This window comes from Escherichia sp. E2586 (assembly GCF_005781105.1).
GTDB lineage: Bacteria > Pseudomonadota > Gammaproteobacteria > Enterobacterales > Enterobacteriaceae > Escherichia.
The window spans coordinates 14,434-72,104 of sequence record NZ_VATN01000010.1 but is presented as its reverse complement, the minus strand read 5'-3'; the positions used below and the strand labels follow the sequence as shown (position 1 = coordinate 72,104).

Genomic DNA, 57,671 nt, shown 5'->3' with positions numbered 1-57,671 from the left:
CTTGTCGATGAGGCAGGACGCGTCATCTTTGCCGACTTTAACCCGTCGCAGCGGCCCTGGTCGGTGGCATCAGACAACTCGGTCAGTAGTTGGAATCCGGCCTACAATTGCTTTGATCGACCAGGGAAAAAGTGTATCTCTTTTACCCTACGAATTAATGGAAAAGACCGTGACTTACTGGCGGTTGACAAAATTCATGTTGACTTAAACTGGCGCTATCTGAATGAATATCTTGATCAAATCAGTTCGACTGATGAAGTGCTGTTTTTGAAACAAGGCCATGAGATCATCGCCAAAAACCAACTCGCCCGTGAAAAACTGATTATTTATAATAGCGAAGGAAATTATAACATTATTGATTCTTTCGACACGGAATATATCGCAAGAACATCAGAGGTTCCAAATAACGCGTTGTTCGAAATATATTTTTATTATCCAACAGGTAATTTATTTAACGCATCAGATAAACTCTTTTATCTACCATTTGTATTTATTATTATCGTACTGCTGTTGGTTTACTTAATGACCACGCGTGTGTTTCGTCGACAATTTTCCGAAATGACAGAACTGGTCAATACGCTGGAGTTTTTGCCCGATTCTACTGAACAAATGCAGGCGCTGAAAATCCGTGAAGGCGATGCGAAAGAGATTATCAGCATCAAAAATTCCATAGCGGAAATGAAAGATGCCGAAATTGAACGTTCGAATAAACTGCTCTCGCTAATCTCCTACGATCAGGAGAGTGGTTTTATCAAAAACATGGCGATTATTGAATCTAATAATAGCCAATATCTGGCCGTCGGGATCATCAAACTGTGCGGACTGGAAGCCGTCGAAGCTGTGTTTGGCGTCGAGGAACGCAATAAAATCGTCAGGAAACTGTGTCAGCGAATTGCCGAGAAATATGCGCAATGCTGCGATATAGTGACATTCAATGCCGATCTCTATTTATTATTGTGCCGGGAAAATGTACAGACGTTTACCCGCAAGATAGCGATGGTAAATGATTTTGACAGCAGCTTTGGTTATCGTAATCTGCGTATACACAAATCTGCCATTTGTGAACCTTTGAAAGGTGAAAATGCCTGGAGTTATGCCGAAAAATTGAAACTGGCGATTTCCAGTATCCGTGACCATATGTTCTCTGAGTTTATTTTCTGTGATGACGCGAAACTCAACGAAATTGAAGAGAATATCTGGATTGCGCGTAATATTCGCCATGCAATGGAAATAGGCGAATTGTTTTTAGTCTATCAACCGATTGTTGATATGAAAACCAGAGACATTATCGGCGCAGAAGCATTATGCCGCTGGATCTCTGCGGAACGAGGAATAATCTCACCGCTGAAGTTTGTTACGATTGCTGAAGATATTGGGTTTATCAATGAGCTTGGCTATCAAATTATTAAAACCGCAATGCGTGAATTCAGGCATTTTAGCCAGCGTGCGACCCTGAAGGACGGTTTCTTACTGCATATTAATGTGTCACCCTGGCAGCTAAACGAACCACACTTTCATGAACATTTTACAACTATCATGAAAGAACATGGTCTGCAGGCGAATAGTATCTGTATTGAGATCACTGAAACAGTGATCGAACGAATTAATGAACATTTTTATCTCAATATTGCACAACTGCGTAAACAAGGGGTAGGGATATCGATTGATGACTTTGGCACAGGGCTGTCAAACCTGAAACGTTTTTATGAAATTAACCCTGACAGCATAAAAGTAGATTCGCAATTTACCGGCGATATTTTCGGCACCGCGGGAAAAATTGTACGCATTATCTTCGACCTGGCACGCTATAACCAGATTCCGGTGATTGCAGAAGGTGTTGAGAGCGAAGATGTTGCGCGTGAATTAATCAAATTAGGCTGTGTTCAGGCCCAAGGGTATCTGTACCAGAAGCCTATGCCATTCTCTGCCTGGGATAAAAGTGGAAAGTTAGTAAAAGAGTAGTTTAGGTATGTCCAGAATCAATAAATTCGTACTTACAGTCAGTCTGCTGATTTTTATTATGATTTCGGCAGTTGCCTGCGGGATCTACACCCAAATGGTGAAAGAACGGGTGTATGGCCTGAAACAGTCCGTTATTGATACTGCTTTTGCGGTGGCGAATATTGCTGAATATCGGCGTAGTGTGGCAATTGATCTCATCAATACGCTAAACCCTACGGAAGAACAATTACTGGTTGGCTTACGCACAGCCTATGCCGATTCGGTTTCTCCTTCTTATTTGTATGATGTTGGACCTTATCTGATTTCCAGTGATGAGTGTATTCAGGTAAAGGAGTACGAGAATAACTATTGTACAAATATCATGCAGGTGGTTAAGTATTTGCATGTTAAGAATACGGGGTTTATCTCTTTTGACGGTAAAACCTTCGTCTATTATCTCTACCCGGTTAGCCATAATCGTAGTCTGATATTTTTGCTTGGGCTGGAGCGCTTTTCTTTACTGTCAAAATCACTGGCAATGGACAGCGATAACCTGATGTTCTCACTTTTTAAGAATGGCAAATCGGTTACTGGTGATGAATATAACGCCAAAAACGCCATCTTCACTGTTTCGGAAGCGATGGAGCACTTCTCCTATTTGCCGACAGGATTGTATGTGTTTGCCTATAAAAAAGACGTTTATTTTCAGGTATGTACGTTGATCATCTTCTTTGCCGCATTGGTGGCGGTTATATCAGGGGCCAGCTGCCTCTATCTGGTACGCAGAGTGATCAATCAGGGCATTGTTGAAAAAGAAGCCATTATTAATAACCATTTTGACCGTGTGCTGGACGGTGGGCTTTTCTTCTCGGCGGCGGATGTCAAAAAACTCTACAGTATGTATAACTCAGCGTTTCTTGACGACCTGACCAAAGCGATGGGCAGAAAATCCTTTGACGAAGACTTAAAAGCCTTGCCGGAAAAAGGCGGATATTTGTGCCTGTTTGACGTCGATAAATTCAAGAACATTAACGACACCTTCGGTCATTTGCTGGGCGATGAAGTGTTGATTAAGGTTGTGAAAATCCTTAAATCACAAATTCCGGTGGATAAAGGCAAAGTCTATCGTTTTGGCGGCGACGAATTTGCGGTGATTTATACAGGTGGAACGCTGGAAGAGTTGCTATCGATATTAAAGGAAATCGTTCATTTCCAGGTGGGAAGCATTAATTTAAGCACCAGTATCGGCGTAGCGCATTCAAATGAATGTACCACCGTTGAACGGCTGAAAATGCTGGCAGATGAGCGACTGTATAAGAGTAAGAAAAACGGCAGGGCGCAGATTAGCTGGCAATAATGTTTATTAGCAGGCCGGGAAAATAAATTTGCCCGGCCTGGCATTAATTAAACTCGACTACCCCACAAATCGTACTCATCGGCATGCTCGACTTTCACACGCAGGATGTCGCCCGGCTTAACCTTGGTTTCACCGTTGAGATAGACCGCGCCGTCGATTTCCGGCGCATCAGCCATACTGCGGCCAATCGCGCCTTCTTCATCCACTTCGTCGATGATCACCAGAATTTCACGGCCAACTTTCTCCTGCAGGCGCTCGGCGGAAATCTGTTGTTGCAGTTGCATGAAGCGATTCCAGCGTTCTTCTTTCACTTCTTCCGGGACCTGGTCCGGCAGAGCATTGGCATCTGCGCCTTCAACCGGGCTGTATTTAAAGCAGCCAACGCGATCCAGACGTGCTTCTTTCAGGAAGTCGAGCAGCATCTGGAAATCTTCTTCCGTCTCGCCAGGGAAGCCGACAATAAAGGTTGAACGCAGGGTCAGTTCCGGGCAGATTTCACGCCATTTTTTGATACGTGCCAGTTGGCGATCCACCGAACCTGGGCGCTTCATCAGTTTGAGAATGCGCGGGCTGGCATGCTGCAGCGGAATATCCAGATATGGCAGGATTTTGCCTTCAGCCATCAGCGGGATGACGTCGTCCACGTGCGGATAAGGGTAAACGTAGTGCAGACGTGTCCAGATCCCCAGTTTCGATAACTGTTCGCACAGGCTGACCATGCTGGTTTTTACCGGCTCGCCGTTGTGGAAGCCAGTACGGTGTTTTACATCAACGCCATAGGCGGAAGTATCCTGTGAGATCACCAGAATCTCTTTAACGCCCGCATCCACCAGACGTTTCGCTTCGCTTAATACTTCGCCAATCGGGCGGCTCACCAGATCGCCGCGCATTGAAGGAATAATGCAGAAGGTGCAGCGGTGGTTACAACCTTCGGAAATCTTCAGATAGGCATAATGACGTGGGGTCAACTTAACACCCTGTTCCGGCACCAGGCTCAGGAACGGATTGTGTTTCGGTTTTGGCACGTAGTGATGAACGTGCTCCAGAACCTGCTCGTAGCTATGAGGCCCGGTGATTTCCAGCACTTTCGGGTGAACTTCGCGGATCTGATCTTCTTTTGCCCCCAGACAACCAGTCACAATCACCTTGCCGTTTTCATTCAACGCTTCGCCAATGGCTTCCAGAGATTCTTGCACCGCGCTGTCAATAAAGCCGCAGGTGTTAACGATCACCATATCCGCGTCGTCATAGCTCGGTACTACGTCATAACCTTCAGTACGCAGTTCGGTCAGAATGCGCTCTGAATCGACGAGGTTTTTCGGACAGCCGAGGGAAACAAAGCCGATTTTCGGCTGGGGAGTTACTTTGCTCATAGCTTAAAAAATATTCAGTTACAGGAAAGGTCAGGGCAGGGATTCTACAGAGTTCTGGATAAAATTTGTATCGTAATCTGGTCAACAGGCGAGGAAAACGCCCCAAATATCGGGGCGCAAATGATTGTCATGCTACTGGGTTTTCAGTTAGCGCCTCCGCAGGCTGGCTGCTGGATTTGTCCCGCAGCGTAAAGACCGAAATAAGTGTGAAGCAACCGGCAATCGCCCCCAAGATTAGATAGGTTTCAGCAAAGCCAATGGTGTCATACAGATAGCCGGCAATGGGTGAATAGATTGCCGTGGCGATGGATGCCACAAAAAGCACCAGCAGGTATACCGTCGAAGAGAGTTTATGATCAAAGTTAGCCGCGATAAATTTAAACACAGACACCAGGATCAGTGGTTTTTCGATGGCGTGCATCATTTTAACGGCCGCAATCCACACTGGCCCCAGTTGGATAGCAGAACCGGCAATGCGTAGCGACATAATGGTTCCGGCAATCACTAATGCCCATTTGGCGCCAGTGCGGTTAACAAACCACGGCATCAGACAGAGAAATAAGGTTTCTCCACAGACCTGGACAGAAGCCAGAATCCCGTACCAGCGATTGCCTTCTTCTGGCGTCGGGAATTGCAGCGAAAAATATTGTGCGAATTGTTGATCGTAGGTGTCATAAATTTGCGTTACGAACAGAGTGAACATCAATAAAAACCAGAACTGACTATTTTTCGCCAGTTCAAGCGCATGGATAGCTTTCAACGAATTGGTTTTTTCAATTTCCGCCTCGGTCAGTTCAATTTTGGTAAACATAAAGCAGATTGCGGCGATCACAATGGCACAGCTTGCCAGCCAGAAAGAGAGATTAGGGCTGGTATCAATGTATTTACCCACAATCCACGCGGCAGCGGCCCATCCCAGAGAGCCCCACATTCTTACGCGACCATATTCAAAATGATAACGGCGCGAAACTTTATCTATCCAGGAATCCAGAACGCCACAGCCAGAATTAAAAATGATCCCCAGGTAAACGCCACCCAAAACAGCGCCCAGCCAGAAGTTATGAACCAGAAGCGGGGCATACACATAAATAAAGAATGGGCCTACGGGAAGTAATAATGCGACGAGGAGCCAGATGAGTTGTTTCTTAAGACCAAATTTATCGGAGATGAAACCGAAGAACGGCTGCATTAATAACGCAATGAAAGCATTAACGGAATAAAGCAATCCTGTGCGTGTGGCGGTAATTTCCAGATGCTGTGTCGTCCATATGACAAAAAATGCCATCGTTGCCGACCAGGCGAAGAGGTACAGAAAATCGAAAATACTGAGCAAAATATAATTACGTTTACCGGGCAATAACATAGCCATATCCTCAATCACTGGCGTTGGGTCATTTACCGTTGGCACAGGCATTAGCTGTGCTTACTGGTTATTGTTTTGGTATGCATCTCCGGAAATGTCATACGTTAACAATTTCATTTTTACTCTGACCCTGACCGCGATGATTAGGCAATGTGTTAAATGAATGTTTGAGATTTACATCACAATTATTGCTGATAATAAAAAAGATTTAGCGAAACAGATCACTAAATCTTTTTATGAGAACGTATTACTTTTATGCCTTTCGTGTTAGCTCATCTGCCAGTGTGCGAAGGTGTTCAGCAATATTCATCAGATCAGTCTGTGGTGAGTGCAGGGGACCAGCAGAGTTACGCACGACCAGGCGACTGGGAAGGATGGTTGAAGAGCGGAGCATCGCGTGTTCATCGTCCGGCTGTAAAATTTGTTGAACGGCAATTTTCCCTTGTAAATCAAAGTCGATTGCGACCGTCGTTAGCGAAGGTTCAAAAAATGCACTCTCATAGGTGTCGTCATAGCCTATGACAGAAATATCTTGCGGGATTTTACGTTTTTGTTGATGTAAGGCGCTTAATGCCCCCAATGCCATCTGATCATTGGCGATCAGAAGAGCGGTTACCTGTGGTGTTTCACGTAGCATTTGTAACGTCGCCAGATAGCCGCTTTGAGCGTCCCAACTACCATAATGAATGGCCAGCGGCGTCAGTTGGAGTGAAGCGAGGGTGTCGCGCCAGGTATTGAGTCGTAGCCGCGCTGGTACTGAATTTTCAGGGCCAGAGATCAAGCAAAATTGACGATGCCCCAAATCGTAAAGATGTTTCACGCTGGCGCGTGCACCTTCTGCGGGATTAAAAGTGACGTTAAATACCGGGCTATAAGGGTCCACGTCGAGAAACAGACACAATACATCGCTGTTTTCAGCAACCAGTGTTTCAGCCAATGCCGTTTCCAGCGGTGCGTTGATAATAATCTTTGTTACCCGTTGTGCTTTTAATTCATTAATTGCAGCCTGAATACCTTTAATATCAACATCGTCAATCATGGATATCAGCACCTGATATCCCTGTTCTCCGGCATATTTTTTCACTGCTGCCGCAATTTGCGAGGGGGCATGCAGGGCAAGTGAAGTTGTAACCAGCCCGACCGTTTTGCTCTCTTTCCCTACCAACTGTTGAGCTACGCGATTTGGAACGTACTTAAGTTCGGCAATGGCTTGTTCAATTTTTTGACGTGTTTTAGCAGACACGTTCGCTGAATTGTTAAGCACCCGCGACACTGTCTGATAAGAAACATTGGCATGACGAGCAACATCGGCAAGGGTTGCAGCTTTGGTTTTCATATTCGCCCCGGCTAAAAGATTTGTCACAGTATACCGCAGTGAATGTCATACGTATCACGCTCACCTGTCTCAGTGCCGGTAAGCTGAACCGACGAGCCTGTTTGAAGGGAAAAACGCGTACTTGATCACATTCCTGCCAGACATTCCTTGCATAACGAAGCAATAAATTACTAGATGACATTATTGTGAACGAATAACATTTTTTGTCTGTTTAAAACAATTCAGGAGTCAGCATGGACAAGTACCCACCGATCATCCCCAGAGCCCCATGGTTACTTCATGGCGCTGATTACAATCCGGAGCAATGGTTACATGTCCCTGGGATTCTGGAAAAAGATATCGCTATGATGCAACAGGCTGGTTGTAACACCATGTCGGTGGGCATTTTTAGCTGGTCAATCCTGGAACCCACAGAGGGTGAGTATCGCTTTGACTGGCTGGATGAGGTGCTGGATAAACTTCATGCTGGTGGGATCTCTGTCTTCCTCGCAACACCAAGCGGAGCCAAACCCGCCTGGCTTGCTGCTCGTTATCCAGAGGTTCTGAGAGTTAGCGCCTCACGCGAGAAAATGCTTCACGGTGGTCGCCATAATCACTGCCTTTCTTCGCCAGTGTATAAAGATAAAGTGACGCAAATTAACCGTAAGCTGGCGCAGCGATACGCCAATCATCCGGCGGTTCTGGGATGGCATATCAGTAATGAGTATGGCGGAGAGTGTCATTGTAATGGATGCCAACAGGCGTTTCGCCGTTGGTTGCAGGCGCGTTACACTACTCTTGAGGCGCTTAATCAGGCATGGTGGACTGGCTTCTGGAGTCATACATACAGTGACTGGTCACAAATTGAATCTCCTTCCCCAATAGGTGAAATGTCCAACCACGGTTTGAATCTTGATTGGCGGCGCTTTGTCACATCGCAGGTAAAAGAGTTCTATCAAATGGAAATCGCGCCGTTAAAAGCAGAACGCCCCGATTTACCTGCGACGACCAATTTTATGTGGTATTTCAATGACTACAACTACTGGGCATTAGCCGAAGTGGTTGATTTTGTGAGTTGGGATAGCTACCCCATGTGGCACAAACAGGAAGATGAACGCGCCGTAGCCTGTAAAACCGCGATGTATCACGACCTGATGCGTACCTTGAAAAATAAACCGTTTATTCTGATGGAATCCACGCCCAGCCAGACAAGCTGGCAGCCAACCAGCAAATTGAAAAAGCCGGGAATGAATATTCTTTCTTCCTTACAGGCCGTCGCTCACGGCGCAGACGGCGTGCACTATTTTCAGTGGCGTAAGAGTCGTGGTGCCGTGGAGAAGTTTCATGGTGCGGTGGTTGATCACGTCGGTCATCTGGAGACGCGTACCGGGCGCGAAGTCATACAACTGGGGCAACGGCTGGCTCATCTTAAACAATTGGTTGGGACGAAAACGCAGGCCAAAGTTGCCATTATTTTCGACTGGGAAAACCGCTGGGCGGTCAATGATGCTGCCGGGCCGCGCAATTGCGGGATCCACTACGAACAAACGGTAGTGGAGCATTACCGACCTTTCTGGGAGCAGGGCGTGGCGGTCGATATTATCAATGCTGATTGTGATCTTACGGGTTATCAGTTAGTTATCGCTCCAATGCTCTATATGGTTCGCGATGGATTTGCTGCGCGTGCTCGTGCCTATGTCGAAGCTGGTGGCAATTTTGTTACCACTTACTGGTCCGGGATTGTCAATGAAACCGATTTATGTCACCTGGGTGGGTTCCCTGGCCCGTTGCGTGACCTGATGGGCGTATGGGCTGAAGAGATTGATAGTCTTAATGATTATCAGCATAACGAAGTTATCTGCGAGCCGAATGCGTATGGACTGCAGGGGCAATGGCAGGCACGGGAATTATGTGCGGTTATTCACGCCGAAGGTGCTCAGGTTCTGGCGCGCTATGGTGAGGATTTTTATGCGGGTACACCTGCGTTAACGGTAAATCACGTCGGACAAGGTCGTGCTTTCTATGTGGCTTCGCGTAATGATGCGTCATTTCATCAAGCGTTTGCCGCGATGTTGATCAACACACTTCATCTCCCAAAAGCACTTGCTACTGAACTTCCTGCTGGTGTTATTGCAACGCGTCGGACAGACGGCGAGCAGGAATGGGTTTTTGTACAAAATTACACTGCTCATGTACAAAATGTTGTGCTTCCTGGAGCGTGGCGAGTGGCGGAAACGGGCAAGGCTTGTTCACAAGAATTAGAACTGGCGCCGTGGGGATGTGAGGTACTGGAAAGAGAAATAATGTAAATTCTTATTAATAAGATGTGAAGTATTGATCCTTGACAGCATTTTGCTCAAAAAATGGCCATACTATTTAATTGCAATAAGGCTGGAAAGAGGAGGATCGAAGTATGTTCGTTGACAGACAGCGAAGCGACCTGCTGAACCGGTTGAAAGACGCACAAGTTGACCTCGCTGCATACGTGCATCTGAGGAAGGCCAAAGGATACATGTCCGTCAGCGAAAGCAATCATCTACGAGATAACTTTTTTAAACTGCATCGCGAATTGCACGATAAATCGCTGCGGTTGAATCTTCATCTGGATCAGGAAGAGTGGGGTGCTCTTCATCACGCTGAAGAAGCATTAGCAACAGCCGCAGTATGTTTGATGAGCGGGCATCATGATTGCCCGACTGTTATTACCGTCAACGCCGATAAGCTTGAAAATTGTCTGATGAGCTTAACGCTGAGTATCCAGAGCCTGCAGAAGCACGCCATGCTTGAGAAGGCCTGAAAACTAAGGGGGAGAATGCATCTCCCCCTTCATGTTTAAGTTTATGTAAAAATGCATTTGTTGCGCTTTTGACTGACTACGCTTTAAGCCAGAGTCAATCCGGAGGCGTTATGCATCGACAATCTCTTTTCCTTGTGACCCTTTTCTGTGTTTCTTCCGCTCTCTGGGCGGCGCCTGCAACGGTAAATGTCGAAGTATTGCAAGACAAACTCGACCATCCCTGGGCGCTGGCCTTTTTACCCGATAATCACGGTATGTTAATCACGCTGCGTGGTGGCGAGTTACGCCACTGGCAAGAAGGAAAAGGATTATCTGCGCCGCTGGCTGGTGTGCCGGAAGTCTGGGCGCACGGGCAAGGAGGCTTGTTGGATGTAGCTTTAGCGCCTGATTTTGCCCAGTCTCGCCGCATCTGGTTAAGTTATTCAGAACAGGGAGATGATGACAAAGCCGGTACTGCCGTAGGTTATGGCCGTTTGAGCGATGATCTGACAAAAATAACGGATTTCCGCACCGTTTTTCGTCAGATGCCTAAGCTTTCTACCGGTAACCATTTTGGTGGGCGGTTGGTGTTTGACGGCAAAGGTTATTTGTTTATTGGTCTGGGGGAAAACAATCAGCGCCCGACGGCGCAGGATCTGGATAAATTACAGGGCAAACTGGTGCGTCTGACCGACAAGGGCGAGATCCCGGATGATAATCCTTTTGCAAAGGAATCCGGTGCGCGCGCTGAGATCTGGTCTTACGGCATTCGTAATCCGCAAGGGATGGCGATGAATCCGTGGAGCAATGCGCTGTGGCTGAATGAGCATGGTCCGCGCGGTGGTGATGAAATTAATATCCCAGAAAAAGGCAAAAATTACGGCTGGCCGCTGGCATCCTGGGGCATCAATTACTCGGGACTTAAAATACCGGAAGCGAAAGGGGGAATCGTTGCCGGTACCGAACAACCGATTTTCTACTGGAAAGATTCGCCCGCCGTGAGCGGTATGGCCTTCTATAACAGCGACAAATTCCCCCAGTGGCAGCAAAAATTATTTATTGGCGCGTTAAAAGACAAAGATGTCATCGTGATGAGCGTCAAAGGCAATCAGGTAACGGAAGATGGCCGCATATTAACGGACAGAGGGCAGCGAATTCGTGATGTTCGCACTGGGCCCGACGGTTATTTGTACGTATTGACCGACGAGTCCAATGGCGAATTACTGAAAGTAAGTCCACGTAATAATTAGCTAACGGGGATCATCACCACTTTACGCACTGCGGGGCGTTCAGTGAGCTGTTGATACCAGCGCTCCAGATTTGGACGCGGTGTCCAGGTCAGACCGACGTTAAACAAATTGTAGATAAACGGTGCAATAGCGATATCACCCACGCCAAATTTATCACCAGAGAACCATTTCACTTTTGCCAGTTCCGCATCAAGAAGGGCAAACAGAGCGTCGCATTCCTTGCAACTGGCATCAATGGCGGCCTGGTCGCGCTCTTCAGGCGGTGTTCTGACCAATCCCATCAGGATCCCGCGATGGGCATTACTGAGCGTCTGGTTTGCCCAGTCCATCCATTTTTCCGCTTCTGCACGACGTGCTGGCGAGTCGATCCACAAGCGGTTTTGCCCGTACTGTGCTGCCAGGTAGCGGACAATGGCGTTCGATTCCCAGAGAATTAAATCACTTTCGTCGTCGCGCAACAGCGGCACCAGCCCGTTGGGATTCATCGCCAGAAAGTCGGCGTCATGGTTTACTCCAAACTCACGGCCCGCGAGAATTTGCTCATAAGGCAGATCCAGTTCTTCGAGCGTCAGCAACACTTTTTTTACGTTGGTTGAATTATTCCGACCCCACAGCGTAATCATACTCACCCCTTTTTACACAGGCAGCCACAGGCTGAACAGGACTCTGATGGTGGAGTAAAGTTAACTTTTAAGCAACAGTTGGTAAAAAAATGACGCCAGAAGCAGCGAAGCGGCAGGATATTGCATAAACTTTAAAAACTTTACCAACTTACGGTTTCTTTAAGTTTGTGTGTGCGTTATTAATCACCGAACTTATCATACGGCGATATAACGTATTTTTTTTGAATGGATACTCGGGTGGCATTTATGACGCAATACTCCTCTCTCCTTCGTGGTCTTGCAGCGGGTTCTGCATTTTTATTTCTTTTTGCCCCAACGGCATTCGCGGCGGAACAGACCGTTGACGCGCCGAGCGTGGATGCGCGTGCATGGATTTTAATGGATTACGCCAGCGGAAAAGTGCTGGCTGAAGGTAATGCGGATGAGAAACTGGACCCAGCCAGTCTGACCAAAATCATGACCAGCTATGTGGTTGGGCAGGCGCTCAAGGCCGATAAGATTAAACTCACCGATATGGTGACGGTCGGTAAAGATGCCTGGGCGACGGGGAATCCGGCGCTGCGCGGTTCGTCGGTGATGTTCCTCAAACCGGGCGATCAGGTTTCAGTGGCCGATTTAAACAAAGGCGTGATTATTCAGTCCGGTAATGACGCCTGTATTGCGCTGGCAGATTACGTCGCGGGCAGTCAGGAGTCATTTATTGGCTTGATGAATGGTTATGCTAAAAAATTGGGCCTGACCAACACCACCTTCCAGACGGTGCACGGCCTTGACGCTCCGGGGCAGTTCAGTACCGCACGCGATATGGCCTTGCTGGGCAAAGCGTTAATCCACGATGTACCGGAAGAGTACGCCATTCATAAAGAGAAGGAATTTACCTTCAACAAGATTCGCCAGCCTAACCGTAACCGTCTGCTGTGGAGTAGTAATGTCAATGTCGATGGTATGAAGACCGGTACTACGGCAGGTGCCGGTTACAACCTGGTGGCCTCCGCGACCCAGGGCGACATGCGTTTGATCTCTGTGGTACTGGGAGCGAAAACCGATCGTATCCGTTTTAATGAGTCCGAAAAGTTGCTCACCTGGGGCTTCCGTTTCTTTGAAACCGTGACACCAATTAAACCTGATGCCACCTTTGTGACCCAGCGAGTCTGGTTTGGCGATAAGAGTGAAGTGAATCTCGGTGCTGGCGAAGGCGGATCGGTGACTATTCCGCGTGGACAACTGAAAAACCTGAAAGCCAGTTATACATTAACCGAACCGCAGCTCACCGCACCGCTGAAAAAAGGCCAGGTCGTCGGAACCATTGATTTCCAGCTTAACGGTAAATCTATTGAACAGCGTCCGCTGATCGTAATGGAGAATGTGGAAGAGGGGGGATTCTTTGGTCGGATGTGGGATTTCGTGATGATGAAATTCCATCAGTGGTTTGGTAGCTGGTTCTCTTAATCTTTAGATGACCGGATGGCGCGTTGACGTCATCCGGCGATGCTTAATTAATACATTAACTTAATACGCTGCGTTTGCGCGTACTTCACATACTCATCTTCCGGACAACGATCGCTTACTACGATATCAAAGCGTTTCAGGTCGCCCATGCGTGCCGGACGTACCTTACCAAACTTACTGTGGTCGACAACCAGCACATGCTTTTGCGCCATCGACATAGCCCAGTGTTTTACCGGCAACTCTTCAAGATTAAAACAGGTTGCGCCTTTTTTGATATGTACACCCGCAGCGGAATAAAAAGCGATATCCGGACAAAAATTATTCAGCGTTTGTTGAAAATCGATAGGTTTGAAGATGGCGTTGCTGGCGTGAAATTCTCCACCACTAAGAAACGCCCGGCAATGTGGTTTCTCTTGCAGCGCCAGAAAGGTATTTAGTGAATAACAAACGGCGGTGAAAGGGATTTCATTATCAATCGCTTCAATAATCCAGGGCGTAGTGGTGCCGCAGTCAAAAAAGAGGGTCTGACCGGGTTCTACCAACGTCGCGGCCAGTTTCGCAGCGCGGCGTTTTTCTTCCACCAGACGGGATTTTTGGTCGCTTAGCAGGTAATGGCTGGCGCTGCGTGGTTCGAGAACGATATAGCCGCCGAGTAATACGACGGGGGCGCTGTTGGTATTCAGGTCGCGACGAATCGTCATCTCTGAAACCCCAAGTAGGGCGGCGGCGTCCTTCAGATGTAACTTATCGCTGCGTTTTAATTCCTGGAGTAATTGCCCGATGCGCTCTTCGCGACGTGTTTCCATATTCCCTCTGAATAGTTATTGAAGCGAGCCGCCTGATATTACACGTTTTATCCGAAATCAGCCACGTACCCAGCCTTTACGGATCGGTAAGGCGAAACAGAAGCGATACCACGATTGCAGCCGCTGGTAGAGCATCGCCCCCGCAGCTTGCCAGATAATCTGCGCGCTAAGGCAACCAATCATTCCCGCCAACAACCCACCAAGCATATCCAGTGGCCAGTGGACGCCAAGGTAGACCCGCGACCAGGCAATAATTACGGCCAGCACCATGAGAAGCGATCCGGACCACAAACGATGCCAGATTAAAAATGCCAGAGCGAAGGTGAAGATCACCGTGCCGTGATCGCTCGGGAAAGAGTCATCCGCCGTATGGTGCAGGAAGTTATAGCCGATATTCTCGACAAACGGGCGGTCATGTGGAAATAAATGACCCATCCACCAGGAAACAAACAGACTTACAGCCAGTGCGATCGCTATTTTTATCACTATCTGCCGTTGCGCCGTACGTCCCCACAGCCAAAGTACCCCGGCCAGTAGCGGCACCACAGTAATCAAATCTTTGGCAATAAAAATCGCCAACGAGATCATCCACGGAGAAGAATCTGGCGTGGCATTAATTAGAGAGAATAATGAGTAATTGAGATTTTCCAGCATAACTTCCAGACTCATAAGGTGTTTAATGGGGAGCCGTCAGGCAAGGCTGTGAGAATAAGGTGCATGTTAAACAGGGTAAAGCGGCATCGTCTTATTTCTCATAAGCGGCCCGTATTATGTGAAGTAATGGTAACGCGCGGTAGTTAAATAAAGCTTAAAAAAAGAGAGTCTAATCGCCGATTAATGTAAGAATGTGCTTAAGGCGCAAAAATTGCTTTCTCGTTAGCCGCGCTTTTATTAAACTTTGCGCGATTATTATTGGCGAAGAAATTGCATGCAAAATAGATTAGCTAATGGTGCCAGACTTGGACGTCAGGCATTACTTTTCCCTCTCTGTCTGGTGCTCTACGAATTCTCAACCTATATCGGTAACGATATGATTCAGCCCGGTATGTTGGCCGTGGTGGAACAGTACCAGGCGGGCATTGATTGGGTTCCTACCTCGATGACCGCGTACCTTGCGGGTGGGATGTTTTTACAGTGGCTGCTGGGACCATTGTCGGATCGTATTGGTCGCCGTCCGGTGATGCTGGCGGGCGTCGTGTGGTTTATCATCACTTGTCTGGCAATATTACTGGCGCAAAACATTGAACAATTCACGCTGTTGCGCTTCTTGCAGGGCATAAGCCTCTGTTTCATTGGCGCTGTGGGTTACGCCGCAATTCAGGAATCCTTCGAAGAGGCGGTTTGTATCAAGATCACCGCGCTGATGGCGAACGTGGCGCTGATTGCTCCGCTACTCGGCCCGTTGGTGGGGGCGGCGTGGATCCATGTGCTGCCCTGGGAAGGGATGTTTGTATTATTTGCCGCATTGGCAACGATCTCCTTCTTCGGTCTGCAACGTGCCATGCCAGAAACCGCCACGCGTATAGGAGAGAAACTTTCGCTGAAAGAGCTCGGGCGTGACTACAAGCTGGTGCTGAAGAATGGTCGCTTTGTTGCGGGGGCGCTGGCACTGGGGTTTGTTAGTCTGCCGTTGCTGGCGTGGATTGCCCAGTCGCCGATTATTATCATAACCGGCGAGCAGTTGAGCAGCTATGAATATGGTTTGCTGCAAGTTCCCATTTTCGGCGCATTAATTGCGGGGAACCTACTGCTGGCGCGACTGACCTCGCGTCGCACCGTACGTTCGCTGATCATTATGGGCGGTTGGCCGATTATGATTGGTCTGTTGGTCGCCGCTGCGGCAACGGTCATCTCATCGCACGCGTATTTGTGGATGACCGCTGGGTTAAGTATTTATGCTTTTGGTATTGGTCTGGCGAATGCGGGACTGGTGCGTCTGACGTTGTTTGCCAGCGATATGAGTAAAGGTACGGTTTCTGCGGCGATGGGGATGTTGCAAATGCTGATTTTCACTGTCGGTATTGAGATCAGTAAACACGCGTATCTGAACGGCGGCAATGGTCTGTTTAATCTCTTCAACCTTGCCAACGGAATTTTGTGGCTGCTGCTGATGTTTATCTTTTTAAAAGATAAACAGGTAGGAAATTCGCACGAAGGGTAAAAAAATGCCTGATTGCACAATGCAATCAGGCATTTTCGTATTAATGGTGATGGTCATCGATCTGATGTTCGATAACCATTCCTTCGCCAATGCTGGCAAGGTGACGAACATACGGATGTGGACGGTAAGCCGGAGCAGGAGCCACATAGACGGTTTGCGGCACAGTAGCGACACTGACGGCTTGTGGAACGCTGACAGAATCAGGGACCACTACCACTTTGTATCCACTTGGCACATCGACGGTAACGCTTTGCGCCATCGTTGCACCGGCAAAGCTCATGAGAAACGCGCCCAGCAAAACATAATTCTTCATAATCATTTCGCCTGAAATAATCCGGTGAGTTAATTTCTGCGAATTATGCAGCCTTCATTCAGGCGTTGTGTTGCCGGGCGTGCTGCCGTTTTATTGATTAAATGGCGCTTCGTGTTTAAGAACTTTATCAATCACGTCCAGTACGCCTTCACGGTTATTGGAACCTGCACGATATTTCGCCGCTGCAACAACCGCGCTGCCGGCATTTTCCATTGCGAAGCTGTACCCTGCCTGACGCAGCATCTCAATATCATTACCGCCATCGCCAAAGACCACGACTTCGCTGTCGTCTATTCCCCATAATTTCTGGAGTTGACGCAGGCCATTGGCTTTATGCACGCCGGGGATGATTAAATCGATGCTGCCGTTGCCGGTATGCACTGGCACCATAATATCGCCGATGGCTTCATGTAATGCTTTCTGCACTTGTGGAATCAGTTCATCGGAAAGATTCAGGCCAAACTTGAAGAAGATATCTTCTAGGTTGTCAAAGTTATCGACGTATTCCAGACGGTGATAATACATTTCCGCCACGGTTTTCATGGCATCGTCATATTTTTTGAGGGTATAGGCGCTATTTTTGCCGCAGGCAATAATCTCCACTTCCGGGCGCGTCAGCAAATGCGCCACGACAGTGGCAAAAGCATCTTTCGATAGCTCACCATTAAAAACATCTTTGCCTTCGCTCACTACCCAGCCGCCATTTTCCGCCACAAAAGCAATTTCATCGGCAATTTCGGGGAAGAATGAGATCAACTGATAATATTGATTCCCGCTGGCAACCACAAAGCGAATACCTTGTGCTTTCATCTGCTGATATTGGGCCATAAACCGCTCGCGGTTATAGGTTTTTTGATCGCTTAAGAAAGTACCGTCCATGTCTACCGCAATTAATTTAATGCCCATCAACTATTCTCCATCGCAGTCTGCGTTTTTGTATTGGGTTTGGCGACGGCTTTTGCGACGATAGCCGCGAGAATAACCAGCGCCAGTACAACCAGCATTGCACTACGTAATCCATAATGTTCGCCGAGATAGCCCAGCAGTGGCGGCCCGACGAGGAAAGCCAGATAACCGGTCGTGGCCACTACGCTGACACGGGTTGGCGCATCGGGGCCGGTATCACTGGCGGCTGAAATGGTCAGCGGGAAGCCCAGCGAGGCGCCCAGTCCCCAAAGAACGACAGATACCCCGGCGACCCAGGCGCTATCAACAAAAATAATTAGCCCGATACCCAACGCACCCATTAGTGCACTGGCACGTACCACGGCAACGCGGCTGTAGCGATCAATAAACCAGCCGCCGGTAAAACGTCCAACGGTCATCCCCAATGTGAAACCTGCGTATATCAATGAGCCGGACGTTGGGCTAAATCCGTGGCCATCAACCATTAATAAGGGTAACCAGTCGTTGGCAGAACCTTCTGCAAAAGCCATTGCCAGCACCACGACACCAATTAATAGCAACTGAATATCACGATAAAAAGGAACCCCTTTTTCACTATGCTGCGTGCCATCGGCAGCATTTTTTCCCGTACCGTCAGGGATTGCCTGAATAGCGATATAAATAGGCGCGATGCCCACCAGCGCCGCCAGCAAAATGTGAACAGTTGCCGGAACTCCAAAGGCCGTCAGCGCCATCCCTACACCAGCCCCCGCCAGCGTACCGAGACTGTAGAAGCCATGCATCATCGGCAAAACCGTTTTATTCATTTCTCGCTCAACGGCAGCACCTTCAACGTTTATCGCCACTTCTGCGGAACCAAAACTGGCGCCAAAAACGCCAAGACCAACGGCAAAGAGCACAGGAGATGTCAGCCAGAGCGCCAGACTTAATATCATCATCCCGATCAATGCGCAGGACATCGTGACCAGGATGACATTACGCGTCCCAAAGCGTTTTACTAACCACGCCGAGCAGAGAATGCCGCTCATCGAACCGATTGACAGACCAAAGAGCACTCCGCCCATTTCGGCGATAGAGACAGAAAGAATGTCGCGGATAGCGGGCGTTCTGGTTGCCCAGGAAGCCATTAGAAGGCCCGGCAAAAAGAAGAACATGAACAGCGCCCAGGTACGGCGTTTCAAGGCATTACGTGAAGAATTTACTGTCATAGATCACGTCAAAAAAAGAAGAGAGAAGACAACCTTAGCAAGGTTGTGTACATTTGTACACAATTGCAGAGAGAGGAAATGACATGCGTCGCGCTAACGATCCACAACGGCGAGAAAAAATCATCCAGGCCACTCTCGAGGCGGTGAAACTTTACGGAATACATGCCGTGACGCACCGTAAAATAGCTACCCTTGCTGGGGTACCGTTAGGGTCGATGACCTACTATTTTTCAGGAATTGATGAGCTATTGCTGGAGGCGTTCAGTAGCTTTACGCAGACTATGTCACGGCAATATCAGGCATTTTTTCTCGATGTCAGAGATGCCCCCAGCGCCTGCCAGGCCATCACAGAAATGATCTACAGCTCGCAGGTTGCAACGCCGGACAACATGGAACTGATGTATCAACTCTACGCGCTGGCCAGTCGAAAACCGTTATTAAAAACAGTGATGCAAAACTGGATGCAGCGCAGTCAGCAAACACTCGAACAATGGTTTGAACCTGGAACGGCCCGGGCTCTGGATGCTTTTATTGAAGGGATGACGCTGCATTTTGTCACTGACCGTAAGCCGCTATCGCGCGAGGAGATTTTACGGATGGTGGCACGAGTGGCGGGGCAGGAGATAAATTTCAGGCAACAAAAAACCCATCAACCTTGAACCAAAATGGCGGGGTTGATGGGCTCCACAAAATGGGGACATCAAAGAAAAGCAGTGGCACTAATTAAGACTGATGCCCCAAAGAAAAGTTCGCCGATTGTACAAAAAAATTTCATTTTCAGGGCAACTTCAGTTTTATCCGAGTCCTGGCCATACCATGACAATGATTGTCCCGGCCAGCGTTAGCAGTACGTTAGCTATTGCATAAGTGCCCGCATAACCTAAGGCTGGGATGTTACTGCGTGCGGTGTCGCTGATGATCTCCATTGCCGGCGCACAAGTACGCGCGCCCATCATCGCGCCGAACAGGAGTGCGCGGTTCATACGCAGTACATAAGCGCCGAACAGGAAGCAGATAACCACCGGTACCAGACTGACAATCAATCCGGCAATTAACATCTGACCACCGATCGCGCCCAGGCCGTTATTAATGCCGCTACCGGCGCTTAAACCAACGCCTGCCATAAACACCATCAAGCCGAACTCTTTCACCATGCTTAACGCCCCCTGCGGAATGTAACCGAAGGTCGGGTGGTTAGCGCGCATAAAGCCCAACATAATGCCGGCGAATAACAAGCCAGCAGCGTTACCCATGCCAAAGCTAAATGTACTGAACTGGAAGGTAATCATCCCGATCATCAGGCCAATAACAAAGAACGCGCAGAATGCCAGCAGGTCTGTGACCTGGCTGTGAATCGAGATAAAGCCGATGCGGTCAGCAATGGTTTTCACGCGACGGGCATCGCCGCTCACCTGCAAAACATCACCTTTATTAAGCACAACGTTGTCATCAATTGGCATCTCAATCTGGCTGCGGATGACGCGGTTAAGGAAGCAACCGTGATCGGTCAACTTTAGTTGTGCCAGACGTTTACCTACCGCGTTATGGTTTTTGACGACGACCTCTTCAGTGACAATACGCATGTCGAGAAGGTCACGATCAAAAACTTCTTTACCGTTACGGAAGCTGGGATCGAGGCGGGCATGGGCGTCTGGATATCCCACTAACGCTATCTCATCGCCCATTTGCAGTACGGCGTCGCCATCTGGATTTGCCAGAATCCCGTTACGACGAATACGTTCAATGTAGCAACCGGTTTGACGATAAATACCCAATTCACGCAGATTTTTGCCGTCGGTCCAGGCCACCAGCTCCGGGCCGACACGGTAGGCGCGGATCACCGGCAAATAAACTTTGCGGCTGGCATCGGTGTCCAGGCCACGTTCGCGAGCGATTTGTTGGGCGCTGGTCTGTAAATCCTGATGTTGCAACTTCGGTAAATAACGTGCACCGACAATTAAACTCACCAGGCCAATTAAATAGGTTAACGCATACCCAAGGCTTAGATTATCCAGTGCCGTGGTGAGCTGTCCGCTTTCCATACCGGAATGGCGTAATGTGTCGCCAGCACCGACCAGAACCGGTGTCGATGTCATGGAGCCAGCCAACATACCGGCCGTCAGACCGATATCCCAGCCAAACAGCTTACCCAACCCTAAGGCGATCGCCAGCGCACTGCTAACCATCACCAGAGCTAACATTAGGTAATTTTTCCCATCGCGGAAAAAAATGGAAAAAAAGTTGGGTCCGGCTTCGACCCCGACGCAGAAAATAAACAACATAAAGCCAAGATTAAGCGCGTCGGTGTTAATGCTGAAATGTTGTTGCCCTAATAGTAACGATACGACTAAAACGCCAATGGAATTACCCAGTTGGATTGAACCAAGTCGTAATTTTCCTAGACATAGTCCAAGCGCAAGGACTACAAATAATAACAGAATGTAATTCCCATTTAACAATTCGGCGACGTTTATATTCACGGAGACTAACTTCTTGTTTACGAGTAAGCTGTTGAAAGAAATGGTAATTTAAGATAATGTTTTTACCTGAAATCAGGGCGCGAATTCATTCAGCGCACTTAAGCAATAGTAAAGAAACAATATATTTTACTAGTGTAATCACATTAAGTACCAACGGCTATAAAAATTGCGTTGGCCTATATTAGCATGGAATGCGAAGCGGCTTTATCTTACTGAACGCCATAGTGGCGAAAATGTGTTCGATAGAGGCAGTGTCAGGAGGAGCGAGTGAAACATAAACAACGTTGGGCGGGGGCAATCTGCTGTTTTGTCCTCTTCATTGTAGTGTGCCTGTTCCTGGCGACGCAAATGAAAGGCGCTTTTCGGGCTGCCGGGCATCCTGAAATCGGCTTGCTGTTTTTCATTCTTCCTGGAGCAGTTGCCAGCTTTTTTTCGCAGCGTAGAGAAGTCCTTAAACCGCTGTTTGGCGCAATGCTGGCGGCACCGTGTTCTATGTTAATTATGCGTCTGTTTTTTTCACCAACACGCTCATTCTGGCAAGAGCTGGCATGGTTATTGAGCGCCGTATTCTGGTGTGCGTTGGGGGCGTTGTGTTTCTTGTTTATTAGTAGTTTGTTCAAGTCACAGCACAGAAAAAATCAATAAAGCCCTCAAACAGAGAGGGCTTATCCGGCAATCAGGCTTCAAGATTCTCTTTCACCCAGGCAGCAAAATCGGTATAGCCGCCGATGTGTTGCTGATCGACAAAAATCTGCGGTACGGTTTCTACTGGTTTACCTGCTTTCTGTTGTAAATCTTCTTTGCTAATCCCTTCTGCACGAATATCAACATACTGATATTCAAAGTCATCGCGTTCATTACTTAGTTTGTCTGCCAACTCTTTAGCACGCACGCAGTAAGGGCAACCCGGACGACCAAAAATAACGGTTTGCATTGTTTCTCTCCTCATCTGTTTATGTCCGCCATGATTACGCCAAAATTTACTCGCTGAAAGTAGGTTTAACCTGTTGCATTGATTGCTTAAAGCTATAACTGAAGCACAACGCAACGAAAGGTTTTAAAATAGCAATTCACTTTGCAGAGGGAAGCTTATGCGCGCGATCGGTAAATTACCTAAAAGCGTGTTGATACTGGAATTCATCGGCATGATGTTACTGGTGACGGCGCTGCTGTCGTTAAGCCATTACCTTTCGCTTCCGGTGCCGTTTTCGACGCCAGAGATACAAATTCTGATGATTTTTCTCGGTGTTTTGCTCATGCTTCCCGCTGCGGTGGTGGTTATTCTTCAGGTGGCAAAACGGCTTGCCCCACAACTGATGAACCGTCCACTGGAATCTTCACGTTCAGAAAGAGAAAAAGATAATGACGCCAACCATTGAACTTATTTGTGGCCATCGCTCCATTCGCCATTTCACTGATGACCCCATTTCTGAGGCGCAGCGTGAGGCGATTATCAACAGCGCCCGAGCGACTTCCAGTTCTAGTTTTTTGCAATGCAGTAGCATTATTCGCATTACCGATAGAACGCTACGTGAAGAACTGGTAACGCTGACCGGCGGGCAAAAACATGTGGCGCAAGCGGCGGAGTTCTGGGTGTTCTGTGCCGACTTTAACCGTCATTTACAGATCTGTCCGGATGCACAACTTGGCCTGGCGGAACAACTGTTGCTCGGTGTCGTTGATACGGCGATGATGGCGCAAAATGCGTTAACTGCAGCGGAATCTCTGGGATTGGGCGGAGTATATATTGGTGGCCTACGCAATAATATCGAAGCAGTGACAGAACTGCTGAAGTTACCGAAGCATGTTTTGCCGCTATTTGGTCTGTGTCTTGGCTGGCCTGCGGATAAACCGGATCTCAAACCGCGTTTACCCGCCTCTATTGTGGTGCATGAAAACAGCTATCAACCGCTGGATAAAGACGCTCTGGCGCAGTATGACGAGCAACTGGCGGAATATTATCTCACCCGTGGCAGCAATAATCGTCGGGATACCTGGAGCGATCATATTCGTCGGACGATTATCAAAGAAAGCCGTCCTTTTATTCTCGATTATTTGCATAAACAAGGTTGGGCGACGCGCTAAAACCGTAACGCCGATGTATGATACGCGGGCTTTTGACCAGGTCTGACAGAGAGGTGCAGGGTGAAAATTGCCATATTGTCCCGGGATGGAACGCTCTATTCGTGTAAGCGGCTGCGTGAAGCCGCTATACAGCGCGGTCACCTGGTTGAAATTCTCGATCCGCTTTCTTGCTATATGAACATTAATCCTGCGGCGTCTTCTATTCATTATAAAGGCCGCAAGCTACCCCATTTTGACGCGGTGATCCCGCGCATTGGCACCGCCATTACCTTTTATGGGACTGCGGCGTTACGCCAGTTCGAAATGCTGGGGAGCTATCCGTTGAACGAATCGGTTGCGATTGCCCGTGCGCGTGACAAATTGCGTTCCATGCAACTGTTAGCGCGACAGGGCATTGACCTGCCTGTAACAGGCATGGCGCATTCGCCGGATGATACCAGCGACTTAATCGAGATGGTCGGTGGTGCACCGCTGGTGGTCAAGTTGGTCGAAGGCACGCAGGGGATTGGAGTGGTGCTGGCGGAGACGCGTCAGGCAGCAGAAAGCGTAATTGACGCTTTTCGCGGTCTTAATGCGCATATTCTGGTGCAGGAATATATAAAAGAAGCAAAAGGCCGTGATATTCGTTGTCTGGTCGTTGGCGATGAAGTGGTCGCGGCAATTGAACGGCAGGCGAAGGAGGGCGATTTTCGTTCCAATTTGCATCGTGGCGGCGCGGCGAGCATTGCCAGTATTACGCCGCAGGAGCGTGAAATCGCCATAAAAGCCGCACGAACGATGGCGCTGGATGTTGCTGGCGTGGATATTCTGCGAGCAAATCGCGGACCGTTGGTGATGGAGGTGAATGCGTCGCCTGGTCTGGAAGGGATAGAGAAAACCACCGGTATCGACATCGCGGGTAAAATGATCCGCTGGATTGAGCGCCACGCCACGGCAGAATATTGCTTAAAAACCGGTGGTTAGTCGCAATAACGTGACTGATCATGGTTTTGCCTGCGCTTTTTGCGTAAGCTGTGCCAGTCTTTTTATCGGAAGAGGTTGTACAAAATTATGACATCGCTGGTCGTTCCTGGTCTGGATACGTTGCGTCAATGGCTCGATGACCTGGGGATGAGTTTTTTTGAATGTGATAACTGTCAGGCGCTACATCTGCCGCATATGCAGAATTTTGACGGTGTCTTTGATGCCAAAATCGACCTGATTGATAACACGATCCTGTTTTCTGCCATGGCGGAAGTCAGACCTTCAGCCGTGTTGCCGCTGGCGGCGGATTTGTCGGCCATCAATGCCAGTTCGCTGACTGTGAAAGCATTTCTTGATATGCAGGATGATAATCTGCCAAAGCTGGTGGTTTGCCAGTCTTTATCCGTTATGCAGGGCGTAACCTATGAACAATTTGCATGGTTCGTACGCCAGAGTGAAGAGCAGATTTCGATGGTCATCCTTGAAGCCAATGCCCATCAACTGCTGTTGCCGACTGACGATGAAGGGCAAAATAACGTTACCGAAAACTATTTCCTTCACTGATAATTCTTTTTGAGCACGCAGTCGCTGCCGCAGTGACTGCGCATTATAATATTTCCTGCTAAATTTAACCTTCCATTAAAGGTTTTTTCACTTGCCTTATGCCGAATTTGCTTTATCACATAGAGCAAATGCGCATAAAAATTTGTTAAATACTGTTTTTTAATTACAGCTATAGTTTCAAACCCTGGCTAAAGTTATTCTTGCAAGGCTTTTATATAGCGAGCAATGCTGGCCGGGAGAGAGTTCTCTTTTCTTGCGCCGCGCCGATAAAAAATATGCACGTTTATTGCATATCTTTCAGTGTGACAACTTTTGTTCGTTTGTTAACGAACTTTCAGAAGGAAAGAGATATGACCGCCTTAAATAAAAAATGGCTATCGGGTCTGGTTGCAGGTGCTCTGATGGCCGTCTCTGTCGGCACGCTCGCGGCTGAACAAAAAACACTCCACATCTATAACTGGTCTGATTATATCGCCCCAGATACAGTGGCAAATTTTGAAAAAGAGACGGGTATAAAAGTCGTCTACGATGTTTTCGATTCCAACGAAGTATTGGAAGGCAAGTTAATGGCGGGGAGCACCGGCTTTGATCTTGTCGTTCCATCAGCCAGTTTTCTTGAACGCCAGCTGACTGCTGGTGTATTCCAGCCGTTGGATAAAAGCAAATTGCCAGAATGGAAGAATCTCGATCCAGAACTGTTGAAGCTGGTGGCAAAACACGATCCCGACAATAAATTTGCCATGCCGTATATGTGGGCGACCACCGGAATTGGCTACAACGTCGATAAAGTCAAAGCGGTACTGGGCGAAAACGCGCCAGTCGATAGCTGGGACTTGATCCTCAAACCTGAAAATCTGGAAAAACTGAAAAGCTGCGGAGTCTCGTTCCTCGATGCGCCGGAAGAAGTGTTTGCCACCGTGCTGAATTATCTCGGCAAAGATCCCAACAGCACCAAAGCGGATGATTACACTGGCCCGGCAACCGATCTGCTGTTAAAGCTGCGTCCAAATATTCGTTATTTCCATTCATCTCAATACATTAACGATCTGGCAAACGGCGATATTTGCGTCGCTATTGGCTGGGCGGGTGATGTGTGGCAGGCGTCAAACCGCGCGAAGGAAGCGAAGAATGGCGTGAATGTCTCGTTCTCGATTCCAAAAGAAGGGGCGATGGCATTCTTTGATGTATTCGCCATGCCTGCGGATGCCAAAAATAAAGACGAAGCCTATCAGTTCCTGAATTACCTGCTGCGTCCGGATGTAGTAGCGCATATCTCCGACCATGTGTTCTATGCTAACGCCAATAAAGCAGCCACGCCGCTGGTGAGTGCAGAAGTCCGTGATAACCCAGGAATTTACCCGCCTGCGGACGTTCGCGCCAAAATGTTCACACTACAAGTGCAGGATCCAAAAATCGATCGAGTGCGCACTCGCGCCTGGACCAAAGTGAAGAGCGGAAAATAATCTGCTGTTGTAGATGCCGGACGGGTGCACCACACCCGCCGGCAATTCGCACCATCATGGTGCGCTTGCACACATTCAATGCCGGAGAGCAGCCGTGAATGACGCTATCCCTCGCCCGCAGGCGAAAAGTCGTAAGTCGCTGACACCACTATTAGAAATCCGTAATTTGACCAAATCCTACGATGGTCAACATGCGGTCGATGATGTCAGTCTGACCATTTATAAAGGCGAAATCTTTGCACTGCTGGGCGCATCCGGCTGTGGTAAATCCACGCTGCTACGTATGCTGGCAGGTTTTGAACAACCTTCTGCCGGGCAGATTATGCTTGATGGCGTCGACCTGTCACGGGTTCCTCCTTATCTACGCCCCATCAATATGATGTTTCAGTCTTACGCGTTGTTTCCCCATATGACCGTGGAACAGAACATCGCCTTTGGCCTGAAGCAGGACAAATTGCCAAAAGCGGAAATTGCCAGCCGGGTCAACGAGATGCTCGGACTGGTACATATGCAGGAGTTCGCCAAACGCAAACCGCACCAGCTTTCCGGTGGCCAACGTCAGCGTGTGGCCCTGGCCCGAAGCCTTGCCAAGCGCCCGAAACTATTACTGCTCGATGAGCCGATGGGCGCGCTGGATAAAAAATTGCGTGACCGGATGCAGCTTGAAGTGGTGGATATTCTGGAGCGTGTCGGCGTGACCTGCGTAATGGTGACTCACGATCAGGAAGAGGCGATGACCATGGCGGGGCGTATCGCCATTATGAATCGCGGGAAATTTGTTCAGATTGGCGAGCCGGAAGAGATTTACGAGCATCCGACTACCCGCTACAGCGCCGAGTTTATTGGTTCAGTCAACGTCTTTGAAGGGCTACTAAAAGAGCGTCAGGAAGACGGCCTGTTGCTCGATTCACCGGGGCTGGTCCATCCGCTGAAAGTCGATCCGCTGGCGTCAGTGGTCGATAACGTGCCGGTACATGTGGCGCTGCGACCGGAAAAAATCATGCTTTGCGAGGAGCCGCCCGCCAATGGTTGTAACTTCGCGGTGGGGGAGGTGATACACATTGCCTATCTCGGCGATCTTTCGGTGTATCACGTTCGTCTGAAAAGCGGGCAGATGATTAGCGCCCAGCTACAAAACGCGCATCGTCACCGCAAAGGGCTACCGACCTGGGGTGATGAAGTTCGTTTATGTTGGGAAGTGGACAGTTGTGTGGTGCTGACGGTTTAAGGAGCAAAGATGAGTACACTTGAACCTCCTGTCCAGCCGGGCGGGTTAAAACAGTGGCTTACGCAGTGGCAGATGAAGCACGGGCGCAAACTGGTGATTGCCCTGCCGTATATCTGGTTAATTTTGCTATTCCTGCTGCCATTTCTGATTGTCTTTAAAATAAGTCTTGCAGAGATGGCGCGAGCTATTCCGCCTTATACCGAACTGATGGAGTGGGCCGACGGGCAACTGTCAATCACTCTTAATCTCGGTAATTTTCTGCAACTTACCGACGATCCGCTCTATTTCGATGCTTATCTCCAGTCGTTACAGGTGGCAGCGATTTCGACCATCTGCTGCTTATTGCTTGGCTACCCGCTGGCGTGGGCGGTGGCGCACAGTAAACCCTCGACCCGCAATATCTTATTGCTGCTGGTGATCCTGCCGTCGTGGACCTCGTTTCTGATCCGCGTTTATGCCTGGATGGGAATATTAAAAAACAATGGCGTTCTGAATAACTTCCTGCTGTGGCTGGGTGTTATCGATCAACCGCTGACCATTCTGCATACCAACCTGGCGGTCTATATTGGCATTGTTTACGCCTATGTGCCGTTTATGGTGCTGCCAATCTACACCGCGTTGATGCGTATTGATTATTCGCTGGTGGAAGCGGCACTGGATCTCGGTGCACGACCGCTGAAAACGTTCTTTACCGTGATCGTGCCACTCACCAAAGGCGGAATTATTGCCGGATCGATGTTGGTCTTTATTCCTGCGGTTGGCGAGTTTGTGATCCCGGAACTGCTCGGCGGTCCGGATAGCATCATGATTGGCCGCGTGCTGTGGCAGGAGTTCTTCAATAACCGTGACTGGCCTGTCGCCTCGGCAGTGGCGATTATCATGTTGTTGCTGCTAATCGTGCCTATTATGTGGTTCCACAAGTATCAGCAAAAAAGTGTGGGAGAACACGGATGAATAATTTACCGGTCGTTCGTTCGCCCTGGCGGATTGTGATTTTGCTGCTGGGCTTCACCTTTCTTTATGCGCCAATGCTGATGCTGGTTATCTATTCATTTAACAGCTCGAAGCTGGTGACGGTGTGGGCGGGCTGGTCAACGCGTTGGTACGGTGAGTTATTGCGCGATGACGCAATGATGAGTGCGGTTGGTTTAAGCCTGACAATTGCGGCCTGTGCGGCGACGGCGGCGGCGATCCTCGGGACAATTGCGGCGGTGGTGCTGGTGCGCTTTGGCAGGTTTCGCGGATCAAATGGTTTTGCCTTTATGATCACCGCGCCGCTGGTGATGCCAGATGTCATCACGGGCTTGTCGCTGTTGTTGTTATTCGTCGCGCTTGCTCATGCCATTGGCTGGCCTGCGGACCGCGGTATGCTCACCATCTGGCTGGCGCATGTCACTTTCTGTACGGCTTATGTGGCAGTCGTTATTTCGTCGCGTCTGCGGGAACTGGATCGATCGATAGAAGAAGCGGCGATGGATCTCGGTGCGATGCCGCTGAAAGTGTTTTTCGTCATTACGCTACCGATGATTATGCCGGCGATCATTTCTGGTTGGTTACTGGCTTTTACCCTGTCGCTTGATGATCTGGTGATTGCCAGCTTTGTTTCCGGGCCGGGAGCCACCACGTTACCGATGCTGGTCTTCTCCAGCGTGCGGATGGGGGTGAATCCAGAAATTAACGCACTTGCAACGTTAATTCTCGGTGCGGTCGGAATTGTCGGATTTATCGCCTGGTATCTGATGGCTCGCGCAGAAAAGCAGCGGATACGCGATATCCAGCGTGCAAGACGTGGCTGAAGACACTAAAATTTGCCAACCTGGCTACATAATGCCGCGCATGTCGCGGCATTGTTTTCATGGAAGACGAACCGTTGGGATTTTTTAAGAAAACATCTTCATCACATGCTCGCCTGAATGTGCCTGCGCTGGTGCAGGTGGCGGCGCTCGCCATTATTATGATCCGTGGCCTCGACGTGTTGATGATTTTCAATACATTAGGCGTGCGCGGTATTGGCGAGTTCATTCATCGCAGCGTACAAACCTGGAGTTTAACACTGGTCTTTTTAAGCAGTCTGGCGCTGGTTTTTATTGAGATCTGGTGTGCGTTTTCGCTGGTGAAAGGGCGTCGCTGGGCGCGCTGGCTGTATCTGCTGACACAAATCACGGCCGCCAGTTATTTGTGGGCGGCTTCGCTGGGTTATGGTTATCCGGAGTTGTTCAGCATTCCCGGTGAATCAAAACGTGAAATCTTCCATAGTCTGATGCTGCAGAAGCTGCCGGATATGCTCATCCTGATGCTGCTGTTCGTTCCCTCGACCAGTCGGCGGTTCTTCCAGTTGCAATAATGTGTATAATCGTCGCCCCTGATGATGTGAAGGTCAATGTATGCAGTGCGCACTTTACGACGCGGGTCGCTGTCGTTCCTGTCAGTGGATAACGCAGCCGATACCACAGCAACTCTCCGCTAAAACCGCCGATCTTAAGAATCTGCTGGCCGATTTTCCGGTTGAGGAATGGTGCGCGCCGGTGTCTGGCCCGGAACAAGGGGTTCGTAATAAAGCCAAAATGGTGGTGAGTGGCAGTGTTGAAAAACCACGGCTCGGAATGCTGCATCGCGACGGCACGCCGGAAGATCTTTGCGATTGCCCGCTTTATCCTGCCTCATTTGCGCCCGTTTTTGCGGTGCTAAAACCGTTTATCGCCCGTGCGGGGTTAACGCCCTACAACGTGGCGCGTAAGCGTGGCGAACTGAAATACATTCTGCTGACTGAAAGCCAGAGTGATGGCGGCATGATGCTGCGCTTTGTACTGCGTTCTGAAACCAAACTGGCACAACTGCGTAAGGCATTGCCGTGGTTACAGGCACAATTGCCGCAGCTGAAAGTCATTACCGTCAATATTCAGCCGGTACATATGGCGATTATGGAAGGGGAGACGGAGATCTACCTGACGGAACAACAGTCGCTGGCAGAGCGTTTTAACGATGTGCCGCTGTGGATCCGCCCGCAAAGTTTCTTCCAGACTAATCCGGCGGTCGCCAGCCAGCTGTATGCCACCGCGCGCGACTGGGTACGGCAGCTGCCGGTTAAACATATGTGGGATCTGTTCTGCGGCGTGGGTGGTTTTGGTTTACACTGCGCGACGGCTGACATGCAGTTAACCGGGATCGAAATTGCGCCAGAAGCCATTGCCTGTGCGAAGCAATCAGCCGCTGAACTGGGCTTAACGCGTCTGCAATTTCAGGCGCTGGATTCCACTCAGTTTGCCGCCGCTCAGGGAGAGGTGCCGGAGCTGGTGCTGGTTAACCCGCCGCGCCGCGGCATTGGTAAACCGCTGTGTGATTATCTCTCAACGATGGCACCACGTTTTATCATTTACTCCAGCTGTAACGCTCAAACGATGGCGAAAGATATTCGCGAACTGCCTGGTTATCGCATTGAGCGGGTACAGCTTTTTGATATGTTCCCGCACACCGCGCACTATGAAGTGCTGACGCTGCTGGTGAAGCAATAAAAAAGCCGCAGGTGCGGCTTCAGATTGCTGATCAGGTGCGCTTTGTTCATGCCGGATGCGGCGTGAACGCCTTATCCGGCCTACAAAATCATGCTAAATCAATACATTGCAGAGTTGATGCGGGCCTGATAAGCGTAGTGCATCAGGCAATCTTACTTTTGTCATCAGTCTCAATTACTGCGGGAACCACTGGTCATTGATTTTCTGATATGTGCCGTCTGCTTTAATCGCTGCCAGCGCGTTATTCAGTTTTTCCAGCAGAGCTTTGTTATCAGGACGTACAGCGATACCCAGGCCGGTGCCGAAGTATTGCGGATCGGTCACTTTCTCAGTCGCAACGCCCAGTTGCGGATTGGTTTTCAGCCATTCGTTCACCACCGCGGTGTCACCAAATACCCCATCAATACGGCCATTTTTCAGATCGATAAAGGCATTCTGATAACTGTCATAGGAGACAGTTTTCACTTCCGGGTGCTGATCCTGAATATATTTCTGGTGCGTGGTGCCGTTTTCCATCCCAATACGTTTACCTTTCAGATCGGCAAACGTTTTGTAGGTATCTTTTTTGGCAATTACGACGGCTGAGTTTTCATAGTAGGGCGTGGTAAACGATACCTGCTTGCTACGCTCTGGCGTGATATCCATACCGGAGATAACGGCGTCATATTTTCTGAATTTCAGCGACGGGATCAGGCTGTCGAACGCGTGATTAGTAAAAGTACATTCTGCCTGCATTTGTTTGCACAAGGCTTTTGCCAGGTCGATATCAAAGCCGACAATCTGGTTATTGGCATCCATCGACTCGAACGGAGGATAGGTCGCTGATACGCCAAAATTGATTTTCTCCGCGGCAGAAGCGCCGAACGCACAGGATGCAAGTAAAGCGGCAAGAACTAACTTTTTCATGATGGAACTCCCGTCTGTCAATCTTATGATTTTTGGCCGTGTCTGCGGCATGGGATAACAATGCCATTAAGTGAATTTATATGCAATAAATATGATTAAATAATTTAAATGGAATAAAAAAAGACGGACAACTTAGTGGATTGCCCGTCTTCATTATAAGAATTTATGCACTATGTGGGTTATGTGCTGGTGTTTGATGCGACGCTGACGCGTCTTATCAGACCTACAAATCATCCAGCTAATGTACGCCGCATCCGGCATCAGCACGCAGCCATATTAATTCCGTCGCTCAAACGCCAGCGCTTTACGCTCGATCAGGCGCATCATCAGCGTCAGCAGGCCGTTAACGATCAGGTAAATAATCCCCGCCGCGCCAAATACCATCACATCGTAGGTGCGCCCGTACAACAACTGGCTGTAACCCATCACTTCCATCAGCGTAATGGTGTAAGCCAGAGAGGTACTTTTGAACACCAGCACCACTTCGTTGGAATACGAAGAGAGTGAGCGTTTAAAGGCATACGGCAGCAGGATCGCCAGCGTGTCTTTTTTGCTCATTCCCAGGGCGCTACAGGATTGCCATTGACCTTCCGGGATCGCGCGGATCGCGCCGTAAAACAGTTGCGTGGTATACGCCGCACTGTTCAGCGACAACGCAATCAGTGCACACAGCCACGGTTCTGACAGTAAATGCCACAGTGCCGGATATTCCTGCAACGTCGGGAACTGGCCCGGCCCGTAATAAATCAGGAAGATCTGCACCAACAGCGGCGTACCGGTAAACAGCGTGATATAACCCCGCACCAGCCATACCAGCACTGGCGTTTTCAGCGTCAGAATGATGGTAAAAATTAACGCCAGAATCAGCGCTACAATCAGCGAGGCAACGGTTAGCGTCAGGCTGGTGTGCAGCCCTTTCATCAGTTCGGGTAAATACTCAAACATTAGCTGGGCCTCCGCTCAAAACGTGTCGCGCGCAGGTCAATGCGTTTGAGAATGTACTGACTCAATAGAGTAATCACCAGGTAAATCGCCGCCGCCACAATGTACCAGGTAAATGGTTCCTGGGTACGGGTAGCGATGCTTTTGGTTTGTAGCATTAAATCATTCACACTAATCAAACTGACCAGCGCGGTATCTTTCAGCAGCACCAGCCACTGGTTACCGAGGCCAGGCAACGCATGACGCCACATCTGCGGCATCACCAGGCGGAAAAAAATAGCCGATTTCGACAGCCCCAGCGCCTGACCGGATTCCCACTGGCCAACTGGCACCGCTTTTAATGCACCGCGCAGCGTTTGCGAGGCATAGGCGGCATACAACAGCGACAGAGCGATGACACCACAAAGGAACGGGCTAACGTCGAAGTTCTCGATGTCCATCTGCACCGGGATCTGTACAATCCCAAGATTGATGGTGAAGCCATCCGAAAGCGTCAGCAGCAGCTGTGAGGAGCCAAAATAGATAAACAGCACCACCAGAATTTCTGGCAGGCCGCGCAGAACCGTCACTAGCGCAGAACCTGCCCACGCGACAGGACGCCATTTTGCCGACTCCCATACCGCAAAGAACATCGCCAGCGCCAGTCCGACAATCAATGCACACACGGCAAGGCCGACGGTCATCCCGGCGGCGCTTGCTAAAGGAAAAAATTCATTCATCAGGAATTACTTCTGGAACCATTTGTTGTAGATGGTTTCGTAAGTGCCATCTTTCTTCACTTTTTCCAGCGCAGTGTTGAGTTTCTGCTGCAGTTCAGTGTTGCCCTGACGTACCGCAATGCCGAGGCCAGTACCGAAGTAATCTTTGTCGGTCACTTTGTCGCCCACTGCCGCCAGTTTCGGGTTATCTTTCAGCCACTCGGTGACCACCGCGGTGTCTCCGAAGACGCCGTCGATACGACCGTTTTGCAGATCCAGTTTTGCGTTCTGGTAGCTGTCATACGGCACGGTGGTGATTTCCGGATGCTTATCCATAATGAACTTCTGGTGCGTCGTCCCGTTCTGCACGCCGACTTTTTTGCCTTTCAGCTGATCAACGCTGGTGTATTTACCCTGCTGACCAACAAACAGTGCGGAGTTGTCATAGTACGGGGTGGTAAACAGTACCTGCTTTTCACGTTCCGGGGTGATATCCATCCCGGCCATCACCGCTTCTACGCGACGGAATTTCAGGCTTGGGATCAGGCTGTCAAACGCCTGGTTAGAGAAAGTGCAGGTCGCATCAATTTCTTTACACAGCGCCTGCGCCAGGTCGACGTCAAAACCGACGATCTGGTTGTTCGCGTCTATAGATTCAAACGGAGGATAGGAGGCTTCGGTAGCAAAACGAATGGTTTCGGCAGCTGTGGCGGAAAGACTAAAACCTGCAATTAGCGCGGCAATCAGAACTTTTTTCATTGTTGTTATCCCGAATCTTAGTGAGAGAGATAGTTTTTAAATGCTTCGGTTTGCGGCTCGGTAAAGCAGCTCGCGTCGCCTTGTTCTACGATGTGACCGTTTTCCATATACACCACACGGCTGGCGGTTTTACGCGCCACTTCAACTTCGTGGGTGACGATCACCTGGGTAATATTCGTTTCCGCCAGCTCACGAATAATGCTGACGATTTGTGCGGTAATTTCCGGATCCAGCGCGGCGGTCGGTTCATCAAACAGCAGTACCTGCGGTTCCATCATCAGCGCGCGGGCGATAGCGACACGTTGTTGCTGACCACCAGACAGGTGCAGCGGGTAACGATCGCTATAAGGTTTGAGACGCAGACGTTCCAGCAGTTTTTCTGCACGGGCCAGTGCCTGATCTTTACTCAACCCCAGCACGCGGCAGGGCGCTTCAATCAGGTTTTGCTGTACCGTCAGATGCGGCCATAGGTTGTATTGCTGAAACACCATCCCGACGTTACGACGCAGCTCGCGGATCGCTTTGTCAGATGGCGTTTTAGTGAAATCGAAATGGTTGCCTGCGATGTTGAGCGTACCGGAGCGCGGCATCTCTAGCAGATTGAGTACACGCAGCAGCGAGCTTTTCCCCGCGCCGCTGGGGCCAAGTAACACCAGCGTTTCGCCTTGCGGGCAATCCAGCGTGATATCGAACAGCGCCTGATGCGCGCCGTAGAAGCAATTAATGCCGTTTAATTGAATACTCATTGACACTCGTATACTGGCAGTCGGATAGCTATTGAAGTCGAAGATAGTACCTTTGACAGAATAATTATGCAATATTTCTGCTTTAAAAGTTAAAAGCAAAGCGCATTATTCAATAAACATAGCACAAAATAACGGCGGCGAAGGGCGGCGAGCATAAATGTCGGCATTCTTCACAGAATGCCAGACAATTTATGGGGGTTATCGTTTAATCAAGGTTTTAGCGGTTCTCAACGGACTGGCGCAGAGTGCCGGCAGGTGCGTGTACGCTGCCACCTAAATAGCGCACATCGTCGATCACCCAACACTGTCCTTCCTGAATCATCAGCACTTCATCCTGCCAGCGCTGGTGGCCTTGTTTCAGATTCACCCGCAGCGGAATATTGCGCGCATCGCGATTTGGGATGGTCGAGGCGCTGGCAACTTGTGCGCTGTCAGGCAAAGTGGTGCGACTGGAGAACGGATCGCTGCTTAATAATTCACGATGGCTGTTATCGCGGCTGGCATTACTCAGCAAAGTTGCCAGTTTGTCACTTAAATATGGACGCAGAGCGGTAATGTCGTTACTGCGGTGCGAAATGCGATAGTCATAAAACTGCTGGGCCACGCTGTCAGGTCCGCCCTGAACGCAAGATCCCGTACGGGGGCCATTATCTTTATAGGCAGGCGTGACGGTGGTACAAGCACTGAGTAACAGTGCGCAAGGGATAAGCATAGTCAATTTGCTGTAGCGCATAATGATTTCCTTATAAGCGAACACCTTGAAAGCGTTCTACGATAATAATGATATCCTTTCAATAATAGCGTATCAGTCCGATAATGCTTTGAAGATCGAAGGCTTAGCAAACAAGGAGATCGATCATGCAATTTTCCACAACCCCAACACTTGAAGGTCAGACCATCGTTGAATATTGCGGCGTGGTGACCGGCGAAGCGATTTTAGGCGCTAACATTTTTCGCGATTTCTTTGCGGGGATCCGCGATATTGTTGGCGGACGTTCCGGTGCGTATGAAAAAGAACTGCGTAAAGCGCGGGAGATAGCCTTTGAGGAACTTGGTGAGCAGGCGCGAGCGCTGGGGGCTGACGCCGTGGTCGGCATTGATATCGACTACGAAACGGTCGGGCAAAACGGCAGTATGCTGATGGTTAGCGTCAGCGGAACGGCGGTGAAAACGCGTCGATGAGCAGAGTCTTCTGGCTGGTTGCCGCCGCTTTGTTCCTGGCTGGGTGTGCAGGCGAAAAAGGCATTGTCGAGAAAGAGGGATACCAGCTTGATACCCGACGCCAGGCGCAGGCGGCGTATCCGCGCATTAAAGTGCTGGTGATCCACTACACCGCAGAGGACTTTGATACGTCACTGGCGACACTGACCGATAAGCACGTAAGTTCGCATTACCTGGTTCCTGCCGAGCCACCACTTTACAACGGCAAGCCGCGTATCTGGCAACTGGTACCGGAACAGGAACTGGCCTGGCATGCGGGGATTAGCGCCTGGCGCGGGGCAACGCGCCTTAACGACACCTCTATTGGCATTGAGCTGGAAAATCGCGGCTGGAAAACATCAGCGGGGGTGAAATATTTTGCGCCATTTGAACCGACACAAATTCAGGCGCTCATTCCACTGGCGAAGGATATTATCGCCCGCTATCACATCAAACCGGAAAACGTAGTAGCTCATGCAGATATTGCGCCGCAGCGCAAAGATGATCCCGGTCCATTATTTCCCTGGCAGCAACTGGCACAAGAGGGGATTGGTGCCTGGCCTGATGCGCAGCGGGTGAACTTTTATCTTGCCGGGCGCGCGCCGCACACACCGGTAGATACCGCCTCATTGCTGGAACTGTTGGCCCGTTACGGCTATGACGTGAAACCAGAAATGACCCCTGGCGAACAGCAACGAGTGATTATGGCGTTCCAGATGCATTTCCGCCCGACGTTATATAACGGCGAAGCGGATGCAGAAACTCTGGCAATTGCACAAGCGTTGCTGGAGAAATACGGTCAGGATTAGCGCGGCAGTTTTCCGTGGTCGCGTAACCAGGCGGCAGTTTTCTCGATCCCTTCATCCAGCGTGATGACAGGCTGATAACCTAACTCTTCCTGTGCACGCGTAATATCCAGCGTAAAGTCAAAATTCAACTTGGAGACGCCGTAGTGGGTTAGCGGCGGCTCTTTCGCTGACTTGCGGCCTAAACGCTCCATGCTGCGGGCGATCATATCCAGCATCGGGTAGGGAATTGAACGAATACGACAATCAATATTCAGTTCGTCGATGAGCTTCTGCACGATGCTGCGCAGTGTACGATGCTCACCATTGGTAATGTTGTATGCCCTGCCGGAAGGCAGTTTGTCGCAGTTTTCCTGGCTCGCCAGCCACATGGCATGCACGGCATTTTCGTAGTAGGTCATATCGACCAGCGCACTGCCGCCGTGCGGTAACAGAATGCTGCCGTAGTGGTGCATCATATGCGCCAGGCGGGGGATGAACACTTTATCGTGCGGTCCGAACAGACTTTGTGGACGCAGAATAGTAAAGCGTGTTTGTGGATTCGCCTGCGAAAGCATATTAATCACTTCTTCGCTGGCAGCTTTGCTGCGGGCAAACTCGTTAGCGAAGCGGTGAGGGCGAAAATCTTCTTTGATATCCCGGTGGTGATGATAGTCGAAGTACAGTGAAGGCGAAGAAATATGAATAAAGTTACGCACTCCCCAGGCAACAGCCCATTCGCCCAGGCGACGCGTAGCGCGAACGTTGGCCAGGTCGAAAGCCTGCTGCGTTCCCCACGGCGAGGTAAAGCTGGAGCAGTGCCACAGCGTATCAATGCCTGCGAGCATCACTTTAGCCTGCGATGAGACAAGTTCGGTCAGATCCGCCCGGACAAACTCGGCACCCATTTTTTCCAGTAATTTGCCCATCGCTTCGTTGCGACCGGTCGCTCTCACGCTGATGCCTTTCTGGCATAAAAATTCAACCGCGTTTCGACCTAAGCCGCTGGTAGCGCCGGTAACCAGTACCTTCATATCATTCCACTGTTGTTGATAAGTCGACGTGCGCATTCTTTCGTGATTTCCCCCTTGATGCAATGGGAAACATGAAAGAATCACGCAGGTTTTTTTCGATTAATCTGTGATTTGTTCTGCAAGTCTGGCGATTCGTTTTGCCATACCGCGAAAAATAAACAGATGTGCAGGGATCATGAAAAGCCAGTAAAACAAGCCTGGCATGCCGTGCGGATGCCAGAAAGCGCGAACGTCTATGGTGCGGTAGTCGCCTTTATCTTCCAGCGTAAAACAAAGCCGCCCCAGTCCCGGTGCTTTCATACCAAATAACAACGTAAGTTGTTTTTCCGCTTCAACGACAATCACTTTCCAGCTATCTACCGCATCGCCCGTCTGCAAATATTCCCGCTCAGGGCGACCTTTCGCCAGTTTATGACCGATCGCGCGGTCCATCAGCGCACGGGTCTGCCACAAAATATTGCCAAAGAAATAACGTTCTTTACCGCCGATTTGATTGACTACCCGCCATAGCGCGTGAAGGCTGGCGGACGTTTTAACCGTAAAACCGGCTTGTTTGGCGAAGTAACCGTATTCTGGTCGCCAGCGAGCAAAAGCCTGCGCGTCATATCCCCAGTCGCTGGAGTTGACCAGTTTTTCTTCCTCTTTCAATGTGCTACGTACCGCATCATCGAAAGCGATCAGCGGTTGTGGAATGAGTGCACGTAACGCGGTGTCATCTGCCAGCAGATCGTGTTTCAGCCCCTGAATCAACGCGTTGGCGGTGGTGGGCGGTACGGAAGTAATCACATTGAGAAACCACACCGAAATCCAGCGGGTGGGAAAGGGGATGGGGATCAACCAGCGGCGCTTACCGCTCACGGTCATAAAATGTTCAAATTGTTGTTGATAACTGAGCACCTCTGGCCCGGCGGCTTCGAAGACCCGATGTTCGCAGGCCGGATGATCTAACAGCGCCACCAGATAGTGCAGCAGGTTTTCCAGCGCAATAGGCGTGGTGCGTGAACGGACCCAGCGAGGCGGTGTTAACACTGGCAGGTTGTAAACCATATCGCGCATCACTTCAAACGCCGCAGAACCTGCACCAACGATAATTCCGGCCCGCAGTTCGGTCACTGGTACATTCGCTTCACGAAGAATGTCCGCCGTGGCCTGACGAGCACGCAGATGGTCCGACTGCTCATGTGGCGGAGCCTGCAACGAACTGAGAAAGATGACTTGCTTAACTGGCACTTCGCGTAGCGCATCGCGGACGTTGAGAGCCACCTGCCGCTCCTGAGCGATAAAATCGCCGCCTTCGCCCATGCTGTGCACCAGAAAATAGACGGTATCGATATCCTGCAACAGGGCCGGAAGGTTATCCGGCCAGCTGAGATCGACTTTATGGCAACTGACGTTTGCCAGTTGCAGCTTTGCAAGCCTGTCGACATGACGTGCCGCCGCCAGGATCTGATGCCCTTGCTGGCTGAGTGTACGCACCAGATGCTGACCAATGTAGCCACTGGCACCGAGAACTAAAATGCGTTGCGGCACGTCTCTCTCCTTAACGCGCCAGGAATGCGCGCCAATGGGCGGCGACTTCTGCCAGTTGTTCACGCGAGACGTCGAGATGCGTCACCAGGCGGACAATCGGCGAGGCGTTAATCAGCACGTTTCTCGCTTTCATGTATTCGCCTAACGCGGCAGCATTTTCTTCCCCGACGCGAACAAACAGCATATTGGTGTCCTGACGCATCACATCCGCGCCTGCTTCACGCAGCTGCTCCGCCATCCAGGCGGCGTTATCGTGGTCTTCCTGCAAGCGTGCGACGTTATTTTTCAGCGCATACATCCCGGCGGCTGCCAGAATCCCGGACTGGCGCATCCCGCCGCCGGTCATTTTCCGCCAGCGGATGGCACGTTTAATGTAGTCACGGTTACCGACCAGTAACGAACCGACTGGCGTACCAAGACCTTTCGACAGACAAATGGTGAACGAATCACAATATTGCGTGATCTCTTTTAGTTCGCAGTCATAAGCCACGATGGCGTTAAAGATGCGCGCACCGTCAACATGCAGCGCCAGATTGCGCTCACGGGTAAATTCCCATGCTTCTTTCAGGTATTCACGCGGCAGCACTTTGCCGTTGTGGGTGTTTTCGAGACTGAGCAATTTGGTGCGGGCGAAGTGAATATCGTCGGGTTTGATTTTCATCGCCACTTTATCCAGCGGTAACGTGCCGTTGGCGTCAGCGTCGATGGGTTGCGGTTGAATACTGCCCAGCACTGCTGCGCCACCGGCTTCAAACAGATAGTTATGCGCCGCCTGACCGACAATATACTCTTCGCCGCGTTCGCAGTGACTGAGCAGAGCGACCAGGTTGGCCTGAGTGCCGGTAGGCAGAAAAATGGCGGCTTCTTTACCGGAAAGCGCTGCCGCATAGTCCTGCAGAGCATTAACGGTAGGGTCGTCTCCGTAAACGTCGTCCCCAACCGGGGCGGCCATCATCGCGTCGAGCATGGCGCGGCTCGGTCGGGTAACGGTATCACTGCGTAAATCAATCATGGCATGTCCTTATTATGACGGGAAATGCCACCCTTTTTACCTTAGCCAGTTCGTTTTCGCCAGTTCGATTACTTCATCGCCGCGTCCACTGATGATTGCGCGCAGCATATACAGACTAAAACCTTTTGCCTGTTCGAGTTTGATCTGCGGTGGAATGGCTAATTCTTCTTTGGCAACCACCACATCCACCAGCACCGGACCGTCGATGGAGAAAGCGCGTTGCAGGGCTTCATCGACTTCAGAGGCTTTTTCCACGCGAATACCCGTAATGCCGCACGCTTCGGCAATGCGGGCAAAGTTGGTGTCGTGTAGTTCGGTGCCGTCAGTCAAATAACCACCAGCTTTCATCTCCATCGCCACAAAGCCCAGTACGCTGTTGTTAAAGACGATAATTTTCACTGGCAGCTTCATCTGCACTACCGAGAGGAAATCGCCCATCAACATGCTAAAACCGCCATCGCCGCACATGGCGACCACCTGGCGTTCTGGCTCGCTTGCCTGCGCGCCCAGCGCCTGCGGCATGGCGTTAGCCATCGAACCGTGGTTAAACGAACCTAACAAGCGACGCTTGCCGTTCATTTTCAGATAACGTGCCGCCCATACCGTAGGTGTGCCAACGTCACAGGTAAAGATGGCGTCATCGGCGGCAAAATGACTAATTTGCTGCGCCAGATATTGCGGGTGAATGGCTTTCTCGCTCGGTTTAGCTAAATCGTCCAGCCCTTTACGGGCATCGCGGTAATCTTCCAGCGCTTTATCCAGAAACTTGCGATCGGTTTTTTCTTCCACCAGTGGCAGCAATGCGCGCAGGGTTGATTTGATATCGCCGACCAGCGCCATATCTACCTTGCTATGCGCGCCGATGCTGGCTGGGTTGATATCAATCTGAATAATTTTGGCATCGGTCGGGTAGAAGGCGCGGTAGGGAAATTGTGTGCCGAGCAGCACTAAGGTGTCGGCATTCATCATAGTGTGAAAACCTGACGAGAAGCCGATTAATCCCGTCATTCCGACATCATACGGATTATCGTATTCGACATGTTCTTTACCGCGCAGGGCATGAATAATAGGCGCTTTAATTTTCCCGGCAAACTCAACTAACTCTTTATGCGCCCCCGCGCAGCCGCTGCCACACATCAGGGCGATATTGCTGGAATAACGCAGCAGTTGCGCCAGTTTGCGTAACTCTTCTTCTTCCGGTGTTATGACTGGCTGTGGCGCATGATACCAGTGCGTGGTCGCCCCTTCTGGTGCAGGTTTTAACGCCACGTCGCCCGGTAACACGACAACGGAAACGCCACGGTTAAGCACCGCTTTGCGCATGGCAATCGCCAGCACTTGTGGGATCTGCTCCGGGCTGGAAACCAGCTCGCAATAGTGACTACATTCGCGGAATAACTCTTGCGGGTGGGTTTCCTGGAAATAGCCGCTGCCAATTTCGCTGGAAGGGATATGGGCGGCAATCGCCAGTACCGGAACGTGATTACGGTGGCAATCGAACAGGCCGTTGATTAAGTGCAGGTTACCGGGGCCGCACGATCCGGCACAGACCGCCAGTTCTCCTGAAAGTTGTGCTTCAGCGCCAGCGGCAAAGGCAGCCACTTCTTCATGGCGGGTAGGCATCCACTCGATGGTGCCCATGCGATTAAGACTGTCACTAAGACCGTTCAGAGAGTCGCCCGTGACTCCCCAGATGCGTTTTACGCCTGCTGATTCGAATGTTTTGGCGATATAAGCTGCAACCGTTTGTTTCATGGTTTTCCGTCTCCTGAATGTGATAACGGTAACAAGTTTAGTTCATCTGACGGAGGGGGAAGGGATGGGAGAAAAAGGAGGCACTAACGGTTAAACAGCCCGATGACAGGAATATCATCGGGCATAAGGCGATTACGCGAGCACCATATCTCCCTGCGGATGGCAGGAGCAGGCCAGTACGTAACCTTCAGCGATTTCGGCGTCGGTCAGCGTCATTGTGCTGCTCACCGTATATTCACCGGAAACCACTTTCGTCTTACAGCAGCCGCAAACACCCGCACGACAGGCGGCGACAACCGGAACTTTATTGCTTTCCAGCGCTTCCAGCAGCGTGGTGCCAACCGGAGCGTAAAATTCTTGCGCCGGTTGCAGTTTGGTGAATTTCAGACCGCTGGTCGCCGCTTCCGCCACTGGCGTAAAGAATTTCTCTTTAAAGAAACGCGTCACGCCGAGCGCCTTCACTTCCTGTTCCACCCAATCCATATACGGTGCCGGACCACAAGTCATCACGGTACGTGAGGCTAAATCAGGAACGCTTGCCAGCAGTTCACGAGTCAGGCGTCCGGCAACGAACCCCTCGGTAACGTTATTTTCCGCCACCAGTGTTACCGGATAATGACGCCACTCATCGGCGAAAATTACATCCTGCGGCGTACGCACGTTGTAGATCACCTGCACATCGGCCTGCGGACGGTTCTTCGCCAGCCAGCGACGCATCGACATAATTGGCGTAACGCCGCAGCCTGCCGCCAGTAACAGGAATTTATCTTCTGCTTTATCGTCGCAGGTAAATTCCCCCATCGCGTCCGAAAGCCAGAGATAGTCACCGCGTTTCACATCGCGGGTCAGCCACTGGGAGCCAACACCGTCATCAATCCGCCGCACGGTCAGGGTGATGTATTCACTCACGCCTGGCGTGGAGGAAATGGTGTAAGCACGCAGCGTTTCCGCTGAGTTTCGCACGCTGACCAGCGCATATTGCCCGGCGCGATATGGGTAGTAATCGTGGCAAATCAGGGAAATCGTCCACACATCCGGCGTTTCTTGCGTAATGTGATGAACCTGCATCCGCCACGGGCATTGATTCGTTGGCATCGTCATCGACAAACTCCTTACGCGCTCAACAGTTGCTTCATGTCTTCTTCAACAGTGGTGATAGAACGCAGGCCGAATTTCTCGTTCAGCACCGCCAGCAGATCTGGTGTCAGGAAACCAGGTGCAGTCGGGCCGGTGACGATATTTTTCACGCCCAGAGAAAGCAGTGTCAGCAGAATGACAATCGCTTTCTGTTCAAACCAGGAGAGCACCAGCGACAGCGGCAGATCGTTCACCCCACAGCCCAGTTTTTCTGCCAGAGTGACAGCCAGAATAATCGCTGAGTAAGCATCGTTACACTGACCAGCATCCACCAGACGCGGCAGACCTTCGATATCGCCAAACTCGAGTTTGTTAAAGCGATATTTACCACAGGCGAGGGTCAGGATCAGGCAGTCATCCGGCACGCTGGTGGCGAAATCGGTGAAGTAGTGACGTTCGCCGCGTGCGCCGTCACAGCCACCAAGCAGGAAGATATGACGCAGTTTTTCACGGCTTACCAGATCAATCAGCGTATCTGCTGCGCCAAGCAGCGTCTGGCGACCAAAGCCCACGGTGATCAGGTGCGGAATTTCGCTGTACGGGAAGCCCGCCATTTGTTGCGCCTGGGCGATGACCGCAGAGAAATCTTCGCCATCCAGATGACGCACGCCCGGCCAGCCAACGATGCTGCGGGTCCAGATACGATCGTCATAAGCCCCTACGGTTGGATCGATGATGCAGTTCGAAGTCATCACGATAGGGCCAGGGAAGCGAGCGAACTCCACTTGCTGATTCTGCCAGCCGCTGCCGTAGTTACCGACCAGATGTTTAAATTTACGCAGCTCTGGGTAGCCGTGCGCAGGCAGCATTTCGCCGTGGGTGTAGACATTAACGCCCGTACCTTCGGTCTGTTCCAGCAGGTTGTAGAGATCTTTGAGATCGTGACCGGAAATCAGGATACATTTGCCCGCCGTCGCTTTGACGTTGACCTGGGTTGGCGTCGGGTGACCGTATTTACCGGTTTCGCCTGCATCCAGAATGCTCATCACTTTGAAGTTCATCTGGCCGATTTCCATTGAACACTCAAGAAGCGCGTTCATATCGGCAGGCCAGGTCCCCAGCCACGCCATGATTTTATGGTACTGGGCATAAATATCGTTGTCGTATTGACCGAGAACGTGGGCGTGTTCCATATAGGCCGCCGCACCTTTCAGGCCATACAGGCACAGCAGACGCAGGCCGAGAATGTTTTCACCAATCGCGGCTTTATCTTTATTTGGCGTAAATTCAGCTGCCTGACGTTGCAGTTCGCCGAGATCATCGCTCACCAGTTGCAGGTCAGCCATCGGGTTATCGACGCAGGCGTTGGCATCTACAGCCAGGCATTGTGCTTTCAGCGCCTCGCGCAGGGCAATCGCTTCACGAGCGTAGCCGACAATACGCGGAGAATCGAAGTTAACGTTGGTCAGGGTTGAGAAAAATGCGCGCGGCGCGAAGCTGTCTACATCGTGGTTGATAATGCCGTATTCACGCGCTTTTAAAGCCCAGGCAGAAAGCCCCTGCAGCGCCGCGATGAGTAAATCCTGAAGGTCAGAGGTTTCCGCCGTTTTACCACACATCCCCTGCGCGTATGAGCAGCCGTTTCCTGCCGGAGTACGGATAGTTTGTTCACATTGCACACAAAACATGATCACACCTTTTAAAGTTATATTTAATATACATGTTTAAGGTTAAGTCGCTTAACGCGGGGATAAAAGGGATTTTTCATGCAACTTTAAGGGAGATTGATTTAGCGCAATTTTGGCGGCAGGGATCTACCGCCAGAGAGGTATTATGCGGAGAAAAAGGCGATGAGGATCGGCACTAACAGGCTGAGAATAAAACCGTGAACAATCGCTGCCGGGACCATATCCAGCCCACCTGTACGCTGAAGAACGGGCAGGGTGAAATCCATTGATGTGGCACCGCATAAGCCCAGTGCAGTAGAGCGGCTACGGCGAATCAGGCCAGGGATCAACATAATGGCGATCAACTCACGCGCTAAATCATTGAAGAACGCCGCGCTCCCGATTACCGGACCAAAAGATTCGGTCAACAAAATACCGGAAAGAGAATACCAGCCGAAACCGGAGGCCATTGCCAGCGCGGTATTGATGGGGAGGTCAAGAATAAAGGCGTTAATTAAACCGCCAATTAAAGAACTGGCAACCACCACCACGGCGACAATCATTCCCCGGCGATTAAGGACAATCTGCTTTAAGGTCATGCCATTGTTACGCAGCTGAATACCGACGAGGAAAAGTAACAGAATTAACGTGTATTCGCTGGCTTCGGTAGCGTGCTGTAAAAAACCTAATCCGCTAAGGCCAATAGCAAAACCAATCACCACGACGCCACACAGTTTCAGCGATTCCAGTGCCATCGCAATACGCGACGGCAATTTCTCTTGCTGGTGGCTATTGCGCCACGGCAAACCGCGTTCCAGCCACAGCAAGGCGACAATATTGCACAGTAAAATAATGGTAATACTGACAGCGGAATAATGCAGAATCGCCAACAGGTTACTGGCGAGATTATCGAGAAACGCCAGACTGATACCCATAAAAAAGAGAATGAGATAAACCATCCAGCTTAATAGCTGATTAATGCGTTTTAACGCAGCTTTTTGGCGAAGCGGAATGAGGTAACCCACAATCAGGGGAACCAGAATGATTAACAGCCCAGAAAACATGAAAACCCAGTCCTTGCAAAGAAGAAGTCGAAATGCGCGATGACACACTACTGAAAGCGGAAGGACGAGTAAAGTTGCAATTAAAAGGAAATGTTATGCATCAGAGGGGGATTTTTAATTCTCTATGAGTGTTTAGCATTGTTGCGCTCCTTTCATGTGCAATGCCATATAAAGCCACTGGCGCAGGGAGCACGCAGGGGGCGGCCAATCGCCGCCGCCCCCTGCCCCCCCGGGCTCTGGCGAACAAAATCGCCGCTGCGCGGTACCTTCAGCTTATCCCCTTCGGCTACCGGGTCGGGCGCGAGGTAACGTCCCTGTAAGACGCGCCCTCAGCCCACATCCATGTGGGCTGCCCCGGCCTTCGGGGAACGCTTCAGCGATTTTGACGCCACCAACACCCGTGCGGTTTGTAGCGTCGATGATAAAACAATCAGGGCAGATAAAATGCCAATGCTAATTAATCGCGTTTTTCCAGCAGGGTCCGGTAAATCAGACCACCAATAATACCGCCGACAATTGGCACTACCCAGAAGAACCACAGCTGTTCTAACGCCCAGCCGCCCTGGAAGATGGCAACTGCGGTGCTGCGCGCCGGGTTAACGGAAGTGTTAGTCACCGGAATACTGATTAAGTGAATCAAGGTTAACGCCAGACCAATCGCGATCGGCGCAAAGCCTGCCGGCGCGTATTTGTCGGTTGCACCGTGGATCACCAGCAAGAAACCGGCACTCAATACCAGTTCAACCACCAGTGCAGAAAGCATGGAATAGCCGCCCGGTGAATGCTCACCATAACCGTTAGAAGCAAAGCCGCTGGCCGCTGCGTCAAACCCAGCTTTACCGCTGGCGATTAAATACAGCAGTGCCGCCGCAACAATACCGCCGATAACCTGGGCTACCACGTAACCAACGACTTCTTTTGCCGGGAAACGGCCACCAGCCCATAAACCAATAGTGACCGCCGGGTTAAAATGACCACCAGAAATATGACCGACAGCGAAGGCCATGGTCAGCACGGTCAGACCAAACGCCAGCGCGACACCGGCAAAGCCAATACCTAATTCCGGGAATGCTGCTGCAAGCACTGCGCTACCGCAGCCACCAAATACAAGCCAGAAAGTGCCAAAACATTCTGCTGCTAATTTTCTGAACATATCCACCTCAATTAAAAATTGACCCTGTGAAAAATATGGTCGTTTTATCGGGTCGTCGTAAAAAAGTGACGACAGAAATAATGCGTGGGTATTTTAAAAACGAAGACGAGCTATTCGCCAGATAAATAAATCCAGTAATTTTGATTTAGGGCAATAGTCAGTTCCCTCATATAGTCATTTGCCTGATTGACAGTGTAGTGCAAACCACGAAATTAAACCTTTGGAGGTAATAAAAATAATCCACAAGGTTAATTATTTGATTTCATTGTTTTTTCGGGAGAAATCAGCGAGAAGGCATCTGACACAATTATTCGCTCATTTTTCAGACATTTGCCATGCTTAATTGTGATGTCATCACGTATTGCTACAGCCTTTCTCGTTATACTGCTGGGGTAAAGGATAAGTTACATATTTCTGGAGGGGATATGATTCTTGAGCGCGTTGAAATTGTGGGCTTTCGCGGCATTAATCGATTGTCATTGATGCTGGAACAAAACAACGTCCTGATTGGGGAGAACGCGTGGGGTAAATCCAGTTTACTGGACGCCTTAACCCTGCTGTTATCGCCAGAGTCAGATCTCTACCATTTTGAGCGCGATGATTTCTGGTTTCCGCCGGGGGATATCAACGGGCGAGAACATCATTTGCATATCATTCTGACCTTTCGTGAGTTGCAGCCAGGACGGCATCGGGTGCGCCGTTATCGTCCGCTGGAAGCGTGCTGGACGCCATGCACCGATGGTTATCACCGCATTTTTTATCGCCTGGAAGGGGAAAGTGCGGAAGACGGTAGCGTGATGACGTTACGCAGCTTTCTTGATAAAGACGGTCATCCGATTGATGTCGAAGATATTAACGATCAGGCGCGTCATGTGGTGCGTTTAATGCCGGTTCTGCGTTTGCGCGACGCCCGTTTTATGCGCCGCATTCGCAATGGAACTGTACCAAATGTACCCAATGTGGAAGTCACCGCGCGCCAGTTGGATTTTCTCGCCCGCGAGTTATCCTCACACCCGCAAAATCTCTCCGATGGGCAGATTCGCCAGGGGCTTTCGGCAATGGTGCAACTGCTTGAGCATTATTTCTCGGAGCAAGGGGCCGGGCAGGCGAGATATCGCTTAATGCGTCGGCGAGCCAGCAATGAGCAACGGAGCTGGCGTTACCTCGATATTATCAACCGGATGATTGACAGACCAGGGGGGCGTTCGTATCGAGTCATTTTACTCGGCCTGTTTGCCACTTTATTGCAGGCAAAAGGGTCATTGCGACTGGATAAAGACGCGCGTCCGTTATTGCTAATTGAAGATCCAGAAACCCGCCTGCATCCGATTATGCTTTCAGTTGCCTGGCATCTGTTGAATCTTTTGCCTTTACAACGTATTGCTACCACCAACTCTGGCGAGCTGCTTTCGTTAACTCCAGTGGAACATGTTTGCCGCTTGGTGCGTGAATCTTCTCGTGTTGCCGCCTGGCGTCTGGGGCCAAGTGGCTTGAGCACCGAAGACAGCCGCCGCATCTCTTTTCACATTCGTTTTAATCGTCCGTCATCGCTGTTTGCTCGCTGCTGGTTGCTGGTGGAAGGGGAAACAGAAACCTGGGTTATCAACGAACTGGCGCGCCAGTGTGGACACCATTTCGATGCCGAAGGGATTAAGGTCATTGAGTTTGCTCAGTCCGGGCTAAAACCACTGGTGAAATTTGCCCGGCGGATGGGGATTGAGTGGCATGTGCTGGTCGATGGCGATGAAGCCGGGAAGAAATATGCCGCAACGGTGCGCAGCCTGCTGAATAACGATCGCGAAGCTGAACGTGAACATTTGACAACGTTACCGGCGCTGGATATGGAACATTTTATGTATCGCCAGGGGTTTTCCGACGTGTTCCATCGCGTGGCGCAGATCCCGGAAAACGTGCCGATGAATTTGCGCAAAATTATTTCAAAAGCGATCCATCGCTCTTCCAAGCCCGACCTTGCCATTGAAGTGGCAATGGAGGCCGGACGTCGTGGTGTGGACTCCGTACCGACGCTGCTGAAAAAAATGTTCTCACGCGTGCTGTGGCTGGCGCGCGGTCGGGCTGATTAACCGCAAAACATCCTTGCCATCTGCGGCTGAATAGCGTCAAGCATCTCGTAGCGTCGACGGTATTCAGCCCGTTTTTTACTGGCGATATCCACAATCTCTTTTCGTGCTATCTGACCTGGAAGGCGGTAATGGCGTTCAGCGTCGCATTCGCCACCGACCGATTCCCAGAACGCGTTATAGTCAGCATGGATTTTTCCTTCCTTATCGCGATAACGCAGGCTGCGGTAAATATGTGTTTCATTGCTGACAGCAATAATTTGTTCGACCTGTAAGCGTTGGGCGAAGAGGCAGACCGCTTCCATCACGAGTCGTTTGGGAAATAGCCCGTGGCAGGCTTTCGTCGCATTCTGGATCTGTTGGTGTGGAATTTCCCATTTCGCACCTTGCAGCCCGCCGATAAATAACGTCCTTTTCCCCTGATACTCACACAGTGTAAATGTGATCTCCGCCAGAGGAATACCTTCGCTGTTGCGGAACAGAATTGTGCTGTCACCTTCCTTATCCATTGAGATCATCATGGTCAGTTCAAGCGTGAACTGCTCGCCGTTTTTTCCTTCCAGCTTCGCAAGTTGCAGTCCCGGGGTGTTCAAATATAAGCTGAACTCTTCCGCCGACATGCACGCGCGCAGCAACGCATAATGGTAACGTAATGCCTCCAGCAATTGCTTACGGGTCATATTCACGGCAAGGTAAGGGCGATGCAGGCGAACCGGCAGGCGCGGCTGACGCGTTAACAGCGTTCTGAGATTAGGCCAGTGGGAGAGTTCGTTCATCCACTCAACGCTTAAACGCGGCATAATCAAAGAGCGCAGCAAAAATTTCTGGCGAAACCGACGGCGATGCCAGAATTTACCCGGCCGCCACTGACCCCCTGCCAGATTAAGGAAAAGAGACATGCTGCTAAGAGATTCAGATGGTGTAAATGCTCGTTCAGTGATCTGAGACATATTCATAAAATCAATGATTATACGTAACACCGATTTCACCATCGGGCATCTTAACCAAACATCAATCGTATAATTACTAACGTAAATTTTAGATTTTTGTTGATGTTTCGTTGAAGTTGGCAGCCCCGTGCGCGCATATGGAGCATTCAGAGTATTTATGAAAAAGCGAAAAAACCTTAAGAAGCGTTACGCTATTGCGCTGGTGATAGTCATCGCTGCGCTGATTGCGTTGTGGAGAACACTCAACGCGCCCGTGCCGACTTATCAGACATTGATTGTCCGCCCCGGTGATTTGCAGCAAAGCGTGCTGGCGACCGGAAAGCTGGACGCGCTGCGTAAGGTTGACGTGGGCGCGCAGGTCAGCGGTCAGTTGAAAACGCTGTCGGTGGCGATTGGCGATAAAGTAAAAAAAGACCAGCTTTTAGGGGTTATTGATCCTGAACAGGCTGAAAACCAGATCAAGGAAGTGGAAGCGACACTGATGGAGTTGCGTGCGCAAAGGCAACAGGCAGAAGCAGAACTGAAACTGGCACGGGTGACATACTCACGCCTGCAACGACTGGCGCAAACGCAGGCGGTTTCGCAACAGGATCTCGACACCGCAGCGACGGAGATGGCAGTTAAACAGGCGCAAATAGGCACTATCGACGCGCAAATCAAACGGAATCAGGCGTCACTCGACACGGCGAAAACGAATCTCGATTACACCCGCATCGTTGCCCCGATGGCAGGTGAAGTTACGCAAATCACCACTCTGCAAGGGCAGACGGTAATTGCCGCACAACAAGCGCCAAACATTCTGACGCTGGCAGATATGAGTACCATGCTGGTAAAAGCGCAGGTGTCGGAAGCGGATGTCATTCACCTGAAACCCGGTCAAAAAGCCTGGTTCACCGTGCTTGGCGATCCGCTGACGCGCTACGAGGGGCAGATTAAAGATGTGCTGCCGACGCCAGAAAAGGTCAACGACGCCATTTTCTACTACGCCCGTTTTGAAGTGCCAAACCCCAATGGTTTACTGCGCCTGGATATGACTGCGCAAGTCCACATTCAACTCACTGATGTGAAAAACGTACTCACCATTCCGTTGTCGGCACTGGGGGATTCGGTTGGTGATAACCGTTATAAAATCAAACTGCTGCGTAATGGCGAAATACGCGAGCGCGAAGTGACGATTGGCGCGCGCAATGACACCGATGTTGAGATTGTCAAAGGGCTGGAAGCGGGCGATGAAGTGGTGATTGGTGAGGCCAAACCAGGAGCTGAACAATGACGCCCTTGCTCGAACTAAAGGATATTCGCCGTAGCTATCCTGCTGGAGACGAGCAGGTTGAGGTGCTAAAGGGCATCAGCCTGGATATTTATGCGGGTGAGATGGTGGCAATTGTCGGTGCTTCGGGCTCCGGTAAATCGACCCTGATGAATATTCTCGGCTGCCTGGATAAAGCGACCAGTGGAACCTATCGCGTTGCCGGCCAGGATGTTGCCACGCTGGACGCCGATGCGCTGGCGCAGCTTCGTCGCGAGCATTTCGGCTTTATTTTCCAGCGTTACCATTTGCTTTCGCACTTAACCGCCGAGCAGAACGTTGAAGTACCCGCCGTTTATGCCGGACTTGAGCGTAAACAGCGATTGCTGCGCGCTCAGGAGTTGCTGCAACGACTGGGGCTGGAAGACCGTACAGAGTATTATCCAGCCCAGCTTTCCGGTGGCCAGCAGCAGCGTGTCAGTATTGCTCGTGCGTTAATGAACGGTGGGCAGGTGATCCTCGCCGATGAACCTACCGGCGCACTGGACAGCCATTCTGGCGAAGAGGTGATGGCGATATTGCATCAGCTGCGCGATCGCGGGCACACGGTGATTATCGTTACCCACGATCCACAGGTTGCGGCTCAGGCGGAGCGGGTAATCGAAATTCGCGACGGCGAAATTGTGCGTAATCCTCCCGCCATTGAAAAGGTGAATGCCGCCACGGGGACGGAATCGATAGTCAAAACGGCGTCTGGCTGGCGGCAATTCGTCAGTGGTTTTAATGAGGCGCTGACGATGGCGTGGCGGGCGCTGGCAGCGAATAAAATGCGCACCTTACTGACCATGCTGGGGATTATTATTGGTATTGCGTCGGTGGTTTCTATCGTCGTGGTGGGCGACGCCGCCAAACAAATGGTGCTGGCGGATATTCGTTCTATTGGTACGAATACTATTGATGTCTATCCCGGGAAAGATTTTGGCGATGACGATCCGCAATATCAGCAGGCGCTAAAGTACGACGACTTAATCGCCATCCAAAAACAACCGTGGGTCGCCTCTGCCACGCCCGCTGTCTCGCAAAACCTGCGCCTGCGTTATAACAATGTTGATGTTGCCGCCAGCGCCAACGGTGTGAGCGGCGATTATTTCAATGTCTACGGCATGACCTTCAGCGAAGGGAACACCTTTAACCAGGAGCAACTGAACGGCCGCGCACAGGTGGTGGTTCTCGACAGTAACACCCGTCGCCAGCTTTTCCCGCATAAGGCCGATGTGATTGGTGAGGTCATTCTGGTTGGTAATATGCCTGCGAGAGTCATCGGCGTGGCGGAAGAAAAACAGTCGATGTTTGGTAGCAGTAAAGTGCTGCGCGTCTGGTTACCTTACAGCACAATGTCCGGGCGGGTTATGGGCCAGTCGTGGCTGAACTCCATCACTGTAAGAGTAAAAGAAGGCTTTGACAGCACCGAAGCGGAACAACAACTCACCCGTTTGTTGTCGCTGCGCCATGGCAAAAAAGACTTCTTTACTTGGAACATGGACGGCGTCTTGAAAACAGTCGAAAAAACCACACGTACTTTACAACTGTTTCTGACTCTGGTGGCGGTGATTTCGCTGGTGGTAGGCGGCATTGGCGTTATGAATATTATGCTGGTATCAGTAACGGAGCGGACGCGGGAAATTGGTATTCGCATGGCTGTTGGCGCGCGTGCCAGCGATGTTCTGCAACAATTTCTGATTGAAGCCGTGCTGGTTTGCCTGGTGGGCGGCACGATGGGGATAATGCTGTCGCTGTTAATTGCCTTCACCCTACAGCTTTTTTTACCCGGCTGGGAGATAGGTTTTTCTCCACTGGCGTTGCTGCTGGCGTTTTTATGCTCAACCGTTACGGGCATTTTATTTGGCTGGCTACCTGCACGAAATGCGGCACGGCTGGATCCAGTGGATGCTTTGGCGCGAGAGTGATTTTTGAGATAAAAATGCCAGCCGATCGGGCTGGCATTTTGCCTTTAGGATGTACACAATGAGACAGAAGAGCTATGCGACTGCTACTTCTACTTCGACGGGCACAATAACACTGGCGTGGTTGCCTTTTGGCCCTTGGTGGACATCAAACTGAACGGGTTGTCCAGCTTTTAGCGTTCTGTAACCATCCATCTGGATGGTGGAATAATGAGCGAAAATATCTTCGCCACCGCCTTCAGGGCAGATGAAACCGAACCCTTTGGCGTTGTTGAACCACTTAACAGTACCCTTTTCCATGCTTCGACATCCTTCGCAAATCTTATATAAGTAAGATGGAATAAACCGGGGTCAGAGAGGGGGCAGTTCAAAACCTCGCCAACTCTTGAAATACAATTTAGAGAAATGGGGCGAGTCGTCAAGCGTTTGACAGGGGCCAGGGGGTAGGTATGCATCAAAAATTTGAAGCAGTTAACGCTATTGACAGTAATGTCACTGATGTCGCTTATACCAACGATAGATGATAATTATCTATCATGTGGAGTAGATTGGTCAGGCAAATACGCTCTTGTCAGCGGCAGAGCGTTCTGCCGGTAACCGTAACCGAAGATGATAACTGACAATGGGTAAAACGAACGACTGGCTGGACTTTGATCAACTGGCGGAAGAAAAAGTTCGCGACGCGCTAAAACCGCCATCTATGTATAAAGTGATATTAGTCAATGATGATTACACTCCAATGGAGTTTGTTATTGACGTGTTACAAAAATTCTTTTCTTATGATGTAGAACGTGCAACGCAATTGATGCTTGCTGTTCACTACCAGGGGAAGGCCATTTGCGGAGTCTTTACCGCTGAGGTTGCAGAAACCAAAGTGGCGATGGTGAACAAGTACGCAAGGGAGAACGAGCATCCATTGCTGTGTACGCTGGAAAAAGCCTGAATGCAGGTATAAAAATTGGGGGAGGTGCCTATGCTCAATCAAGAACTGGAACTCAGTTTAAATATGGCTTTCGCCAGAGCGCGCGAGCACCGTCATGAGTTTATGACCGTCGAGCACTTGTTACTGGCATTGCTCAGTAACCCATCGGCCCGGGAGGCGCTGGAAGCGTGTTCCGTGGACCTGGTTGCGCTCCGTCAGGAACTGGAAGCCTTTATTGAACAAACCACACCTGTTCTGCCCGCCAGTGAAGAGGAGCGCGACACGCAGCCGACCTTGAGTTTTCAGCGTGTATTGCAGCGTGCGGTCTTCCATGTTCAGTCCTCCGGACGCAGTGAGGTTACCGGAGCGAATGTTCTGGTCGCTATCTTTAGTGAACAGGAGTCGCAGGCGGCGTATCTGTTGCGCAAACATGAAGTCAGCCGTCTTGATGTGGTGAACTTTATTTCTCATGGCACGCGTAAAGACGAGCCATCTCAGTCTTCTGAACCAGGAAACCAGCCGAGCAGTGAAGAACAAGCTGGTGGGGAGGACCGTATGGAGAATTTCACGACTAATCTGAACCAGCTTGCACGCGTGGGCGGAATTGACCCGCTGATTGGTCGTGAGAAGGAACTGGAGCGCGCCATTCAGGTTCTCTGCCGCCGCCGTAAAAACAACCCGCTGCTGGTTGGGGAGTCTGGCGTCGGTAAAACTGCGATTGCTGAAGGTCTTGCCTGGCGAATTGTTCAGGGCGATGTGCCGGAAATCATGGCTGACTGTACGATTTACTCTCTCGATATCGGCTCCCTGTTAGCAGGCACCAAATATCGCGGCGATTTTGAAAAACGGTTTAAAGCGTTGCTCAAGCAGCTGGAACAGGATACTAACAGCATCCTGTTTATCGATGAGATCCATACCATCATTGGAGCGGGCGCAGCGTCTGGCGGGCAGGTAGATGCAGCCAACCTGATCAAACCGTTGCTCTCCAGCGGTAAAATTCGCGTGATTGGATCGACGACCTATCAGGAGTTCAGCAACATTTTCGAGAAAGACCGTGCTCTGGCGCGTCGCTTCCAGAAAATCGATATTACTGAACCGTCGATCGAAGAAACTGTGCAAATCATCAATGGCCTGAAACCGAAGTACGAAGCGCACCACGATGTGCGTTATACCGCGAAAGCGGTGCGTGCGGCGGTGGAGCTGGCGGTGAAATACATTAACGATCGTCATCTGCCGGACAAAGCGATTGACGTTATCGACGAAGCGGGCGCTCGCGCACGTTTGATGCCGGTAAGCAAGCGCAAGAAAACGGTGAATGTGGCGGATATCGAGTCCGTGGTAGCCCGTATTGCACGTATCCCTGAGAAGAGCGTTTCTCAGAGTGACCGCGATACGCTGAAAAATCTTGGCGATCGCCTGAAAATGCTGGTCTTCGGTCAGGATAAAGCCATTGAAGCGCTTACCGAGGCCATCAAGATGGCGCGTGCGGGTTTAGGTCACGAACATAAACCTGTTGGTTCATTCCTGTTTGCTGGTCCAACCGGGGTCGGGAAAACCGAGGTGACGGTACAGCTTTCCAAAGCACTGGGTATTGAGCTTCTGCGCTTTGATATGTCCGAATATATGGAACGTCATACTGTCAGCCGCCTGATTGGTGCGCCTCCAGGATACGTTGGTTTTGATCAGGGCGGTCTGTTGACCGATGCGGTCATCAAGCATCCGCACGCGGTGCTGCTGCTGGACGAAATCGAGAAAGCGCATCCGGACGTATTCAATATTCTGTTGCAGGTGATGGACAACGGCACGCTGACCGATAACAACGGGCGCAAGGCCGATTTCCGTAACGTGGTACTGGTGATGACCACCAATGCCGGGGTACGTGAAACCGAGCGTAAATCCATTGGTCTTATCCAGCAGGATAACAGCACCGATGCGATGGAAGAGATCAAGAAGATCTTTACGCCGGAGTTCCGTAACCGTCTCGACAACATTATCTGGTTCGATCATCTCTCTACAGACGTGATCCACCAGGTGGTTGATAAGTTTATCGTCGAGTTGCAGGTTCAGTTGGATCAGAAAGGTGTTTCTCTGGAAGTAAGCCAGGAAGCGCGTAACTGGCTGGCTGAGAAAGGTTACGACCGGGCGATGGGCGCACGTCCGATGGCTCGTGTGATTCAGGATAACCTGAAAAAACCGCTCGCTAACGAACTGCTGTTTGGCTCGCTGGTGGATGGTGGCCAGGTGACAGTCGCGCTGGATAAAGATAAAAATGAGCTGACCTACGGGTTCCAGAGTGCACAAAAGCATAAACCGGAAGCCGCGCATTAATCAGATTGTTAAGTAGGTTGGTGAAGTCCGTAATCTCGTCAGGGGTTACGGACTTTTTGTTTATAGGGTGGGGGAAGTTCGGACCCTTTTTTTGATGATGATGGTAAGTTGTTGATAATTAGTGCTGCTGAAAGGTAAGAATAAAAAAGGGTTGCAGCAGTAAAATGAGATGGTTTTGCTTTATTAACAACGGGCTAAACGTGTAGTATTTGAGTTCACTGCCGTACAGGCAGCTTAGAAAGGTAGCAAATCAGCTTTAGCGCGCGCAAAAACGTTCACTGCCGTACAGGCAGCTTAGAAAGGAGGCGACGGAGGACCAGGGCGTGCCGGTTTGTTCACTGCCGTACAGGCAGCTTAGAAAGCTCACTGCGGATCTGTCCATACACCTACCCGGTTCACTGCCGTACAGGCAGCTTAGAAAGCCCGGAGGCCATGTTTGCGCTGGAGTTCAATTGTTCACTGCCGTACAGGCTGCTTAGAAAGCATCAGACTGATTGCCGCCCAACACCAACAAGTTCACTGCCGTACAGGCAGCTTAGAAATTATAGATTTGTTTGCTTTATAGGCTTGGTTGGTTCACTGCCGTACAGGCAGCTTAGAAATCAGGAAATAACGCAGCAAACGTCACCCCCGCGTTCACTGCCGTACAGGCAGCTTAGAAAAAAACGCAACAAGCCACTACAGGAAGCCATACGTTCACTGCCGTACAGGCA

Annotated in this window: 54 protein-coding genes and 1 CRISPR repeat array (1 of these 55 running past the window's edge); of the genes, 27 read left to right on the top strand and 27 right to left on the bottom strand. The window is 50.4% G+C overall.

Features of this window, described 5'->3' with window-relative positions:
• Together FEK50_RS12695 and FEK50_RS12690 are read left to right on the top strand one after the other, a co-directional pair.
• Window positions 1–1,962, top strand: partial view of an EAL domain-containing protein gene (locus FEK50_RS12695; RefSeq protein WP_131162158.1) — the 3' portion only. Its footprint begins 387 nt before the window's first position; the window shows 1,962 of its 2,349 coding nt (coding positions 388–2,349); its start codon lies off the left edge, out of view; its stop codon occupies window positions 1,960–1,962.
• A gap of 7 nt (window positions 1,963–1,969) precedes the next feature.
• Complete coding sequence (locus tag FEK50_RS12690) at window positions 1,970–3,298, top strand: GGDEF domain-containing protein (protein ID WP_130205173.1); 1,329 nt, start codon at window positions 1,970–1,972, stop codon at window positions 3,296–3,298.
• 47 nt (window positions 3,299–3,345) lie between these two features.
• Here FEK50_RS12690 and rimO read toward each other — a convergent pair whose 3' ends face one another.
• From rimO to FEK50_RS12675, 3 genes are all read right to left on the bottom strand, one after another.
• Window positions 3,346–4,671, bottom strand: coding sequence for a 30S ribosomal protein S12 methylthiotransferase RimO (gene rimO / locus FEK50_RS12685; protein ID WP_130205175.1), 1,326 nt, complete (start codon window positions 4,669–4,671; stop codon window positions 3,346–3,348).
• A gap of 127 nt (window positions 4,672–4,798) precedes the next feature.
• Window positions 4,799–6,034: an oligosaccharide MFS transporter gene (locus tag FEK50_RS12680; protein ID WP_130259824.1), complete on the bottom strand. Its 1,236-nt coding sequence runs from the start codon at window positions 6,032–6,034 to the stop codon at window positions 4,799–4,801.
• 253 nt (window positions 6,035–6,287) lie between these two features.
• Window positions 6,288–7,370 carry a LacI family DNA-binding transcriptional regulator gene (locus FEK50_RS12675; RefSeq protein WP_131162159.1) on the bottom strand — a complete coding sequence of 361 codons (1,083 nt, stop codon included), beginning with the start codon at window positions 7,368–7,370 and terminating at the stop codon, window positions 6,288–6,290.
• Between the two features lie 233 nt (window positions 7,371–7,603).
• Here FEK50_RS12675 and FEK50_RS12670 point away from each other — a divergent pair, with 233 nt between their 5' ends.
• From FEK50_RS12670 to FEK50_RS12660, 3 genes are all read left to right on the top strand, one after another.
• On the top strand, window positions 7,604–9,658 hold the full coding sequence (locus FEK50_RS12670) for a beta-galactosidase (protein ID WP_131162160.1): 2,055 nt from the start codon (window positions 7,604–7,606) through the stop codon (window positions 9,656–9,658).
• Between the two features lie 104 nt (window positions 9,659–9,762).
• A complete protein-coding gene (bssR, locus tag FEK50_RS12665; protein WP_131162161.1) occupies window positions 9,763–10,146 on the top strand; it encodes a biofilm formation regulator BssR in 384 nt (127 codons plus the stop codon).
• Between the two features lie 110 nt (window positions 10,147–10,256).
• The gene (locus tag FEK50_RS12660; protein ID WP_131162162.1) at window positions 10,257–11,375 is read left to right on the top strand and encodes a PQQ-dependent sugar dehydrogenase; all 1,119 of its coding nucleotides are present in this window, start codon (window positions 10,257–10,259) and stop codon (window positions 11,373–11,375) included.
• On the opposite strand, the gene gstB is transcribed toward FEK50_RS12660, so the two are convergent.
• A complete protein-coding gene (gene gstB / locus FEK50_RS12655) occupies window positions 11,372–11,998 on the bottom strand; it encodes a glutathione S-transferase GstB (protein ID WP_130222154.1) in 627 nt (208 codons plus the stop codon). The genes FEK50_RS12660 and gstB overlap by 4 nt on opposite strands.
• A 246-nt stretch (window positions 11,999–12,244) precedes the next feature.
• On the opposite strand from gstB, the gene dacC reads away from it, so the two are divergent.
• The gene (gene dacC, locus FEK50_RS12650; protein ID WP_130214756.1) at window positions 12,245–13,447 is read left to right on the top strand and encodes a serine-type D-Ala-D-Ala carboxypeptidase; all 1,203 of its coding nucleotides are present in this window, start codon (window positions 12,245–12,247) and stop codon (window positions 13,445–13,447) included.
• Between the two features lie 47 nt (window positions 13,448–13,494).
• On the opposite strand, the gene deoR is transcribed toward dacC, so the two are convergent.
• Window positions 13,495–14,253: a DNA-binding transcriptional repressor DeoR gene (deoR, locus tag FEK50_RS12645; RefSeq protein WP_131162163.1), complete on the bottom strand. Its 759-nt coding sequence runs from the start codon at window positions 14,251–14,253 to the stop codon at window positions 13,495–13,497.
• Window positions 14,254–14,310: 57 nt separating this feature from the next.
• Window positions 14,311–14,907 carry an undecaprenyl-diphosphate phosphatase gene (ybjG, locus tag FEK50_RS12640; RefSeq protein WP_131162177.1) on the bottom strand — a complete coding sequence of 199 codons (597 nt, stop codon included), beginning with the start codon at window positions 14,905–14,907 and terminating at the stop codon, window positions 14,311–14,313.
• A 274-nt stretch (window positions 14,908–15,181) separates the two neighbouring features.
• Between ybjG and mdfA the strand changes: the two genes are divergently transcribed.
• A complete protein-coding gene (gene mdfA, locus FEK50_RS12635; RefSeq protein WP_130205191.1) occupies window positions 15,182–16,414 on the top strand; it encodes a multidrug efflux MFS transporter MdfA in 1,233 nt (410 codons plus the stop codon).
• A 40-nt stretch (window positions 16,415–16,454) separates the two neighbouring features.
• Here mdfA and FEK50_RS12630 read toward each other — a convergent pair whose 3' ends face one another.
• From FEK50_RS12630 to FEK50_RS12620, 3 genes are all read right to left on the bottom strand, one after another.
• Window positions 16,455–16,733 (bottom strand): hypothetical protein, encoded by a 279-nt coding sequence (locus tag FEK50_RS12630; RefSeq protein WP_131162164.1) that lies wholly within the window; start codon window positions 16,731–16,733, stop codon window positions 16,455–16,457.
• A gap of 84 nt (window positions 16,734–16,817) precedes the next feature.
• Window positions 16,818–17,633, bottom strand: a complete 816-nt coding sequence (gene ybjI / locus FEK50_RS12625) for a 5-amino-6-(5-phospho-D-ribitylamino)uracil phosphatase (protein ID WP_130205195.1) — start codon at window positions 17,631–17,633, stop codon at window positions 16,818–16,820.
• A complete protein-coding gene (locus FEK50_RS12620) occupies window positions 17,633–18,841 on the bottom strand; it encodes an MFS transporter (RefSeq protein WP_131162165.1) in 1,209 nt (402 codons plus the stop codon). Before FEK50_RS12620 ends, ybjI begins: the two co-directional genes overlap by 1 nt.
• Before the next feature lie 83 nt (window positions 18,842–18,924).
• On the opposite strand from FEK50_RS12620, the gene rcdA reads away from it, so the two are divergent.
• On the top strand, window positions 18,925–19,500 hold the full coding sequence (gene rcdA, locus FEK50_RS12615; protein WP_130214746.1) for a DNA-binding transcriptional regulator RcdA: 576 nt from the start codon (window positions 18,925–18,927) through the stop codon (window positions 19,498–19,500).
• Window positions 19,501–19,635: 135 nt separating this feature from the next.
• Here the strand turns inward: rcdA and FEK50_RS12610 are convergent, their stop codons facing one another.
• Window positions 19,636–21,321, bottom strand: a complete 1,686-nt coding sequence (locus tag FEK50_RS12610) for an aspartate:alanine antiporter (RefSeq protein WP_131162166.1) — start codon at window positions 21,319–21,321, stop codon at window positions 19,636–19,638.
• Window positions 21,322–21,588: 267 nt separating this feature from the next.
• Between FEK50_RS12610 and FEK50_RS12605 the strand changes: the two genes are divergently transcribed.
• Window positions 21,589–21,966, top strand: coding sequence for an inner membrane protein YbjM (locus FEK50_RS12605; protein ID WP_130205203.1), 378 nt, complete (start codon window positions 21,589–21,591; stop codon window positions 21,964–21,966).
• A 31-nt stretch (window positions 21,967–21,997) separates the two neighbouring features.
• Here FEK50_RS12605 and FEK50_RS12600 read toward each other — a convergent pair whose 3' ends face one another.
• Complete coding sequence (locus FEK50_RS12600) at window positions 21,998–22,255, bottom strand: GrxA family glutaredoxin (protein ID WP_130205205.1); 258 nt, start codon at window positions 22,253–22,255, stop codon at window positions 21,998–22,000.
• A gap of 157 nt (window positions 22,256–22,412) precedes the next feature.
• On the opposite strand from FEK50_RS12600, the gene FEK50_RS12595 reads away from it, so the two are divergent.
• From FEK50_RS12595 to rlmC, 10 genes are all read left to right on the top strand, one after another.
• On the top strand, window positions 22,413–22,700 hold the full coding sequence (locus FEK50_RS12595; RefSeq protein ID WP_130205207.1) for a DUF1418 family protein: 288 nt from the start codon (window positions 22,413–22,415) through the stop codon (window positions 22,698–22,700).
• Window positions 22,684–23,406: a nitroreductase NfsA gene (gene nfsA, locus FEK50_RS12590; protein WP_130205209.1), complete on the top strand. Its 723-nt coding sequence runs from the start codon at window positions 22,684–22,686 to the stop codon at window positions 23,404–23,406. Before FEK50_RS12595 ends, nfsA begins: the two co-directional genes overlap by 17 nt.
• A 60-nt stretch (window positions 23,407–23,466) precedes the next feature.
• Complete coding sequence (rimK, locus tag FEK50_RS12585; protein WP_130205211.1) at window positions 23,467–24,369, top strand: 30S ribosomal protein S6--L-glutamate ligase; 903 nt, start codon at window positions 23,467–23,469, stop codon at window positions 24,367–24,369.
• Window positions 24,370–24,456: 87 nt separating this feature from the next.
• A complete protein-coding gene (locus tag FEK50_RS12580) occupies window positions 24,457–24,933 on the top strand; it encodes a YbjN domain-containing protein (protein WP_000203025.1) in 477 nt (158 codons plus the stop codon).
• A gap of 350 nt (window positions 24,934–25,283) precedes the next feature.
• Entirely contained in the window at window positions 25,284–26,396 is a 1,113-nt protein-coding gene (potF, locus tag FEK50_RS12575; RefSeq protein ID WP_130205213.1) for a spermidine/putrescine ABC transporter substrate-binding protein PotF, read from the top strand.
• 94 nt (window positions 26,397–26,490) lie between these two features.
• Entirely contained in the window at window positions 26,491–27,624 is a 1,134-nt protein-coding gene (potG, locus tag FEK50_RS12570; protein WP_130214734.1) for a putrescine ABC transporter ATP-binding subunit PotG, read from the top strand.
• A 9-nt stretch (window positions 27,625–27,633) separates the two neighbouring features.
• Window positions 27,634–28,578: a putrescine ABC transporter permease PotH gene (potH, locus tag FEK50_RS12565; protein WP_130205217.1), complete on the top strand. Its 945-nt coding sequence runs from the start codon at window positions 27,634–27,636 to the stop codon at window positions 28,576–28,578.
• Window positions 28,575–29,420 carry a putrescine ABC transporter permease PotI gene (gene potI, locus FEK50_RS12560; RefSeq protein ID WP_130258187.1) on the top strand — a complete coding sequence of 282 codons (846 nt, stop codon included), beginning with the start codon at window positions 28,575–28,577 and terminating at the stop codon, window positions 29,418–29,420. Before potH ends, potI begins: the two co-directional genes overlap by 4 nt.
• Before the next feature lie 59 nt (window positions 29,421–29,479).
• The gene (locus FEK50_RS12555; RefSeq protein WP_130205221.1) at window positions 29,480–29,968 is read left to right on the top strand and encodes a YbjO family protein; all 489 of its coding nucleotides are present in this window, start codon (window positions 29,480–29,482) and stop codon (window positions 29,966–29,968) included.
• A 40-nt stretch (window positions 29,969–30,008) separates the two neighbouring features.
• Window positions 30,009–31,136 carry a 23S rRNA (uracil(747)-C(5))-methyltransferase RlmC gene (gene rlmC, locus FEK50_RS12550; RefSeq protein ID WP_131162167.1) on the top strand — a complete coding sequence of 376 codons (1,128 nt, stop codon included), beginning with the start codon at window positions 30,009–30,011 and terminating at the stop codon, window positions 31,134–31,136.
• 174 nt (window positions 31,137–31,310) lie between these two features.
• On the opposite strand, the gene artJ is transcribed toward rlmC, so the two are convergent.
• From artJ to FEK50_RS12520, 6 genes are all read right to left on the bottom strand, one after another.
• Window positions 31,311–32,042, bottom strand: a complete 732-nt coding sequence (gene artJ, locus FEK50_RS12545; RefSeq protein ID WP_130222142.1) for an arginine ABC transporter substrate-binding protein ArtJ — start codon at window positions 32,040–32,042, stop codon at window positions 31,311–31,313.
• Between the two features lie 276 nt (window positions 32,043–32,318).
• Window positions 32,319–32,987, bottom strand: a complete 669-nt coding sequence (artM, locus tag FEK50_RS12540; protein WP_000464489.1) for an arginine ABC transporter permease ArtM — start codon at window positions 32,985–32,987, stop codon at window positions 32,319–32,321.
• Window positions 32,987–33,703 carry an arginine ABC transporter permease ArtQ gene (gene artQ, locus FEK50_RS12535; protein WP_130205229.1) on the bottom strand — a complete coding sequence of 239 codons (717 nt, stop codon included), beginning with the start codon at window positions 33,701–33,703 and terminating at the stop codon, window positions 32,987–32,989. The genes artM and artQ overlap by 1 nt, the downstream gene beginning before the upstream one ends.
• A 6-nt stretch (window positions 33,704–33,709) precedes the next feature.
• Window positions 33,710–34,441: an arginine ABC transporter substrate-binding protein ArtI gene (gene artI, locus FEK50_RS12530; RefSeq protein WP_000756569.1), complete on the bottom strand. Its 732-nt coding sequence runs from the start codon at window positions 34,439–34,441 to the stop codon at window positions 33,710–33,712.
• Between the two features lie 17 nt (window positions 34,442–34,458).
• Window positions 34,459–35,187: an arginine ABC transporter ATP-binding protein ArtP gene (gene artP, locus FEK50_RS12525; protein ID WP_000027211.1), complete on the bottom strand. Its 729-nt coding sequence runs from the start codon at window positions 35,185–35,187 to the stop codon at window positions 34,459–34,461.
• Window positions 35,188–35,404: 217 nt separating this feature from the next.
• The gene (locus tag FEK50_RS12520) at window positions 35,405–35,920 is read right to left on the bottom strand and encodes a lipoprotein (RefSeq protein WP_131162168.1); all 516 of its coding nucleotides are present in this window, start codon (window positions 35,918–35,920) and stop codon (window positions 35,405–35,407) included.
• Between the two features lie 125 nt (window positions 35,921–36,045).
• Here FEK50_RS12520 and FEK50_RS12515 point away from each other — a divergent pair, with 125 nt between their 5' ends.
• Both FEK50_RS12515 and FEK50_RS12510 read left to right on the top strand, forming a co-directional pair.
• Window positions 36,046–36,369, top strand: coding sequence for a heavy metal-binding domain-containing protein (locus FEK50_RS12515; RefSeq protein ID WP_001160732.1), 324 nt, complete (start codon window positions 36,046–36,048; stop codon window positions 36,367–36,369).
• On the top strand, window positions 36,366–37,196 hold the full coding sequence (locus tag FEK50_RS12510) for an N-acetylmuramoyl-L-alanine amidase (protein ID WP_130222139.1): 831 nt from the start codon (window positions 36,366–36,368) through the stop codon (window positions 37,194–37,196). Before FEK50_RS12515 ends, FEK50_RS12510 begins: the two co-directional genes overlap by 4 nt.
• Here FEK50_RS12510 and FEK50_RS12505 read toward each other — a convergent pair.
• The 8 genes from FEK50_RS12505 to aqpZ form a co-directional block, all read right to left on the bottom strand.
• Complete coding sequence (locus FEK50_RS12505; protein WP_130260063.1) at window positions 37,193–38,206, bottom strand: NAD(P)-dependent oxidoreductase; 1,014 nt, start codon at window positions 38,204–38,206, stop codon at window positions 37,193–37,195. The genes FEK50_RS12510 and FEK50_RS12505 overlap by 4 nt on opposite strands.
• A gap of 99 nt (window positions 38,207–38,305) precedes the next feature.
• Window positions 38,306–39,736, bottom strand: coding sequence for an SDR family oxidoreductase (locus FEK50_RS12500; RefSeq protein WP_131162169.1), 1,431 nt, complete (start codon window positions 39,734–39,736; stop codon window positions 38,306–38,308).
• A gap of 10 nt (window positions 39,737–39,746) precedes the next feature.
• Window positions 39,747–40,748 carry a low-specificity L-threonine aldolase gene (gene ltaE, locus FEK50_RS12495; protein ID WP_131162170.1) on the bottom strand — a complete coding sequence of 334 codons (1,002 nt, stop codon included), beginning with the start codon at window positions 40,746–40,748 and terminating at the stop codon, window positions 39,747–39,749.
• A gap of 36 nt (window positions 40,749–40,784) precedes the next feature.
• Window positions 40,785–42,503: a ubiquinone-dependent pyruvate dehydrogenase gene (poxB, locus tag FEK50_RS12490; protein WP_131162171.1), complete on the bottom strand. Its 1,719-nt coding sequence runs from the start codon at window positions 42,501–42,503 to the stop codon at window positions 40,785–40,787.
• Between the two features lie 132 nt (window positions 42,504–42,635).
• On the bottom strand, window positions 42,636–43,604 hold the full coding sequence (hcr, locus tag FEK50_RS12485; protein WP_130205241.1) for an NADH oxidoreductase: 969 nt from the start codon (window positions 43,602–43,604) through the stop codon (window positions 42,636–42,638).
• Window positions 43,605–43,615: 11 nt separating this feature from the next.
• On the bottom strand, window positions 43,616–45,268 hold the full coding sequence (gene hcp, locus FEK50_RS12480; protein ID WP_130205243.1) for a hydroxylamine reductase: 1,653 nt from the start codon (window positions 45,266–45,268) through the stop codon (window positions 43,616–43,618).
• Window positions 45,269–45,411: 143 nt separating this feature from the next.
• Window positions 45,412–46,311 (bottom strand): L-lysine exporter LysO, encoded by a 900-nt coding sequence (lysO, locus tag FEK50_RS12475; RefSeq protein ID WP_130205245.1) that lies wholly within the window; start codon window positions 46,309–46,311, stop codon window positions 45,412–45,414.
• A gap of 457 nt (window positions 46,312–46,768) precedes the next feature.
• Complete coding sequence (aqpZ, locus tag FEK50_RS12465; protein ID WP_130205247.1) at window positions 46,769–47,464, bottom strand: aquaporin Z; 696 nt, start codon at window positions 47,462–47,464, stop codon at window positions 46,769–46,771.
• A gap of 425 nt (window positions 47,465–47,889) precedes the next feature.
• On the opposite strand from aqpZ, the gene FEK50_RS12460 reads away from it, so the two are divergent.
• On the top strand, window positions 47,890–49,548 hold the full coding sequence (locus tag FEK50_RS12460; RefSeq protein WP_130205249.1) for an ATP-dependent endonuclease: 1,659 nt from the start codon (window positions 47,890–47,892) through the stop codon (window positions 49,546–49,548).
• On the opposite strand, the gene FEK50_RS12455 is transcribed toward FEK50_RS12460, so the two are convergent.
• Window positions 49,545–50,501, bottom strand: coding sequence for a VirK/YbjX family protein (locus FEK50_RS12455; protein WP_130261265.1), 957 nt, complete (start codon window positions 50,499–50,501; stop codon window positions 49,545–49,547). The genes FEK50_RS12460 and FEK50_RS12455 overlap by 4 nt on opposite strands.
• Before the next feature lie 151 nt (window positions 50,502–50,652).
• On the opposite strand from FEK50_RS12455, the gene macA reads away from it, so the two are divergent.
• Both macA and macB read left to right on the top strand, forming a co-directional pair.
• Window positions 50,653–51,768 (top strand): macrolide transporter subunit MacA, encoded by a 1,116-nt coding sequence (gene macA, locus FEK50_RS12450; RefSeq protein ID WP_131162172.1) that lies wholly within the window; start codon window positions 50,653–50,655, stop codon window positions 51,766–51,768.
• Window positions 51,765–53,711: a macrolide ABC transporter ATP-binding protein/permease MacB gene (gene macB / locus FEK50_RS12445; RefSeq protein WP_131162173.1), complete on the top strand. Its 1,947-nt coding sequence runs from the start codon at window positions 51,765–51,767 to the stop codon at window positions 53,709–53,711. Before macA ends, macB begins: the two co-directional genes overlap by 4 nt.
• A gap of 72 nt (window positions 53,712–53,783) precedes the next feature.
• Here macB and cspD read toward each other — a convergent pair whose 3' ends face one another.
• A complete protein-coding gene (gene cspD, locus FEK50_RS12440) occupies window positions 53,784–54,008 on the bottom strand; it encodes a cold shock-like protein CspD (protein WP_064530179.1) in 225 nt (74 codons plus the stop codon).
• A 149-nt stretch (window positions 54,009–54,157) separates the two neighbouring features.
• Here cspD and FEK50_RS24520 point away from each other — a divergent pair, with 149 nt between their 5' ends.
• From FEK50_RS24520 to clpA, 3 genes are all read left to right on the top strand, one after another.
• Window positions 54,158–54,232, top strand: coding sequence for a hypothetical protein (locus tag FEK50_RS24520; protein ID WP_214251107.1), 75 nt, complete (start codon window positions 54,158–54,160; stop codon window positions 54,230–54,232).
• Window positions 54,233–54,330: 98 nt separating this feature from the next.
• On the top strand, window positions 54,331–54,651 hold the full coding sequence (gene clpS, locus FEK50_RS12435; protein ID WP_000520781.1) for an ATP-dependent Clp protease adapter ClpS: 321 nt from the start codon (window positions 54,331–54,333) through the stop codon (window positions 54,649–54,651).
• A gap of 30 nt (window positions 54,652–54,681) precedes the next feature.
• Window positions 54,682–56,958 carry an ATP-dependent Clp protease ATP-binding subunit ClpA gene (clpA, locus tag FEK50_RS12430; RefSeq protein WP_131162174.1) on the top strand — a complete coding sequence of 759 codons (2,277 nt, stop codon included), beginning with the start codon at window positions 54,682–54,684 and terminating at the stop codon, window positions 56,956–56,958.
• A gap of 213 nt (window positions 56,959–57,171) precedes the next feature.
• Window positions 57,172–57,671: a CRISPR direct-repeat array (repeat unit 19 nt; unit sequence GTTCACTGCCGTACAGGCA).

What these genes read in the sequence shown, in the direction of transcription:
- FEK50_RS12690 (WP_130205173.1), top strand. Translation starts at nt 1,970, where the DNA reads ATGTCCAGAATCAATAAATTCGTACTTACAGTCAGTCTGCTGATTTTT.
- rimO (WP_130205175.1), bottom strand. Translation starts at nt 4,671, where the DNA reads ATGAGCAAAGTAACTCCCCAGCCGAAAATCGGCTTTGTTTCCCTCGGC.
- FEK50_RS12680 (WP_130259824.1), bottom strand. Translation starts at nt 6,034, where the DNA reads ATGTTATTGCCCGGTAAACGTAATTATATTTTGCTCAGTATTTTCGAT.
- FEK50_RS12675 (WP_131162159.1), bottom strand. Translation starts at nt 7,370, where the DNA reads ATGAAAACCAAAGCTGCAACCCTTGCCGATGTTGCTCGTCATGCCAAT.
- FEK50_RS12670 (WP_131162160.1), top strand. Translation starts at nt 7,604, where the DNA reads ATGGACAAGTACCCACCGATCATCCCCAGAGCCCCATGGTTACTTCAT.
- bssR (WP_131162161.1), top strand. Translation starts at nt 9,763, where the DNA reads ATGTTCGTTGACAGACAGCGAAGCGACCTGCTGAACCGGTTGAAAGAC.
- FEK50_RS12660 (WP_131162162.1), top strand. Translation starts at nt 10,257, where the DNA reads ATGCATCGACAATCTCTTTTCCTTGTGACCCTTTTCTGTGTTTCTTCC.
- gstB (WP_130222154.1), bottom strand. Translation starts at nt 11,998, where the DNA reads ATGATTACGCTGTGGGGTCGGAATAATTCAACCAACGTAAAAAAAGTG.
- dacC (WP_130214756.1), top strand. Translation starts at nt 12,245, where the DNA reads ATGACGCAATACTCCTCTCTCCTTCGTGGTCTTGCAGCGGGTTCTGCA.
- deoR (WP_131162163.1), bottom strand. Translation starts at nt 14,253, where the DNA reads ATGGAAACACGTCGCGAAGAGCGCATCGGGCAATTACTCCAGGAATTA.
- ybjG (WP_131162177.1), bottom strand. Translation starts at nt 14,907, where the DNA reads ATGCTGGAAAATCTCAATTACTCATTATTCTCTCTAATTAATGCCACG.
- mdfA (WP_130205191.1), top strand. Translation starts at nt 15,182, where the DNA reads ATGCAAAATAGATTAGCTAATGGTGCCAGACTTGGACGTCAGGCATTA.
- FEK50_RS12630 (WP_131162164.1), bottom strand. Translation starts at nt 16,733, where the DNA reads ATGATTATGAAGAATTATGTTTTGCTGGGCGCGTTTCTCATGAGCTTT.
- ybjI (WP_130205195.1), bottom strand. Translation starts at nt 17,633, where the DNA reads ATGGGCATTAAATTAATTGCGGTAGACATGGACGGTACTTTCTTAAGC.
- FEK50_RS12620 (WP_131162165.1), bottom strand. Translation starts at nt 18,841, where the DNA reads ATGACAGTAAATTCTTCACGTAATGCCTTGAAACGCCGTACCTGGGCG.
- rcdA (WP_130214746.1), top strand. Translation starts at nt 18,925, where the DNA reads ATGCGTCGCGCTAACGATCCACAACGGCGAGAAAAAATCATCCAGGCC.
- FEK50_RS12600 (WP_130205205.1), bottom strand. Translation starts at nt 22,255, where the DNA reads ATGCAAACCGTTATTTTTGGTCGTCCGGGTTGCCCTTACTGCGTGCGT.
- FEK50_RS12595 (WP_130205207.1), top strand. Translation starts at nt 22,413, where the DNA reads ATGCGCGCGATCGGTAAATTACCTAAAAGCGTGTTGATACTGGAATTC.
- nfsA (WP_130205209.1), top strand. Translation starts at nt 22,684, where the DNA reads ATGACGCCAACCATTGAACTTATTTGTGGCCATCGCTCCATTCGCCAT.
- FEK50_RS12580 (WP_000203025.1), top strand. Translation starts at nt 24,457, where the DNA reads ATGACATCGCTGGTCGTTCCTGGTCTGGATACGTTGCGTCAATGGCTC.
- potF (WP_130205213.1), top strand. Translation starts at nt 25,284, where the DNA reads ATGACCGCCTTAAATAAAAAATGGCTATCGGGTCTGGTTGCAGGTGCT.
- potH (WP_130205217.1), top strand. Translation starts at nt 27,634, where the DNA reads ATGAGTACACTTGAACCTCCTGTCCAGCCGGGCGGGTTAAAACAGTGG.
- potI (WP_130258187.1), top strand. Translation starts at nt 28,575, where the DNA reads ATGAATAATTTACCGGTCGTTCGTTCGCCCTGGCGGATTGTGATTTTG.
- FEK50_RS12555 (WP_130205221.1), top strand. Translation starts at nt 29,480, where the DNA reads ATGGAAGACGAACCGTTGGGATTTTTTAAGAAAACATCTTCATCACAT.
- rlmC (WP_131162167.1), top strand. Translation starts at nt 30,009, where the DNA reads ATGCAGTGCGCACTTTACGACGCGGGTCGCTGTCGTTCCTGTCAGTGG.
- artJ (WP_130222142.1), bottom strand. Translation starts at nt 32,042, where the DNA reads ATGAAAAAGTTAGTTCTTGCCGCTTTACTTGCATCCTGTGCGTTCGGC.
- artM (WP_000464489.1), bottom strand. Translation starts at nt 32,987, where the DNA reads ATGTTTGAGTATTTACCCGAACTGATGAAAGGGCTGCACACCAGCCTG.
- artQ (WP_130205229.1), bottom strand. Translation starts at nt 33,703, where the DNA reads ATGAATGAATTTTTTCCTTTAGCAAGCGCCGCCGGGATGACCGTCGGC.
- artI (WP_000756569.1), bottom strand. Translation starts at nt 34,441, where the DNA reads ATGAAAAAAGTTCTGATTGCCGCGCTAATTGCAGGTTTTAGTCTTTCC.
- artP (WP_000027211.1), bottom strand. Translation starts at nt 35,187, where the DNA reads ATGAGTATTCAATTAAACGGCATTAATTGCTTCTACGGCGCGCATCAG.
- FEK50_RS12520 (WP_131162168.1), bottom strand. Translation starts at nt 35,920, where the DNA reads ATGCGCTACAGCAAATTGACTATGCTTATCCCTTGCGCACTGTTACTC.
- FEK50_RS12515 (WP_001160732.1), top strand. Translation starts at nt 36,046, where the DNA reads ATGCAATTTTCCACAACCCCAACACTTGAAGGTCAGACCATCGTTGAA.
- FEK50_RS12510 (WP_130222139.1), top strand. Translation starts at nt 36,366, where the DNA reads ATGAGCAGAGTCTTCTGGCTGGTTGCCGCCGCTTTGTTCCTGGCTGGG.
- FEK50_RS12505 (WP_130260063.1), bottom strand. Translation starts at nt 38,206, where the DNA reads ATGAAGGTACTGGTTACCGGCGCTACCAGCGGCTTAGGTCGAAACGCG.
- ltaE (WP_131162170.1), bottom strand. Translation starts at nt 40,748, where the DNA reads ATGATTGATTTACGCAGTGATACCGTTACCCGACCGAGCCGCGCCATG.
- poxB (WP_131162171.1), bottom strand. Translation starts at nt 42,503, where the DNA reads ATGAAACAAACGGTTGCAGCTTATATCGCCAAAACATTCGAATCAGCA.
- hcr (WP_130205241.1), bottom strand. Translation starts at nt 43,604, where the DNA reads ATGACGATGCCAACGAATCAATGCCCGTGGCGGATGCAGGTTCATCAC.
- hcp (WP_130205243.1), bottom strand. Translation starts at nt 45,268, where the DNA reads ATGTTTTGTGTGCAATGTGAACAAACTATCCGTACTCCGGCAGGAAAC.
- lysO (WP_130205245.1), bottom strand. Translation starts at nt 46,311, where the DNA reads ATGTTTTCTGGGCTGTTAATCATTCTGGTTCCCCTGATTGTGGGTTAC.
- aqpZ (WP_130205247.1), bottom strand. Translation starts at nt 47,464, where the DNA reads ATGTTCAGAAAATTAGCAGCAGAATGTTTTGGCACTTTCTGGCTTGTA.
- FEK50_RS12460 (WP_130205249.1), top strand. Translation starts at nt 47,890, where the DNA reads ATGATTCTTGAGCGCGTTGAAATTGTGGGCTTTCGCGGCATTAATCGA.
- FEK50_RS12455 (WP_130261265.1), bottom strand. Translation starts at nt 50,501, where the DNA reads ATGAATATGTCTCAGATCACTGAACGAGCATTTACACCATCTGAATCT.
- macA (WP_131162172.1), top strand. Translation starts at nt 50,653, where the DNA reads ATGAAAAAGCGAAAAAACCTTAAGAAGCGTTACGCTATTGCGCTGGTG.
- macB (WP_131162173.1), top strand. Translation starts at nt 51,765, where the DNA reads ATGACGCCCTTGCTCGAACTAAAGGATATTCGCCGTAGCTATCCTGCT.
- cspD (WP_064530179.1), bottom strand. Translation starts at nt 54,008, where the DNA reads ATGGAAAAGGGTACTGTTAAGTGGTTCAACAACGCCAAAGGGTTCGGT.
- clpS (WP_000520781.1), top strand. Translation starts at nt 54,331, where the DNA reads ATGGGTAAAACGAACGACTGGCTGGACTTTGATCAACTGGCGGAAGAA.
- clpA (WP_131162174.1), top strand. Translation starts at nt 54,682, where the DNA reads ATGCTCAATCAAGAACTGGAACTCAGTTTAAATATGGCTTTCGCCAGA.